Genomic DNA, 57671 nt, shown 5'->3' on the forward strand with positions numbered 1-57671 from the left:
ATGCATAAAGGAGTCCTCCTTGTTTGATGATGGGTCAATGGTCGTTGACACTCATGCATCATACTAGAGGGCTCCTTTTCTTTCAAGACCTCGAACATCCTTCAAACAGGAATGCTGCTCCGTTAGTACAATAAGAAAAAAGAGCTGTCTAAGCAGCTCAATGGTCTTCAAGTAAAGCACTACGTTAGTTTAAGTGTATTCATTCACAAATTCTAAAGAGATTAAAAACTAAATTATTGTAGCTAATTATTGATTTATATACAAATTTACAATGGGTACTACCTGTTCACGTTTTGCCATTGTCTGTTCATCTCCTTAGATTTTTCTACATACAAAAAAGCTCACTCCATCTTCAACAAATTGAATAAGCCTTCTCAGTGGGGGCAAGTTTATATAATCAAGTTTGAAAGTGTGTTATTTTTTACCTAATGATGATCGTGTGTACCATCACTTGTGATAAGGTTCTGGTCCCACTACTTGCCCTTTAACGCCTTAATCGGCCATATTCAGGTATTGCTTTTTCGTTTCATTGCAATAAAGAGGAAGGTTAAGAAACCGTTAACTGCCAATATCGTGATTAGACATTGAATGAGAAATTCGAAGTCTGGAAGGAAAAGACCAACCGTCCTCCATGAAATACCCATACTATATGTGAATAATGGAACCAGTCCGACAGCAAAAATGACGGAGAGGATTCCCGTAGACACCCATACCTTTTTATTTATTGTAGTTCTACGTTTTAACCGGATTAAACTAATTATAGATATAAAAGCCAACAATAATACAACACCAAGCGTAATCCATTGCGTGCTAACGTTTAGTTGTACTAAATCCGGATTTTTCCCGTTCATAATGGATCGGATTCCCTCCATTATACTTAAATACGAAACAGCTTCTAATTCATGGTATTTATTCATTAAAAGAACGGCACCTAGACCTCGTTCGGGAATAAAGAATATTTCCGACTTATATTCAGGCGTTGCACCCGTATGGTAAGGATACTTATTTCCCGATCTTGGGAAGTGCCAACCCAAACCATATCGATTACCGTTTTCTGGTGGTGTTTGTAGTTGTTTCAAACTTTGTTCTGATAATAATTCTCCGCCGTTTAGCATGAATTTTATAAATTTGGTCAGGTCACTGGCGGTTGATGACATATAACCATAAGGCGCTCCCGATTGATCATACAATCCATCACCTTTAACAGGTTTGCCAAACCATGAATGAAAGCCGGGCACAAATCCTCTTTCTACCGCACTTTCATAATCGGCAGTAGTATTGTTCATTCCAAGAGGAGAGAAAATATGAGTTTCCATAAATGCTGAGAATGACTGGTTGGACACTGCCTCAATAATAGCTCCTAAGAGCAAATAGTTAGCTGAATTATATTCATATGCCTCACCGGGAATACGGCTTAACTTTACTCCGCTCAGTTCTGTAACAGCTTGAGTTATACCATGCTCTTTATCACGACCTTGTTGATCTGTCACTTTCATTCCATCATAAGCGCTAATACCGCTTGTTTGTTCTAATAGATGACGTACGGTTATTGATTTTGTGCCATTTGTTTGATAAGTAAACCAGGGGATGTAAGTTTCTATCGGTTCATCTAGTTTAATTTCTCCATCTTCTACCAACATCATAATAGCAAGTGAAGTCAAAGGCTTGCTTACTGACCCTATAAGAAAAGTCGAGTCTTCCGTTACGGCTGACCCGTCACTCATTGTTCCCCAGCTATCCTGAAAGATAGTCTGACCGTTATGTACAACTTCCAACGTAGCCCCAGGAATATCATATTCTTTCAGTACTTCGTTCATAAATGTTTCAATTTGTTGAGCGGTATCGCGACCTTCAGCAGCTAGAGAAAGTGAAGGGGCAATGAGCAGAAAGACGAACAAACATATTACTAATCTTTTCATATTATTACCTTTCATGTTAGTTTACTTGTATATTCAGGTGAACATATAAACTGTTAAACAGAATGAGACTTGCTTAAATAAAGCTCAAGGAGCTCAATCAATAATCTATACGAGTGGTCGATATCAAATTTATCGTCAATAATTTTCTGAAGTGCTAGCCCGTCGAAGCAAGCCAATAGTATACTGGCAAGCGCAGAAGCATTATGGGAATTGCCAACTAAATGCTGCAGCGGTATAGAAAGACTATCTCTCCCATTCTTGAGAATAGACGCTACTTGCTGTTCAAGGTGACCACTTTCGCTTTTTATCCCTAAAGAATAAATTTCATATCGCCAACGATACCAGTCGGGATTGTCTACCGCTCTGGATTTGATTTCAAGTAGAACAGCCTCGGTATTTACAGAGTCATCAGGCTGTCCGTTATATTGCCTTTGGTAATGCTTTTGAATTTCATCTTGTACGGAAAGCAAAAGTTCTTCTTTATTTTTAAAATAATAATGAACAAGTCCAGATGTCATATCGGCTTCATTTGCGATATCTTTTATCGAAGCGTTGGCATATCCTTTTTTTACAAATACTTTGTAAGCCGCATCGATTAATCGTTTTCTTTTGTCGTGTGTACTCATACAACTCCCCCTTTTTTGGTTGGTTAACCAATTAAATTATAATGACCATATAGAATAAAGTCAATAATTGGACGTTGTTCTATTTCTTCACATAAGCCTATCTATATATTTTCTATCTAAAACAATTTCTTTCCTCATTCTGTGTACCATCACTTGTGGTGCTGCGTTCACCGAAACTAATATTAAATTCGTTATTAAAATAGATTTCCTTATTGAACTAACCTGCACCGTTAGCACAAGAAGAATCGCTCTAATTGAACAATCGCCCCCGTTTATGGAATAACAAAAGATTGCCTAGAAGACAGTCTTGATTTAATAAGAAGCATAATAGCACATAAGGATACTAACCATTTAAAGAGAATGAGTTATTTTTTATTCAGCATTTATCACAAAACTTGTAAAAAACTTTTCATCAACAGTGACGGTCAACTTCCACAAACCTACTTTATCTAGAGAAATTTTTGCTCCACTTTTGTTGTTATCAATACCCCATTCATAAAGTTGTAAAGGTTCTTTCATATCTTCGTGTATACCCATTATTTTAAATTTTTTCCCGTTAACTTCAATTGAATCGTCCAAAAAATAAATATCATAAAGCCTTCCCTGATTAACTGGAAATTCGGGTTCATCAACTTTTCCGTTAACTTTAATCATCCCCAATTTCCCTTCTGTGCCATATAATTCAATATTATCCTTTATAAATGTAGCAGATGGTTTCCAATTTATTTTCTCATCTTTACTGCAACCAAATAATAAAGCTCCAAATATGCTAACTAGCATTAACAAAAAAATGTTTAAAGTGAGGTTACAACGCTTCATTAATTTCCTCCCAATTTACATATGTTAATATTTCACAATTCATTATACACTATGGCTAATTTTAATTCTTATGCAGCTAAACTGCCCCGTTCGTATTATAAGGTCAGCCAGATATTTCTGGTTGACCATTATTTATATGGATTTATTATAGCAGTAGCCAGGGTAGAACGTAACTGCCCGTGGGGCTTGACCCCGTCAACTACCCTTCGCCCCCTACTTGCAGAAACATGATTGAGGCTGGTTGGGACTTTAGATCTCGTATAACAAGCGAAGCTATGACACTGCATGGAGGATTAGGGGTAACTGGCAAACTATGATTCTAGGAGGAGATTAATAATGAATCCAGTCGTTGGTCTGGATATTTCAAAAGGAGAAAGCCAGGTTCAAGCATTCTTAGATAAAGGCAAACCATATCGTAAAAGTTTTAAGGTAACTCATACTTTAGAAGGACTTAATGACCTTGTTATATTTTTAAAAGATGTAAAAAACGAGGCTGGTATGAAGCCTACAATCATTTTAGAAGCTACAGGACATTATGGTGCTCCTGTCATACATCATTTAGAAGAACGAGGATATTTATTGATCGTCATTAATCCGTTAATTTCATATAAGGCAAGAGGATCGAGTTTGAGAAAAGTAAAAACGGATGCCATCGATGCCTATCTTCTTTGTGAATTGTTCTATAAAGAGGAATTAGAGCCATATAAAAAGCGTGGTGTGCAGTTATTAAATTTTCGTAATCTTACAAGGCAACATGAAAATATAACTGGCGTAATGATTCAAACTAAGTTGCAATTTCAGGCAGTCCTTGAACAGGCCTTATTGGAAAGACCCCATTCTTCTAAATCATCTTTTTTCATTGTAATGATTGTAGATTTATCATGGAATTTCGCAAAACCATCAATATGAAAATCTGTAATATCTAGATTTGGTACACCATCTAACCAAATAAAGTTAGTAGCGCCAAGATTTTCTCTCACATACTCCTCAATTTCTGATTCAGATAGTTTAGGGTTTCGATTTTTATTAATAACAGCGCTACGTGTTGATAAAAAAGTACCATTACTATCCAGTTCAAATGCTCCTCCTTCGAGTACCACCCTGTTTAGATTTATTCGTTCTATACCTAACTTCTTACTAAGAACACTTGGTATTAAAGCATCTTTTTTATATGGTGTTTTCTTACCCCATCCATTAAATCCCCAATCCATGAGTTTCATATTGTTATCTTTATCGTATACAAAAATTGGTGCTGTATCTCTTGCCCATACATCGTCAGTAGGAACAATATAAAAATCGATTTTGTCCATATTTAGACCCTCATCATACAGAAGGTCATAAATATAATTCTTTTCATATTCATCATATGCGATAATATGGACATTTTCTCCTTCGCTAAGAGCAGCCGTCATCTCAATCCAAATTGGTTCAATCTTTTCTACGTAGCCTTTCCCATATGTAAAGGAATGTGGCCATTGTAACCACGCACCTTCATGTTTGCTGCTTTCATCTGGCATTGTATACTTACCTACGTATTGTTTTTTCACGTATTCGCTTCCCTCTACTTTACTTGGATTACACCCTCCCATAATGAACCCAGCCGTTAATACAGCCCCTGTGCAAAATACAATAAATTTTTTCATAACCAAGATCTCCTTAAGTTTTTATAGTTTTCTCTTGGAAGTAGAATAAGGTTTGACATAGTGTGAAAGTCAAGCAATTATTGCATTTGCTTTTTGAAGACAGGAAAGCTAATTTGCGTCACATACTCCTCTTCAAGACAGTCACATTCTGAACCTTTTAAGTAGGTTTCATATGGTGGACCATCCATGCTGTAGCCGTTGCTTTCTGCCCACTCTTCAAGTGCCATGTGCGCATATCCGATATAGTCATAACTTCCAATATGCAAAGTAGTAGCAACAATATTTTGGGGAAGTTTTTTTATTTGCCATTCTCTTGACATTGATATTTCTTCGTCATTTTTATGAATGATTGGTATCATTAGTTCAATATCACATTGTTCAGGAGTAAACTGTTCATCAAAAAAAATGGTTGAGGGAACACCGAGTAACTGAATATTTCTTTCTTTCGCCTTATCGTAAAGGGAATCAATATACCTGTCCATGTCATCAATATTAATCTGTAATCTTTGACTTACGACACTGATCTCATTTCTTATTCCAAGCGTTATATCATATGGTCTTTTTACTCCATGTAATAAATCCACTTTCTTTTCAATCAACCCTTGCATCTCCGTAATAATCTGTCTATTTCGACTCATTTCGTTTGATATTTCACCTATTTTGGTTTGTATCATGCCGATAAATATTGAACTGTCTGATGATTGGAGAATCGTTCTAATTTCGGTTAGAGAAAATCTAAATTCTTTTAGTTTCTTGATTCGTAATGCCGTGTCTAATTGACTCTGGTCATAATATCTGTAACCGTTTGTTGTATCTACAAGTACTGGTTTCAAAAGTTCTTCCTTATCGTAGTGTCTTAACATGCGAGCACTCATTTTGCAAAGCTGTGAAAATCTGCTGATTGTGTACATACTTCTCCCTTACTTATTGTAATTATATTTTTCAGGTAAAATCGGTAGTAAAATGTCTGAAGCTTATGATATCAATAGCTTCTCGCAAAAAGCAAGAATGTGAAGTAAGAGCGTATTCCTTAAGACATTGAAAAGTACTCGTATATCTAAAAACTACAATACAGGTATTTCGGCATGCATATGCAAGCGACGATAGCCAGACACGCTGTCATTTGTCATTTCTACACATTCATTAAAATTAATTTTTACATATATATAATCAATTTGTTCTTTTTCCGTTATCATCCCATTTTCCAGAAACTGCAGATAACATTAGCCATGGTTCAATAAACATATTAATTAAAATATGAGCTACGATTGGTACAAAGGTACTTCGTGAAGCTACAATATAAAGCGTTGCGAGAAGACTTCCTAATATTGTGGTACTTATAATAGCAGGTAATGCAAACTTCCAATCCCTTTTCAAAAGTAGCCACACACCGTGAGCAATACCAAAGAATATCCCTGAAATTAGTATTTGTGTCACGTCTGAAAATCCAATAGTTAATAAGGATTCCATAAGTAAATGTCTAAAAACAACTTCTTCTACTATCCCTGTTACAATTGCAGCCCATATTCCAATTACTTTAAGCCAAGAAATTGTAAATAAATGTGCTTTTACGAAAGGTAATGCACTAATTGTATAAGCAATGTATCCCGATATGATAAAAAGCGAAAAAATCCAAATAAAAACATTTGAAAATACTTCTGCCCTAAAGCCAATTCCATTTTCTATAAAACCTTCTGGATTATTAAAATACCAAAAAATGATACTAGTTGTAAGCATCGTTGAAATACTTACTAAGATCCAACTAGTTTTATTTCTTTCACTTGAAGTAGTCAATTCATTCATAATAGCCCTAGCCTCCTAATCATGAACTAGCCGAATACTCATTTCTTCGAAAAATTCATGTTCTAATTTTGTTTAGACCTCTATTTCGTTTGATGTACATCTTATCTGAACTCAATATAACGAACGAAATATTTGCCAACAATACGTTCGGAGTAACATGTTGTTATGATTGTCTAAGATGCCTTTTTCAAAGCATGACCTACATTCCCCTAAATGATGGATATGCTATAATTTTTTTCAAGAGGTGATCAAGCTGAAAATAGAGGTAAAAATAGATTCCGAGTATGAAGAGCCGCATGTAACAATTTGTACAGCAAAACTTACGCCTACGATACAAGCTGCTATTTCTTTATTGCAACAAGAGCAAGAAGAACAAATTTTAACAGGGATAGCAAATAATAAAACATATATCATTGATCCAAATTCAATAATTGTTATTCGAACGGAAGGAAGAGAATTAGCTTTATATGATGTAGCTGATAATCGTCTCATTTTAAATAAACCTTTATATGAATTAGAGCGACAATTAGGGAATAATTTCATTCGGATTTCTAAATCTGCAATTATAAATCTAGCAAAAGTTAAAAATATCGAAGCTTCATTTAATGGAACATTGGAGATTGAGCTAGTTCTAGGAATCAAAGAAATTATTTCTCGTAATTATCGAAAGCAATTTAAAAAGCGTTTGGGGGTTTAAGTTATATGCATTTTTTTAAAAATGTAGCATTTGGTGTAAGTATGGGGTGTACAGTTTTTGTTTTGATTAATCTTTTTGGTTCTTGGATTTTTGGAGAGATTTTTTTAGAAGCTATTACGGCTGATTTTACACATCAGGCTCTAGGTTCAATTATTGTGGGACTAGCTTGTGTATTACCATCCCTTATTTACCAAGTAGAACGTTTAACGTTTTTACTACAAACAGCTATCCATTTTGCAATTTCTATAGGTACTTTTATTGTTGTTGCGCTATCTTTAAAATGGCTTCCAACATCATCTCTAGCAATAACTTTGTTAATGCTATTTTTTAGTGTTTTGCTCTTTACTCTTATTTGGCTGTTATTTTATTTATATAACCAATCTGAAGTGAAAAAAATGAATAAAAAGATTGATGAGCTAATAAATAAAAATAATATCCTATAATTTTTTATTAAGAGAAAACTAATGTGAAATTTCAATACAAGGGGGAAAATGAAATGTTTATCAAAACGAACAGACTATTAATAAGAGAGTTCGAAGTTCAAGATTGGCAAGCTGTCTATGAATATACTTCAAATCCAACTGTGATGAAGTATATTCCAGAGGGCGTTTTTAATGAGGAGCAAGCAAAAAAGTTTGTTTCAGAAAATAGCGGTGAAAAAGCAAAACACTTCCCTATTATTTTACTAAGTGAAAATTTTGTTATTGGCCATATTGTTTTCCATCAATACTTTGGCGATCATACGTATGAAATTGGCTGGGTATTGAATCCGAGCTATTACAACAATGGATACGCCTCAGAAGCAGCAAAAGCTGTACTGGACTATGGATTTAAAGAAATGAAACTGCATAGAATTATTGCAACTTGCCAGCCGGAAAATATCCCATCCTATAAAGTGATGGAGAAAATTGGCATGAGACGCGAAGGTTATTTTAAAAAATGTATTCCACATGGAGATGAGTGGTGGGATGAATACTATTATGCTGTCTTAGATGAGGAATGGATATAAGATATTTTCACTTCGGCTATTTCAAGATCTACATCGTCGTATTAAAATAGATGGGAGAATTATATGAAAAAGACAGCTGTATTATTGTATCCCCAATTTAGTGAATATGAATTGAGTGTAGCATTATCTATATTAATGCAAGGAGATAAACCCATTGTTACTGTTGGATTAAACACTGAAAAAATTAAAGGGGAATCTGGGTTATCTTGTATAGCCGATACACAAATAAGTGAAGTTAATCTTGACGAAATCGATAGCTTATTGCTACCAGGCTGTATGGATATAGCTTTACTAATAAATGAGCAAAAATTAATTGATTTTATTGGTAATGCGCATGCCAAAGGAGCAACAATTGCAAGTATCTCTAGTTCTCCATCTCTTTTAGCGAAAGCCGGAGTATTAAAAAACAGAAAATATACTGTTGGATTGCCGCTAGAAGTTATAAGAAAATTAGACTTCTTCGATCTTAATCATTTCTCTGAAGACCTAGTTGTCCAAGATGGAAACATCATAACTGCAAGAGGTAGAGGTTTTATACAATTTGGTATTACTGTGGGGAAAGCCCTACATCTCTCGTTTGATGAAGATTGGTACAAAGAATAAAAAAAGCTCTAAATGATATGAAAAATTACTACAATAAAAGATGGCAAGTTTCTAGAGAATATTGAGCAAGAGAGGTAGAAATGGCTACTTCTCTTATTTTATTTCCAAAATGTCCAATCTGTTGGACATTCTTTCGCTTTTATATCAGTCATTTTGGCGTTTCTATCCACGTTTTTCGCTGTTCTATCCGTCACTTTGACGTTTCTATCCACGTTTTTCGCTGTTCTATCCGTCACTTTGACGTTTCTATCCACGTTTTTCGCTGTTCTATCCGTCACTTTGACGTTTCTATCCACCATTTTCGCTGTTCTATTCGTCACTTTGACGTTTCTATCCACGTTTTTCGCTGTTCTATCCGTCACTTTGACGTTTCTATCCACGTTTTTCGCTGTTCTATCCGTCACTTTGGCGTTTCTATCCACGTTTTTCGCTGTTCTATCCGTCACTACTCGTTCCTTCACCTTCATATAAAGCCTTTAAAAAGAAAAAAATCAGTAGGAAAACTCCCACTGATTAAAACGTTACTTTATTTCGTTTCCCTCTAAATGTTCCCGATATCTCCTATGGACAGTGGCTTTGCTTACGTCAAAGCCTAGCCCCCTAAGAGTCATAGCTATTTCCTCAAATGTGAAGCCTCGATTGCGGAGTTTAACGATCTCTTCTATAGGGACATCTTTACGTTCCTGGCCGTTTGGGTTTCCTCGGTTAGATAAATTATTTTCAGGGCGGTAGCCATTTTCAACTGCCCGACGCATGCCACGACGTATTTTAGCATTGTGGATTCTACGCTGGTACTCCTCTACAATTGCTAAAATTTCTAGGAGCATCGTATCCATTTCATTTAATTGTACAGGTCCCGCGTCTCGCATAGAGAAAACATTAGTTTCAGTTTTCTGCAATAAATGCAAAACGGCCATTCGAGCATTTCCACGTCCTAAACGTGTTTCATCCTGCACAAATAATGCTGTTACGTCATTTTCTTTTATGAAATCGAGCATTTCTAGTAATCCTTCTCGTTCCACATCATAGCCGCTATGCTTATCCTTAAAAACAAGCTTCACTTCGTAGCCCAGTTCTTTAGCATAGCGTACTAACTCCTCCTCCTGTCGCTCTAATGAGGAGCTTTGTGTCTCTTTTTCTGTACTCACACGGCAATAGACAACAGCCGATTGTTGTTTTGTTATCATTTTACATTTCTCGCAATTTCAATTGAATTTATAGAATTGGGTTGGTCGTCACCCACTACTGGAATCACTAGAGAATTACCTGCAATAATTCGTACGTTCGATAATTCATTTTCTGCCTTAACAAGCTTAATCCATTCATCCGATTTCATTTTACCACGGTATTGTTCGGCTAACGACCATAAACTATCACCATGTTCGACTTCAATTTCTGCGTATGTGACATCCCCTGGATCTGTTATAAAAAGATATGCCGTAAATAGTAGACAAGCTCCTAATAAAGTTGTAATATGTGGATTTTTTTTAAACCAGTTCATGTGTATAACCCCTTTTCAAGAATGTTTGTTCGGAATATATGTTCTTATAATAATGCGAACAAACGTTTTTGTCAAACACTTTTCGAACCTATGTTTGCTTAAGTGTTCGCATTCTGCTATACTACTAATAAGTAGAATGACTAGAAAAAAGAGGTGAGCAATCATGAAAAAAGTTTCGAAAAGACAAGAGGCCATATTAGATTTCATTAAAGAAGAGGTACGCACAAAGGGGTATCCACCATCTGTACGTGAGATTGGTGAAGCAGTTGGACTTGCTTCAAGCTCTACAGTTCATGGACATTTAGCTCGTTTGGAGCAAAAAGGCTTAATCCGTCGCGACCCAACTAAACCACGTGCCATTGAAATTCTAGAGCCAGAGGATTCTATTCAAAAGCAACATGTTATACATGTCCCACTTGTTGGGAAAGTTACTGCAGGTTCTCCGATAACTGCTGTTGAAAATATCGATGAATATTTCCCGCTACCGGATATTTATGGTACAAGTGAAGATCAGTTATTTATGCTAGAAATTATGGGTGAATCAATGATTGAAGCTGGCATTTTAGACGGAGATTTAGTTATTGTTAAACAAAAATCTACAGCTGATAATGGTGATATTGTAGTAGCAATGACCGAAGAGAATGAAGCAACTGTAAAGCGTTTCTTTAAGGAAAAAAGTCATTTCCGTTTACAGCCTGAAAACGCAACAATGGAGCCAATTATCGTAGACCAAGTTTCTATTTTGGGCCATGTTGTAGGTCTTTATCGTCGTGTTCATTAAAAGTATCTCAATAGCAGCGTACAAAAAGAGGATTCTATGTTCACAAATGGGCATATACCTCTTTTTCTTATTTTTGAGTGCCTTTTTATACACTAAAAAAGAACCCACTGTATAATGGATTCTTCCCTCTAGCAATGTATTTAGTTAATTTAAAAAAGCTCATCCCCATAACGTGGGGGTGATTTTCGTTCCGGCCAGGCGCTTTGTTGCTGCCGCTTCGCTTTCGCACAGTTAAAACATTTGTTGCTGCCGCTTCGCTTTCGCACAGTTAAAACATTTGTTGCTGCCGCTTCGCTTTCGCACAGTTAAAACATTTGTTGCTGTCGCTTCGCTTTCGCACAGTTAAAACATTTGTTGCTGACGCTTCGCTTTCGCACAGTTAAAACATTTGTTGCTGTCGCTTCGCTTTCGCACAGTTAAAACATTTGTTGTTACTGACGCTTCGCTTTCGCACAGTTAAAACATTTGTTGCTGACGCTTTGCTTTCGCACAATTAAAACATTTGTTGCTGTCGCTTTGCTTTCGCTACAGAAAACATTTGCCGCTGACGCTTCGCTTTCGCGCAGAGCAGAGCTTCCTAAGGGCGTCCGATGAGCCGCTTTTATGGCATACATCTATTTTTTCATGTTTATTACCAAGTTTATCTTGCCATTTATACAAAATTCTATTCCGTAATGCTTATAAAGTTTTATGCCTCTACCTTGAATTTCAAACTCGCCTTTACAAATGCATAGAATAATTTTTTTGATGCTTCATCACCTACAATGGCTAGCTCTTCAGGATGCCATTGTACTGCTAGACAAAATGGTAAATCTTCGTGTACGACGGCTTCAACGATACCATCACTTGATTTGGCTGCCACTTTCAATTTTTCTGCTGCTGCGTTTATTGCCTGATGATGAAATGAATTTACCGCTATTTTTTCTTCCTCGATAATTGTTGTTAATAATGTATCCGGTGTTAGATGAACATGATGTGTAGCAACGCCCCGTGCCGCTTGTTGCGTATGCTTTATTAATTTTTTACTATGATATTCACTATCAATGTCCTGATAGAGTGTGCCTCCAAATGCAACATTCAGCATTTGAATCCCTCGACAAATCCCGAAAATCGGCATTTTCCGAATAGAGGCCGCTTCAATCAATGAAAGTTCTAGTGAATCCCTTTCCGGATGAATCTTCCCTAACTTTGGTGTAGGTTCTGCACCAAAAAGAAATGGATGTACATCATGTCCGCCCGATAGTAATAATCCGTCCGTCAACGATAAAATTTGTGCTACATCCTCTTCAACTCCAATCGGAATTATAAGAGGTACACCCCCAGCTTCAATTATACTTTTGCTATAAGCAGCATTTAATCTTGAGGACAAATCATCCTCCGCAAAGGCTGTTATTCCGATAATTGGTTTCATCTTATCCCCTCCATGATCTTTATCTAGCATTAACTACCTATAAAAGCTTGAAGACTATTAATCATCGAAGGACTCCCCCACTGATTAATTACCAAAACCCAAGATACCAATTCATCAACGCATCCCCATAGAAATAGATAATAATAGCAGCTAAAGCAATAGAAGGTCCGAATGGTATAGGCGTTTTTCTTCCCTTTCCACGTACTTTTAACACTACTATTCCAACAATCATGCCAATGACAGCAGCTATAAATAGTGTAAGAATTGCATGTATTGTCCCGAGTACAAGACCAAGTAAAAAGAATAGTTTAATATCGCCTCCACCCATTCCACCTCTTGATAGGACAGCTATACAATACAATATTCCAAAACCTACCAAAGCACCAACTACACTGTCCCACCACGGAGACAAAGGAGATATGACGCGTCCAAAAACGAGCAATGGTAAAAAGAATAATAGCACTTTATCAGGTATAAGCATATAAGCAAAATCCGACACGACAATAATGACTAATAATGAAATAAATAATAGTGCTACAAAAAATTCTGCACTAAAGCCTAATTTCCAATAAGCAAATGTAAATAACATGCCTGTTATAAGTTCCATCAATGGATAAATCCAAGAAATTTTTTGCCCACAGCTTCGGCATTTCCCCCCAAGATATACATAGGACAAAACAGGTACCAAATCAAGCGCCGTCAACTGTCTCTTACAAGAAGTGCAATGCGAAGGTGGACGCACAATGGACTCCTTCAAAGGCACACGTAAACCAACTACATTAAAAAACGAGCCTAAAACGAGCCCAAATATGAAAACAGTAATTGTATAAGCAATTTCCATCTTTTTATCCTCCTATACTAATAGACGCCCATACATTTAAGTATGCGCGCCAATCAATTAAGCCTCGGCATAATTGCGTCTGGAATCGGCTTTGTGCTTAGACCTGCACGAGGGCCGACACGATGTCGGTCATTTCGGTAATGCCACAGGACCTGGCGTTTTTACCGATGTAGGTCAGTTACCCGTTATCGCATGGATGCGATGATTTTAGGCTAACATCCTTTCCGATTACGTGACATCCGCCGGAGGCTTTAACTTCTTTCAGCAGTTTTTTGGACACTAGCTGAAAGAAGTTTATTATTGTTGTCCTTCATAATAGAACGTCGTTACTTGTATGGTAGATTTTAAGGTTGTATCTGCATCCTCCTGGAACTTTGCTTCCTCTCCAGTTGCTGTGAAATCGATAGCATCAATTTTCATCACACGATTAATTTTTTCAATCTCTTTTATAAATTCAACCATTGCATTTTTATCCAGTGCGACAACATCAATATTAAATGTTACTAATTTTAATTCCTTTGGTAAGGAATCTTTATTGAGAGTAGCAGTTGGTATTTTATCTTTCACTTCAGGTGTTTCATCATTCTTAGCAACAGCTTGTTCCTCAGCTTCATTTGCAGATTGCTTTGGTTCAACCTGTTCCTCAGAATTTGTCGAGTTGGGATCTGTCATAGTAGAATCCATTACAAGTGAATCATAATTATTAAAATCCACAGCTTCTACCCGTGTTCCCGTCACCGCTTCAGTCTCTTCAATATTTCGAATTACCTCTTCAATAGCTCGAGTTTGAGGTACTTTTTTACGCAATGTTAAATTACTTCCACTAGATGATTTGCCATTCTCTTCAATTAAAGCAATCTGCTTCTGAATAGTAGACATTTCTTGTTGAAGGGAGCTAATTGAACTTTCCTTCGCATCTACTTCTTCTAACTTAGGTGTTACTAAATAGTAATATAGCGCAAATAAAATGGCTGCAATGAAAGCTGTTAAGATAAGAATCGTTGAATTTTTACTACTAGTCATGATTCTCTACCTCCAGCAAGAAATTTAAAATCAATTCCTAATGTAATCGTTGCCGAATAACGTGGCACTTCCTTAAACTTGTTTTTAGTATTTTCTTCCTCTTGATTTCCTATAGATACATCAAAATTAGAAATAGTATCAACCTGAATATCATTGAAATAACGGCTTGCTGTTAGCTTTTCTAAATAAGATGATATGGCTGACATTGTTTCAAAATCAGCCGTAACCTCAACATTTTTTTCGCCAAATACATAATCCCTTAAATACGTTTGCTCGGGTAACAATACCTGGGTCTCATCCATTAAGGGCGTCACTGGATACGAGACTTTTTCCACAAATTGTACAGATTGTTCCAATGAGCCTTCGTTCACATTTCGTTTTACATCTAACTCAGTTTGAAGTTGTTCAAGTTGGGATGAAAGCTCCACTTCCTGCGCACTTAATTTTGTAAGATCACTTTTTGCTTGGAAAAACAAGAAAATCATATATCCTACTATCATACCAATAAGAATTATAAATACTACATAGATTAAGGTAGGTGTTGAATGCTTTTTTTCTAAATCCGGTAAGAGGTTTATTTCTGGTACCATCAGTTAACCTCCTTTAACGCAAGTCCAATCAGGCTTGCAAATTTCTCTGAAAATTGAGGGAATGATTTTTGAATGACTGTATCATTTAACATAATAATCGGTGTCGTAAAATTATTTTCTAAAAACTCTTCAATGGTAGGGAGTAGTGGATTATCTCCTAAAATGATAATCTCATCAACACTTTTCTCACCTTTATGTAAGGAAAACTTAAAGAAATTCATGATACGATCTATTTCAAGCATTTGATCGGTAAGAATGATACGATAATCATCTTCGGCATCTAAACGATAAGCAAAACTAAACTCCTCTTTTTCTTCAAACTCCCACTCCGATAAATCTGTATCAAATGATTGGTACCTTAAAAATTCAAGTTGACCATTCGAAAAAATACTTATCGACAATTCATTGATGGACCAATCCGCTATTAAATAAGTTCGATTATCTTTTATTAATTGCAAATGATCTAACAGACGAATATTACACAATGCACGAATATCTGCTACTTGAGGTTCTAATGAAGCATCGAGTAAAAGTCCAATCATTTTCGTCACTTCTTCTGAAGGTGCTGCAAATAGCATCGCCTGCCCATCACTAGGTTTTGGATCATACACATCAATAAGTGGATCTTGGAATGGAAGATGAATGGACTGACCAAGCTCCATCTCCACATACCCTTTTAATTCATGCCACTCTATATCATCAGGATGCTCAAAGCTCTTTAACAAAACAGAAGTATCCGGTACAAAAATACGCGCATTTTGCTTTTTGCCTGCCCATTTTGCCACATCATTTTTCATGACATCAAACAATTCCATTTCATCATGAATAACAGAACCCTCAACCATTCCCTGTACTAATGGCAATTCATAGCCCTTCCATTGCGACGGGTCAGCACCTTTTGCTACAATCGCACGTAATATATAATCCTTTATCTCAATCGACACATGCGATTTTTTCTTTTTTGTAAACATGGGGAAAGATGCCTCCTTTTTAACTTTGGTTTTAATGAATTAACCATCCATTTCCCAACCAGAAGCGTAGATTAAACTACGCCTCTGAGTGGGTTGGGAGGGTTACTATTCAGTGGTTTTTGGTGTAATAGTATAATCTTTGTCAATTTTACTTCCTTTTTGAGTGTCTGAATTTATTTCATCTATTGTATGTTTAAATGTAACACTAAAAGATTTTACAACATTTAATACTTTAACATCTAACTTTCGAGGAACATCTACAGTAACTTTAGCAGTTGTAGGGATTTTCCCCGCTGTATCAAGATATTTTTCTTTAATTAATGTATCAACTGTCACCTCAACCTTATCTTCAGGATTATCTGTATAGTAAAGATTAGCAGCGTTTATAACATTAATAGCATCTGCCTTTACTCCATTGAATTTTGAGTTATTAATAATGTTTCCAATCGCTGGAATAGCAATCGCCGCGACTATCGCTAGAATTACAATTACAGCCAGCAACTCAATCAGAGTTAACCCTTTTTGATTTTTTAATAGTTTTTTGTTCATGATTTTTTTGAACATCGGTGTTCCTCCTTATAAATTGTTATAATTAGTCCGAAAATATGTACACCTACAACAACAACTACTCCCTTCTTTTCTATACCACCCCCTTATAATTAGAACGCTTACATATTTTCGTATAATGCGAACATTGGTAGGAAAATTGCCGCGACAATCACTCCTACAACCGCTGCTAAAACGAGTATCATTAATGGTTCTATGAGCGATTTTAATGTATCTACAGAACGATCTACTTCTTCCTCGTAAAAATCAGCGATCTTTTCGAGCATATAATCAAGCGAACCTGTTTTTTCACCGATAGATGTCATTTGGGTTACTAAAGGAGGGAATAGCCAACTTTTTTCTAATGGCTCAGATAATGTACCGCCTTTTTCTAGGTTATCTCTTGCCTCCAGTACAACTTTACCTACAACTGGATTCCCTACAACTTTTTCAACAATTGTCAGTGCATGTAGAATAGGCACTGAACTACTGAACAAAGATGATAAGGTTCTAGTCATGCGAGCAATTACATTTTTTTGCATTAAAATACCAAATACAGGTATTCTCAGTAATGCGTAGTTCACATTGTAATGAAATTGCTTATTATTTTTATAGAAAAATCGAAATAGAAGAATCGACAATATGAGAATCCCAATTGCAACATACCAGTATGCTATTAACCAATCGGAAATACTGACAACAACAACCGTTAATATTGGCATTTCCATGTCCATTTCTTCAAAAGTAGCCATAAACGTCGGAACGATAACTATCATTAAAAACATACCTACCGCGATTGTTAGCACAGATAAAATAGCTGGATATGTTAATGCTGATTGTACTTTCTTTTTAATTTTGAATTGCTTTTCAAGTGTCCCTGCTAAACGCTCTAACGTCTCATCGATATTCCCCGTTGCCTCACCTGAGCGCATCATATTAATAAACATTACTGGAAAAACCTTTGGATGCTTGGCGGCTGCATCTGAAAATGCTGTACCCCCGCGTATATCCTCTTCCACTTGTTGTAAAGCTCTTTTCAATGCTTTACTTTTCGTTTGCGTACTTAAAATATGTGTTGCCTCTACAATTGAAACACCCGCTCGGATTAGTGTTGCATATTGACGACAGTAAATAACGAAATCCTGGTGTTTTACTTTACCGCCAATATTTAAGTCTTTATGTAAAATGCTTTTAGACTCTTCCAGCTCACGGGCATTAATGCCTTGTGCTCGTAATTTTTCAAGTGCTACCTTTTTGTTAGTCGCATCGATGATTCCTTTTTTTTGTGCACCAGTTTTTGTGCGTCCACTATATCGAAAAACGGTCAATTATAATCCCCCGCATTCATATATGGCCTTGCGTCTTCCAATGAAATTCTCCCCATGGCGATTAGCTGCTGCATCGAAGATTCCAAAGTATGCATACCTAACGCTTTATTCGTCTGCATAACAGTAGGAATTTGGTGAACTTTTTCATTTCGAATTAAATTTGAAATAGATGGTGCTTGTACTAATATTTCAGTTGCAGCAATTCGCCCCTTGGCATCTTTACGTACAAATAAACGCTGTGAAATAATGCCTACTAAAACATTGGCTAATTGCACACGAATTTGTCCCTGCTGATGTGGTGGAAAAACATCTATAATACGATCAATCGTAGTTGGAGCACTACTTGTATGTAATGTTGCCATCACTAAATGGCCCGTTTCTGCAGCTGTAATGGCTGTAGAAATCGTTTCGTAATCACGCATCTCTCCTACTAAAATAATGTCGGGGTCCTGACGAAGAGCAGCACGCAAACCATTGGCAAAGCTCTGAGTATCAACCCCTACTTCACGTTGATTGATAACGGATTTTTTATGTGTATGTAAATATTCAATTGGGTCCTCAAGCGTTATAATATGCTTTGATGTTGTTTCATTAAGATGATCAATCATCGCAGCAAGCGTTGTAGATTTACCAGAACCTGTTGGACCTGTTACTAAAATAAGACCCTGTGGTTTTTCTGCTAATTGATACAGTATCTGTGGCATATTTAACGATTCAATAGAAGGAATTTTTGCTTCAACTAAACGGGCAGCGATTGTCACTTCATTGCGTTGATGATAGGCATTTACACGAAAACGGCATTTCCCTTGCAATGAATAGTTAAAATCGGTTTCCCCTTTATCATGAAACTCTTGCAATTTATGCTCAGGTAAAATAGTTGTCACCATTGTCTGTAATTCTTCAGAAGTTAGGAGTTCACTCCCGTAATGTTCTAGTTGTCCATGGATACGATAGACGGGTGGAATCCCCTTTGTTAAATGAAGGTCAGACGCTTTTTCTTCAAATGCGCGTGTTAATAGCTCATCGATATTTCTACATGTAGTCATGAACGAATCACATCCTAATCTGCATTTGCTACACGCAATACTTCTGAAGTGGTTGTTTGTCCTTCTACTACTTTTAACAATCCATCTACTAGTAATGTGTAATAGCCTTCTTGTTTCATATAATCACGGATCGCACTATCGCTACTTCGACTTAAAATCATTTCTTTAATATTGCGATCGATTGGTAAAATTTCATGAATAGCCATCCGTCCGCGATACCCTGTTTGATTACACGAAGGACAGCCTCTTCCTCGTCTACCATGTGTAACTCCTTCAATACCGTTCTTATGCATTATTTCTAATTCATGCTTCGTGAAAGTATGGTCTTCTCCACAGTCTCGGCAAATTCGTCTTACTAAGCGCTGCGCCATAATCCCTACTAGGGAAGAGGATAATAAAAATGGTTCGATCCCCATATCCTGTAGTCGGGAAATCGACTCAACCGCACTATTCGTATGTAAAGTACTTAAAACTAAATGCCCTGTTAAGGAGGCACGTACTGCTATTTGCGCTGTTTCGAAATCCCTGATTTCACCTATCATTACAATATCCGGGTCCTGACGTAAAATGGATCGCAATCCAGCCGCAAATGTTAAACCCACTTCTTCTTTCACTTGAATTTGGTTGATACCATCAAGCTGATATTCAACGGGATCTTCCACCGTAATAATGTTCACATCTTCTTCATTCAAGTTGCTTAAGGCAGCATATAATGTAGATGATTTTCCTGATCCTGTAGGTCCCGTAATGAGCAAAATACCATTAGGATTGTCAATCATGTTTCGGAAAATGGCTTCGTTTTGCTCTGTAAAGCCAAGCTTGTCAATAGAACTGGCTACACTACTTAAGTCCAAAATACGCATCACGACTTTTTCCCCATAAACAGTTGGAAGCGTCGAAAGTCGAATATCTACTGGCTTGAAATTAACATTCGTTTTAATTCGTCCATCTTGAGGAATTCGATTTTCCGTAATATTTAAGTTCCCCATAATTTTGATACGTGCTAATATTATGTTTTGCATATGTTTCGGTAATGAACGCTCGGTTCTCAATACACCATCCACTCGATAACGAACCCTTAAATCCGTCTCCTGTGGGTCAAAGTGGATATCACTCGCTCGTTGGGCAACTCCGTTTGCAATGATCTGATTAACTAGTCGGACAATCGGAGAATCCTCTCGTTCAATTTCCTCCTGTGTTTCAGCAACTGTCGCGCCAATGTCGAGCAATGCCGCTTCCATAGACTCTTGTAAATCATAGTATTTCGTTAGCGTACGATATAAATCATCCTTAGCTGCAATACTTGTTTCGATTTGGCAGCCCGTCGCCATACGTACTTCTTCAATTGCGAAATAATCCATCGGGTCAGCCATCGCGATGAAAAGTTTATTTTTTTCACGACGAATTGGAATTATATTTGTTCGTTTAGCGAGTTCAGCCGGAACAAGTTGAAGTAAGTCCGGGCTTATTGAATATTGATTTAAATGAATATGTGGGATCCCTAGCTGAAACTCAAGTACTTCAATTAGCTGCTGCTCTGTTAAAATATTTTCCTTTATAAGAAAGTCGCCTAATTTCTCTTCTTTTGTTTTGTTCGTGAGCGCAAATTCTAATTGCACGTTTGTAATAACACCAGCTTCAACAAGTAAATCACCTAAGCGCTTTCGCCCAGTTTTTACGACCATTCACATATGCTCCTCTCTTTATGGGCTTGTTTGTACAAAATTCCCACCTTTATCATAGTACCCATATACAATCTCAGGATCATTCGGATTTTTTGAAGTATTCGTATCTGCAGATGTATCTTTATTGGTTTTCACAGCTTTATTGCTGGATGTTTCATTTTCAGATTGTATATCTGGTAATCCATCTCCATCTAAATCCATGTTTAAATCAGGATCACTTGAGTCGGAAGTTCCCACTTTCTCACTACTATTTTCTGGAACAGCAGGTTGTCTTGAAGATTTCACGATAATTTTATTAACGGGTGGATAATAGTCACGGCTGACTAGTTCCTCCGTAGAGTTACCATTTTCTAAAATCGAACGATAAACTTCGACCCGTACACCTTCTTGACCTTTTTGGATAACCTCTTCGCTGCCTACTGGTAAGTCTTTAGAATAGCGAATAATGACCCGTGGTTGTATGATCTTATCTTTACTAACTCGAACAGTGATTTCTTTTTCTTTCTTTTGAGCTAATAATTCCACTTTTAAAGAATCACCTTCTACTGTGAGTTTTAACTTGTTCGATTGATCAGAACGGTTTACAAATTGCAAATCTTTATCTAACGCACGATTTACCCTCGCATCCAACCCTTGCTGTAAATAATTTGGCCTCTCTTCTTGAGAATGTCTCTCTGAAATCTCATATTCAGTTTGAAGAGCAGCATGATAAAGCATAGAGGCTACGAAATTAATTGCTTCACTATTTGCTTCGTCATATTTGTCTTCTATCGTTGTTAAATAAGAAAATGGCACTTCCGGTAAAATAATAGAATCATTTAGCATATTCGTTAGTTTATCAACACCTATTGCATTTGCAGGTATTTTCTCAATCGATAGAGCCAAACGGTCTGCTTCTATTAACTGAGTATCTGATACTGTTGCATTGATTTTATGACTTTTCAAATAAGAAATTTGAGTGATAATCGCATTTAAGGTCGCATCAACCTCCCATACACCAGTAGACTCAAGCTGCTTTTTCACTTGATCATCTACTTCCAGATGTAAGGGTATATGTACCGCTTGTTCTTGCTTCCAGAAAGCAAACCAAGACTTGTCTGTTAAACTATGATATTCAGCTATAGAACTCTCTACATCAAATACAAATAATTTTGGATCCAGTGAAATCGTAATATTTGCCCCTTCTACGCTAACAGGAGCGTCTCGCCAAATATTAATAGCCTCTTGTAAAGCATTTTCAATATCACCACCCTCTAAATCCTTAACCGATATTCCTCCGATTGTAGATTCAACACCTTTAGCCAGTGCACTATCTACGATCATATTAGGTACCCAGACTGTTAATAAGATGATTAGAACAGCTACCATTGCGCCTAACTTCAAATATAATTTCATAGCCTCACCACCTTTACAAATATAGTAAGAAAAATAATGTCTATTTACTCATATAAAACAATTACTTTTTATTCATATTTTTACAATACAACACAAACTATATTTAAAAATGAGCCTTTAATCCTAAAAACAGTTAAAATTTAGTGAACTTATCTTTTGTAAGTATGAAATTGTAATTACTGTTGAAATGTTGTTAATGTGTTTTACGGACTATAAAACAAGGGCATATATCTCCATAAAACTTCCGATGTATACAGATCGAATCAACCACCCTAGATAGAAAAGACTATTAATTTCAGGTTCAATTGAAAGGTTGCATTTTAAATTCAAATAGCACCCTCTTTTTTATTCTCACCAAGTTTTTAACCAATATTAAAATAAGGGTTATTTAGAAAATCTGAATTCATTCCAGACATTCTAAATAACCCTTTTCTATTACTTTCTCACATGCAATAGGAACCCCATTCCACCAATCGTCATAGACTAGACTGCATTATAAGCTTCTCTAAAGCTAACTATATAGTTGTAAAAATAATGTCATTACTAAGAAGACAAACTTAATATTCTATTGTATAAAAGTCAGAATATCGGATTCTAAACAACCTCTTCATGCTCCGTGATCTTTATTCTACTTCAAGCATACTATTAGAAATTGTTAAATTATTATTTTCTTCAAATACTAAACCACCATTTGATATTGTATCTTCAATCGTTTTTGGTTTGTAAGTAACAGTTGAACCTCCACTCGTATTTACTGTATAAGCCATTATTCCTCCTATAACTTCTCCTGATCCTCTCATTGTGATTTTTGCGTCTGGGGCATAAATATATAAGTCGTGATTATAAGACCCTCCTTCAACAGTGATTTTTGATCCACCCGCATATAGATTTCCTTGTACGCTACCAGAACCATTTATTTTTATATCAGCTGATTTGGCATATATAGAAGCTTTTGTTTTTGTATCACCAGTAAAATCCATTAACGAAGTGCCTGTATAATATACACTTAATTGCCCTATGTCCCCTGTATTATTCATACTCGAATCTCCCTTTAAATTAAAGGTATCGATAATATACAAAGTTAATCTACCACTTCCCGTAATATTTAAATGCCCTTGAGAGAAGTCAAAGTTATCTATATATAAATTTTTGTCTGAATCACCTACATCTATAGTTAACGTTCTGTCCGAAGAAACCGTAAGCGTTTTCAAGTACATACTTTGAGTAAGTGGGAGCGTACCACTAAAGTTTTGATACCCATTTATGTGTCCATTTCCCCCACCATCAATCTTAATTGAATGATTTTCTAACGGGAGTTGAGTTTGCTTTCCATCGATAGAAACTTGAATTGAATTTGTATATGGTCTTGTGCTTAAACTAGTAAATTCATTATCCGGGAAAGGTGGTAATACATCCTTCGGAAATGCAACATTCCCTATAATCTCATTAGTAACATTCATCCAGCTCGGCTTTGAAAACTTATCTGGAGTTGTTCCAATCTTACCAGTAATTTTAGCACTCTCTTGTGTAATACTAATTTTTCCACTGTCAGAAACAACATCCCCATTAAGTTTACCTCCTCCAAGTTCGATGTTTTTTATAGCGTGGATAGCAGCGGAATTTGAAAAACCAGAACCCGTTCCGCTTCCTAAATCGATTGTAATTGTCTGTGCTACTGTTCTCGTTTTCTTGCCAATATTACCAACGGACGTTATTTTATATTGTAATTGTTCAGTACTTTCTTGAATAACCGTTACATTTGCAAAAGTTTTTTCATTAAATTGTTCATCAAAAGTTACTGTATCAGCATATGTTGATTGATTCTTTTCAAAAATTTTTTCTAAGCTACTTTCAAATGCTTCTATAAAATCTGACTTAAATTTTTCCGGCTTTCTTTTATCAGGAGGTAGCTTATTGAATTTTTTTCTATTTTCATCGTATGTAATTTTAACTAATTGTTCTACTTTACTTTTTGTACTGTTTAAGCCACCTTCCGCAATGTAAAAAACAGATTGGTCATCTCGCTCATTAGCAGACATCTTTAATGAATTAGCAGTAAGTGTTAAAAGCGTAATTCCAAGAACTGAGATAAAAGCGATTGTCAAAGTTACTAAAAGTAATGAATAGCCATTTTCTTGTTTTAGATTCTTAAACATTTAGCTGCCTCCCCTAAAATAGATTGTTGATGAAAAAGGCTTACTATTTGGCGTTGTAATATCAATAATTACATAACTCCGTTTATCTTCAATGTTAAAATCAAGCACATTCGCTGCAATCATTTCATCATTTCTCGTAATCGTCTGATCCTTTTGGTGGTATACATAAGTATATTTTTTATTATTTTGATTATTTATTAGTGTATATTCTGTATACTCATCTAAAGCCTTTTTATGAATTTCCGTAGATTTACGCGTATCTTTAGTAACAACTTTCAAAATATAAGTTGTGTCAGATAATTGAATAGTCGATTTCATTTGTTTATCGCTTGTAGTTTTACTGTTCGTTAAGATAGACATAAGAACAATAGATACAATCGTAGCTATTACAGTAACAGCCAAAACTTCTAGTAAGGTTACGCCTCTCTCATTTTGGAATTTAGACATATGAACCACCTCTTTTCTTACAAGCTAAAGATATTTTGCATTTTCGCTTTTAATGTCGCCCCTCTTGAATCATAAACTTCGATAGTAATCCTAACGGTATTATCATGCGGTATATCTTCAGCATTCACTATTATGATTTCCTTATTTTTAGCATTAGAGGGTGTCACTTTATATCTCGTGATATTACCTGTTGAATTCACTTCATCCTTTTCAGCTAAGTACGGAAAATTAGAGTCCCAAGTTTCGATCGTGGTAGATTTAAAGTAGTTATACATTTTCTCCATTTCCTTTTGCGCTAAATAGGTAGCATCAATAATTTGTTCAGAGCTTTTTCCGGTTTTATTCGATTGAATGAGTAAGCCGAAAAAGGATAATAAGATGATAGTTATTATAACTAAGGAAGCAACAACCTCAATTAAAGAGAATCCCCCTTGACTCTTAAATAATCTTCTATTTTGACGCTTCATTTTCTCCCTCCTTATGCTGATCATACTTTTTAGCAATGTAAGTTAATCAATTATGCCTCGGCATAATCACGTCTGGAATCGGCTTTGCGCTTTTTCCTGCAGATGTTTTTTGCGAAAGCGTAGTGCTAACATAGCGACAACGGCTAACATCCCCTAAGCATTCCTCTCCGATTCCGTGACGTCCGCCGGAGGCTTTGGGCCAACGTGATGTTGGTCATTCAGTCGTGTGTTATTGTTGTTGTTGTTGTTGTTGCTGTCGCTTCGCTTTCGCACAGTTAAAACCGTGTTGCTGTCGCTTCGCTTTCGCACAGTTAAAACCGTGTTGCTGTCGCTTCGCTTTCGCACAGTTAAAACCGTGTTGCTGTCGCTTTCGCACAGATAAATTGCCACAGGACGTGGCGAGTTCCTCTGTTTAGCAGGCGTTTGGACACCCGCTGAAAGAAGTTAAAAACACATTAGACTTAAACACTAAAACAATAGTACTTATAGTAATTAAACTTTCCTATTAATCGAATATTTTCTGTGCTAATTATACTATTTCATATATAAACAGCATTTACAACACCACTTTTTCGTATGAATTTGTATTTATTTTTAAATTTTTCAATTCCTAAAATATGTAGATCAAGCTAAGTTTAAATGATCATATAAAGCGATTAGATATAAAAAAACCGTTTACCATAAAATAAAGGTAAACGGTTTTAATGTTGTTTTAGTGTAACTCCATACTTTAGATATATATCATTTATTTATTTCTTCAACAACCTACCCGACAACAGCAAACCAATCCCACCTATCAAAATAAACAGGATAGCTCGTATTAATAAGTCTAGGGCGGATAAATCAAAGAATATAAGCTTAATAAACGCAATCACTAAAATAACAAAACCTGTTAGGCGTAATGTCTGTAAGTTACGCACGGTACTAAGCCATAGTGAAATACTGGCAGTCAGGAATAATGCGATCGTTGAAAAGGCAATGCTTAGTTTCCAATCAAGCAAACTATTATAGGAAAGTTGATGTATAAGACCCCAAACCGATATCATCGTAAGCACAACACCTGCACTTACAACTTGGTCTAGAAGTTTCTCTGCTTGCTCTTGATAGATTTGATAAATGCGACCCTTCATCAGTACATCAATCATAATTGCTACGATTACAACAATATACACGATTCTTGTTACTATATTTAGCCACTCGACACCTTGCATATTGTACGGAATAATTTCAAGCATTACGGTGAAGAGAACGAAAAATCCACCAAGGGCTGGCGTTAATGCACGCCCCTTGTATTTTGTTGGTACTAAAAGTGATCCCGCGAAAAGTAAAGCGAGGATTAAACACGTTAGATGCGGGATATTACCAACACTTGCAAAGTACAATTCATCCAGCTTTCCGATATAGGCTAAGAAATAACCAGCCGTAATAACTGCTAAAATATCAATCACATATATTTCCTTCATAAACTTTTCGAAAGATGTCAGTGTCTCTTTTGGACGTCTCGTTATATACATAAATAATTAGGAGATATATTCCCGGCATTATTAAGCTAATATGATCTATGCTGAAGAATGGTGTCGGCTCATGAATAATAAAGTTTAAAGCGAGTGTAATTGTAAATGAAAATGAGCCAACAACCTTCATCATACTTGCTCGTAATCGTAAACTCATCATAACGCCTGCAAAGGTGATGAACGGGAAGAGCAATTGATCTACTCCCCCTGGTAAATTCATAACTAGTAGCGCATTACATAGTGTAATAAATGCGAGTGTTACGGCACTATCAAATGCCTCCTGCCATTTTTGCTTATAGCCATAACCCGCTACAGCTGCAAACAAGCTGACTACTATGAGTAATAGTGCTTCACTATATTCAATTGGTCTAATAATAAAGTTCAGGAGTAATAAACTAAAAGTTCCAAGACTGAACTGGAGTCCGACATGAATATTTTTCAGTTTAGACTCTGCGTCATATAATCGGCACCAACTCGTGTAATAAATAGTTAGAACAACAAGGAATCCTATTGCAAAAACAACTCGGTTGTCATGGTTCATAAACGCTATAATGCTGACAGCTAGCAAAGAGAAAAAGGTTGCTAGATAGAATGCCAACTTCTGCTTGTGTTGAAGAATGACAAATTGCAACATCATAAATAGCATAACCACATAGATTAAGATGATAACAGGACTAAAATCCATATATTCTAGTAAATATGGTAGTAATAATGATGTAAACGCTACAAATATTGTTAGTACTTCATTTTTCTTTAAATAGCTAATAACAATACCGTAGCCGATATAAACAACGGCAATAACAAGTGCCATCGTTAAACCTATGATTTCATACAATATCGCACTTGCGGCTGTTGTTAATATCCCAACTATAAATGCACCACCGTATAAAGAAATTGTTATAGCCGGTGATCCTGTTTTTTTACGCTCTAACACATAAGCTATTACCGCTAAGGCAAATGATAATACGTAGGCAAGGATAATTTTAACCTCGTTCGCTAAATAGCCATAATCACTCACAAGCTTAAGTCCCCAAAGTACCCCCATCACTAAAATGACCATAAATAATTTTGGAAGTGCCCACATAATACGTTCTTCCAATGTTCGCTGTGGCTGCACCTTTTCTTCTGGATTTGTCATTATTTTCGGCTTTGGTTCCAAGTTTGAATTTGGCTTTAGGATTTGCGCTGGTTTTGGTGCAAATTGATCAACCATGGATTGCCTAGCACTCAAGGCATTTGATTTTTCAACAGGTTGCTGACGTTTTAAGCCTTCTAATTCCTGCCGTAAATCCATCATTTCCTGCTCGAGCTTGGCAACCCTCTGCTCCATTTCAAGCGACATTCAATCGTCCTCCCTACTTTATCTTTATCAATTTTTTATCATTATAACACATTTATCCAAAATGTAAAATTACACTTTTAATTTATTTCCACCCTTTTTATCTAGGTCTTCTATACATTAAAGCACGTTGACTATCACTGGTTCCCCGCGTTGTAGGATCTACGACAACTCCTAATAAAGCGAAAATTGATAATACGGTATTTAAGATGGTCATTGCCTGCTCACTCATTACACTCGTTAAATCATAGCCAAAAATAGCTGCTACTTGCTGTGTGAGTAATACAATCAACGAAAAAAGCGCTAATAAAAATGGTTTATGCTGAAAACGGATCTTCCAGTTAATTCTCATAATTGCTCACCTCCCCTTCTCATCCACAGTATATGCTCGGCCGAAACGTACACATATGCAAAAATGGAGCTATAACCGTGGATAAAGGAGGTGTTATTAAATACTATTCGATTACGAGAGCACTATTAACCTTCGACAGAAAAATTATGCTTCTCTCTTCCATCGGGTAATTTAAAGAACGGAATGTTAAAAAAGCCATCTCAGTAATGAGATGGCTCGATGCCTTTATGTTTATCAAATTTCCGTGCAACGTAAACTAACCCATAAACAAGTGGTGTTGCAACAATGGAGGCCAAAAATTTAAATATATACTGTGTGATAAATAATGTCAGTAACACCTTAAATGGCATTATTCCAAAAAAGGCTATCGTAACAAATAATGCCGTATCGATGAGTTGGCTTAGCATCGTAGAAGCATTGTTTCGAAGCCAAAGCTTTCCATCTCCATGCTTTTCTTTAAATTTACTAAATATCACTACATCCAAGTTAACACTGATCGAATAGGCTATAAGACTTGCAATAATGACACGCATACTGCCGCCGAGAATCGTCTCAAACTCCTGCTGATGAACAAAGGCTTGTGCAGGTGGTAGTTCAATGGCTATAGCGATAAAGAATACCGCAAACACTTGAGCAATAAGCCCTGTTCTAACCGTGCGACCACCCGCTTCCTTACCATAGACCTCGCAAATTACATCAATAAGGGGATACGTAAAAATAATTAAAATCGCTGCGGCTGGAAGCACCATCCATTCGCCTATACTAAACACTTTAACAGCTAAAACATTAGCTAAAATTAAAAAGCCAACAAACAATCCATTTAAATAGTAAAGCATCAGCGATTATCCACCTTTTCAGGATACATATCGTGGTTCATCAAACGATGCTCTGCCATTTTTTCATATTTTGTGCCTGGTCGGCCATAGTTACACCAAGGATCAATGGACAAGCCACCACGAGGCGTAAACTTACCCCATACTTCAATATAGCGCGGCTCAATCAGCTTAATTAAATCATTCATAATGATGTTGACACAATCCTCATGAAAGTCCCCATGATTACGGAAACTAAATAAATATAGCTTTAACGATTTACTCTCGACTAGCTTTTTATCTGGAATAAAAGAAATATACATTGTCGCAAAGTCAGGCTGCCCTGTCATCGGACATAGACTCGTGAATTCCGGGCAATTAAATTTTACAAAAAAATCGTTTTTCGTATGCAAATTATCGACCGCTTCAAGTATTTCCGGTGAGTATTCAAATAAATACTTTGTATTTTGGTTCCCAAGGAGTGTTAAATCCTGTAAACCTTGTTCTTCATTTCTTCCTGCCATAAAAAATGCCTCCTCAAATTGTGAGAAGTCCATTGCGTGAAACCAAATAAAAAAAATCGCCATATCCGCATTTTCGGATATGGCGTAGATGACGTCATCCATAGTTTTTTATAGAGGGTATGCGCTATGAACCTCTTTCTTATTCGCTAGTTATATTAACTTAATGAACACACTCCGTCAACTAATTTTTTCACAATATAGAATTGACAAAAATATCCTGACGTTGTATAGTTAGTTACATAAGTAATTAACCAATCAACATAAGGAGGTGGATTGTGATTCACTCGTTAAACAACGAAAAGCCCATTTTCCAACAAATACGCGAACGAATAGAGGACGGAATTTTAGATGGACTCCTACAACCCGAAGATCGCATTCCATCCACAAATGAATTCGCAAAGGAATATCAAATTAATCCTGCAACAGCTGGAAAGGGCGTGAACGAATTAGTGGACAAAGGCGTAATTTATAAAAAACGTGGCGTCGGCATGTTTGTGAGTACTGACGCTCGTGAAATATTAATTGCAGAGCGTAAGGAAAATTTTTTTATGCAACATATAGAGCCGTTAAAGAAAGAAGCAATAAGATTAGGTATCTCAGATAAAGAATTACAAAATATGTTACAGAGGGGTTAACGTATGAAAATCGAAGTGAAAAATGTTAGTAAATCATATAGACATAAGGAAGCTTTAAAAAATATCTCTTTTACAATTGAGGGACCAAAAATCATTGGATTTTTGGGTCATAATGGCGCTGGTAAAACAACATTCTTAAATTTATTATCCGGACTTATTTCAACAACTAAAGGAAACATATCAGTCAATGGAGAAAATGTTTTCAATGTACCATTAACTTTACGTGATATTTGTTTTGTTGCAGAGAATGGAAACTTTCAAGAGGAAATGACAATTGCACAAACGTTAAAGGCAAATAGCTTCTTTTATCCAAAATGGGATGGAGAGCTCGCAATGGAGCTACTAGAAGTTTTTGCTCTAAATCCAAAAGATAAGGTTCGCAGTTTATCAAAAGGAATGATGTCTGCGTTAGGCATTATTACAGGCTTTGCGAGTAACGCAGGGATTACAATCTTTGATGAACCTTATATCGGACTCGATGTAGCTGCCCGAAATACTTTTTATGATTTATTGATTGAACAACAAACCGACAATCCAAGACTCTTTATATTGTCTACACATTTAATTGATGAAGCAAGTAAGCTATTTGAGGAAATACTTATTTTACACGAAGGACAATTAATGCTTCAGAAAACTGTGGAGGAATGGCATAAGCATATTGTTGCAGTAAAAGGTAACCCTTCTGATGTTGAGCAGGCAATTAGTGGTCTGAAAATTATTTATAAGCATACGTTTATGCAGGAGCTAACTGCAATTGTCACTGATGGTCAATCCATTGAAGGACAGAATATTATGCTTGAACCTGTTTCATTACAGGATATGTTAGTGTATTTAAGTAAACAGCAGAAAGAGAGGGCTATTAAATGAATACTGTAAAGGGAAGCTTGTATGTATTATTTCAAAGCTACAAAAAACAAATTATAACTTTTTGGTGCATTTTATTTTCGATCGTCCTATTGTCGTTTTTCTTAGATACTTTTTTTGACCTATATATTTATAATTTTTACATTATGATTTCTATACCTGTTTATATCTTTTCCAGTATCATGGCTGCAAAGTTACTAAATAAAACCCTATCCTATTTTTTAAGGCTTGGTTTAAGTCGCTTACAATTTATGTTTAATGTGGGGCTCTTTTTCATCTGTTGGAGCTTAGTAGGCGCCTTCATAATTGGCTGTACACAAAAAATACTTACTAACGTTTCTAACATATTCATTATTCATCCTATTTTACTTTTTAATAATTCCCCATCATTTTTACAAACGATGGCATTGGATACTGTTCTACTGCTCTTCTTCCTAACTTCCGGCCTTTTATTGAATATCGTCTTTTATCGCTCAGGAACTCTTGGCGGTTACAGTTTTATAGGATTACTCGTATTAATTCCGATTGTTACAATCATTTTCAGATGGTATACTCCTCTGTTTGACCTACTATCAAATATATCTAGCTTCGCTCTATTAAGTGGTTTATTAGTTTTTAGTATATTACTCTACTCTATCATAACAATGGCGATCAGAAATACTTCTGCCAATCCAGCATAATTATTGCTATTCGGCATACTTTCAAAAAGAAAATGATGCCAAGACCAAAAATATAGGTCTTGGCATTTTCCAGCTGAATTAACCACGTTCATCCTCTAGCGTTGTATAGTCAATGGAATTAGCAATGTCAACTAACACTTCAGGTGTCACCTTATTTGAAACCCTTTTATCAATCCACAGCATATATTGCCAATCTTCTCTTTCGAAAGCAAGTACATTAAAACCCGAGATTTCCATATAGATTGAAGTCGTTCCCTTTTTCAATACGAAAGTCTTTAGTACACTTTCCTTTTTAACTGGAAACTTATACTGAATAGGTCGAACCGTTATTTTATAATGATGTTCAGGTAGTTGATTATTAACAAGTGTAACTTCAAAAAAATCGTTCATGTCACCATCTAGATCATTAAACCGACCAAAATGATGTGTAAAACTAATTGGAGGTACTCGAAGTGGTAGCTTTAGTCCTTGATGAAAGTGCCGTTCAAAATCGTAGGCAGCTCCTTCAACCGTTTTATAGCCTATTTCAGGATAAACTTCTTCATAAGAACTAGGTGAGTCTTTTATATAGGCATCACTAGGTTGAGAAAATAACAAATAACAAGAACTTAAGCAGAGAGAAAAAATTCTGTCCATTTTATCACCTCAGTATCATCACTTTAAACGTAGTTTTTCCCAACTCAATGAATTTATGTGCAAGCTATATTTTGTTCACTGAATTCCTTTTTATAGATATTCTCCTTTTTCGCGCGTACTTTAATAAAGAAAAAAGCAATTATTCGCACTAGTAAAATGCGAACAATTGCCTTTTTAATCTAAAAGAGTAGATGCGCAACTAATGCTGCGATTGGTAGTGAAATAATCGTACGTATTAAGAAAATAACAACTAAATCTAAAAATTTCAGTGGAATTTTTGTACCTAAAATAAGTCCACCAACTTCAGACATATAAATAAGCTGTGTAACAGAAACGACAGCAATCACAAATCTTGTCGTTTCAGCTTCAATTCCCGCTCCTAAAATTGAAGGTAAAAACATGTCAGCAAAGCCAACAACCATCGTTTGCGCTGCCTCAGCTGCTTCTGGTAAACCAAGCACAGTTAAAATAGGTTCAAACGGTTTTCCTAAAAACGCAAAAATATTAGTGAATTCAGCAAGCATTAAAGCAACCGTACCAAATGCCATAACGACTGGCGCTACACCAACCCATAAATCCAAGACATTTCTAAACCCATCTTTCAAAAATTGACGTGGATCACGATTTGCATGTGCAACTGCTAATGCATTTTCTAAGCCATGAGACATAGAATTATAGCCTTCAGGTAATTCCTCACGTGATAAATCTACTGGTGTACCGTCGATATAAGTGTCTTCTTTATTAGCAAGCGGAAAAATTCGCGGCATAACGATCGCTAACACGAGACCGCAAAGTACAACCGTTAAGTAATATGGAATAAAATAGCGTGACAAATGCACTGTATCTAATACTACGATACAGAATGTGATGGATACTACAGAAAAGCTCGTTGCAATAATGGCTGACTCTTTTTTCGTATAGTTCCCCATTTCATATTGCTTGCTCGTCATAAGAACACCAATTGTTCCATCACCAACCCACGATGTAAGTGCATCAACTGATGAACGACCTGGGCTTTTAAAGAGCGGACGCATGATTTTTACCATCATCGTTCCGAAAAATTCAAGCAATCCGAAGTTTGTTAAAAACGGTAATAGTAGGCCTGCAAATAAGAAAATCGTAAATAAAAATGTTACTAAACCACCGTCAGGGTTCATTAATAATCCACCCGTATTTTCATTGTTAATCGCGGATGGTCCAAAATTAAACACGACCATTGAGGCAAATACTAAACCAATGACTCTTATAATTGTCCAAAACCAATTTACATAAAATAATGTATATAAAATACTAGATTCCTTTGTATTATTCTGAGGAACAAATTTGGCAATGAGTGAACCAATTGCCGAAATCGCAAAAATGATTATAGTAAAGTAACTAATAATAGGTGCAACAAAACCTGCTAATAAATTTGCTAAAATAGCAATCGGAACTTTCCATCCATCTTCCGTTAAGACTGGTGTCATAAATAATAAAACACCAATAAGAGACGGAATTATGAAGAAAAAGTATGAAGAAGTAGGATATTTTTTCATCATTTAAAGCCTCATTTCTTTAGGTTTTTTCGAAGTTTTATACATCAAGCTTGTTAGGTACTTTAAAACCACCAAGAAATGTATATCTGTATAAAGTATTGCATCATCAATCTGGCATTTCCGAGTAGTTAATGAATGATCAAATAAAAAACATTCCTTTAAAAAGTAATAAAGGAATGCCCAAACACTACTTTTTTATAATTTAAATCCTCAATGAGTAAAGTTTTTTAAAATAATCACTATCATTCATTTTTATGAGCTAAAAAATACCGTAAACCTACGATACATCGGTTAATTCTACAACAAAATGCATTTTTATTCAATCTAAAATTTAATATTATTATTCTCTTCTAATATTATCTGCAATTCTTTTTGTATCATTACTTTTTTAACAAAGCTCATTTTTACAGTGGCTGACGATGGCTGAAAGAAGTTGAAATTTGGTGAAACTCTCCATTAATCATACCTATTTTGAATGCCTAAGAGATTTAACCAGCCCTTAATAGGCATACAAATAGACCTTATCGTCATTTATCTCATATGTTAATTATGAACCACAACTTATCAAAACAGGAGGTTTTACCATGGAAAGACATATGCAACATATGCAGCATATGCATCACATGCATCACATGCATCACATGCAGCATATGCATCACCATCATCACGCAAAAGGCCCACATTGTTGTCCACCACTTACATGTCCAACTCAATATGAGCCGCCACATTGTTGTCCACCAGAGGAATATGTACGCACAAATTACATCCATACAGTTGTACCACATGTACAGCCAGCACATGTAACAACAGTTAATAAACATATAATTGATCATCAGTATCATTTCCCTTGCACAGAGTGCGTAGTGGATGAATGTTGTGAAACTCATACGCTTTGCGAAATGCCACCTGAGCCTTGCCATATGCCACATCATCACCATCACCACATGGGGCACCATCATATGGGTCATCACCACCATATGGGGCATCATCATCATATGGGGCATCATCATCAACATCACCATCAGCAGCATATGCCGTGCCACCATCAGATGGGCTATTAAAATAGAGGCGATGAGGTTACTCTGTACATGATGGTTTCTTACATCATAACTTGTTTATAATGTTACGCTTATTATAAAAATGTACATTACTAAATTCCAATTTTAGTAGTGTACATTTTATTTTTTGCTGCTTAACATTCCTAGTAGGACTTTAAGAAAGTCTCTACACCATTTTTTAATAACGGCGAACCCATTCACTTAAAACCCTATCTGTCACTCCGATTCTTCCACGATTTCAAGCATAGATTCATCTCCATTTCAGTATCGATGGACTGCTTGAATCGTTGTTCGGCATTTACTTTTGCCATAAAAAAACCCCCGTAAAAGTTAGATTGATGTCTAACTTTTACGGGGCAGTTCAGAGAATCCCTTACGCTTTTTTGTTCTTAGTTGATCTCAGTTTCTAATGTTTCTTTCCAATCTTGTCCATAGTCATCTTCATCAAGAACAACGTTATAAATTTTCCATTTACCATCATCACTTTTCTTAAGATGAGCAGTTCCTGATAAGTCGATTTTCATGTTAAAAGACATATCTGGCGCTGCCAAAGATACTTTATATACTAAGTTATCAATGCGGACTTGAGCAAAATGATTATTTACAGAAACAGTATTGATCGCATATTCACCAATCTGTTCCATCTTGAATATAGTATCTGCTTCTTCAAACATCCCTGCCATACCCATACTATCAAGTGAATAAGCTAATTGGTAACCAATTGTCGTTTCACGATAAAGTGCTTCTAATGCTTTTAAGTCTTGTTGTTCAGTGAATTTCATCTCATCTTTAATGTTACGATCAACTGTTTGAATGATTGCAAGTAGATCTCCATCTGTTTCAGGCTCTAGATGCAAGGCACGGTCAATCATCACGATAGCTTCAGCACGAGTTGCATCATTGTAAGGTTTGAAAACATCTCCGTACCCTTTGATAATTCCTACAGCTGACGTTTTCATAACTGCTTCATAGGCGAAATTACCCTTTGGTACATCCGGGAATACTTTTCCTGTCGCTGAAAAATCAAGCTTTGAATTGAATGCACGGTAAATCATGACTGCCATTTCGTTACGAGTAATCTTGTCATTCGGTCGGAAAGTACCGTCTGGTTTACCATTGATAATGCCTTGGCTACTAGCAACCTTAACATATTCGTAATACCAATTCGCCGGTTTTACATCAGGGAACGATTTAACTGATTCACCTGCACGTGAATTCAGCACGAGTAATCGAATTTTTTGGTTTTATTGAGACGGATGTGTATTCATATTCCTCTCCATCTTCTTCAAACGATTCTGTTTCCACATATCCGTCTATGATATCCGAATACAAGAAGCGTTCCAATTCATTGTATGCCCAATGTTCATAATCAACATCCTCCAAAAAATACATATCGATGGATTTTTCTGCTGCCTCTGCTGGTGAAACAGAAATAAGTCCAAACAATACAAGGGAAGATAAAAAAACATATAGTGCTTTCATTGGTTTGCTCCTACTTTCTTCTATTAAAATTTTACCAATAGACATAGTTTACATGACTGCTACAAATATATATAGAGTGCAAAATATGGAAATATAGAATATTTTCGAGAAAGACGATACATATAAATTTAGTCGTATTCCTTATGAAAATCTGGTGGAGGTTTTATTAGCTACAGATTTGGTTACATTAGAGGCTCATTACGAACCGAAAAAGAAAGTATTTCAGGGAAAAGGGCATTTCCAGAGGGCGACGGAGTTTGATTATGAGGTAGAGCATGAATTGTTGAATTCCTCTTTTAGTGAAATTGATTTTGAAATGGCATATCAAATTGAAGTGGAACGATTAAAGAAAGAGGTGAAATTAGATAATTCGAAAGGTGAAAAAGGGTCGAGAGTTCTACCATAGGGACCATTAGTTCTAATCACAAATAAAAGCTGAACTAATGAAGAAATTAGTTCAGCTTAAAATTATTCGTTATAATGTTGCACATTTCATAAAGAATACTGATGTAACAAGCGAATTACTTTACCTCTTGACTTTTAATAAAATTGACTTCCCTATCGCTAAAAATGGTTGTTGAATGCATTTTTCATCAGTCTATGTATATCTATTTATTTCTTTTTTTGTAAAATAATTAAATCTATTAGTGACCAAATGAAGAATAGTAATGGTAAACCAGTGATGAATAAAAACCCTAAAATGAATGAGATCGTCTTGTGTTCTCCGCTATCTGTTGCCATAACACCGATAAAAAACCCTAGTGGAATAGTCGCGAAAAAAATCAGGAAATTAATCACACAGGTAAATTTATAATACTTTAAAGAAGCATCTATAGGTTCTTTTTTTCTGAAAAAGATAACAAAGATAATTTGATAAAGATAAAAAATTGATATACTTATTAATCCAAACGATGATACTACCGTCATTTAATTCACCTCTTTTAAAATAATAATGCACGAAGTCAAGTGTGTATAGGGCATATAAGAAAAACTTAAATATTTATGATTAACTTAGCTTTTATGTATTGATTTGCGTTCTTTTTATTATTTCGAAGACCTTTTGAACTTAAAAATTTAGCTGATTTAGATCTGAAGATACTACATAAAATAATGTACGTCCAGGCTGGGCGCACAAAAAAACGTTGGAGCATCATAGCTCCAACGTTTTTAATTAGTACATTTTTAAATATTGATCGCGTTCCCATTGGTGTACTGTTGTACGGTACATGTCGAACTCGATTTCTTTTGCTTCTTTAAAGTTTGCATATATATGCTCACCTAAAGCTGCTTGAGCTACTTCATCCTTAGCAAGTAATGCTAAAGCATCATCAAGCGCTGGTGGTAAGTTTGCGATACCATTCGCTTTACGCTCTTCATCAGACATCACGTAGATGTTTCGGTTAATAGCAGCTGGTGGTGTTAAGTTTCGACGGATCCCTTCAAGACCAGCTTCTAAAATAACAGCCATCGCTAAATACGGATTAGCAGATGGGTCCACAGAACGTACTTCTACACGAGTCGAAAGACCACGTGCTGATGGGATACGGATCAGTGGTGAACGGTTTTGAGCTGACCATGCTACATAACATGGCGCTTCGTAACCAGGTACAAGACGTTTATAAGAGTTAACTGTTGGATTTGTCACAGCTGTGAAGCCTTGAACGTGAGAAAGGACACCTGCCATGAATTGCATTGCTGTTTCAGAAAGACCCAGTTCAGTTGATTCATCGAAGAATGCATTCTCTTTACCTTTAAATAATGAAACATTAAAGTGCATACCAGAACCCGCTTCACCGAATAATGGTTTCGGCATGAATGTAGCATGTAGACCGTGTTTACGTGCAATTGTTTTAACAACTAATTTGAACGTTTGAATATTGTCACAAGCTGTGATTGCGTCTGCATATTTGAAGTCGATTTCGTGTTGTCCTGGAGCTACCTCATGGTGAGATGCTTCAATTTCGAAGCCCATTTCTTCTAGCTCTAATACGATATCACGACGGCAGTTTTCGCCAAGATCAGTTGGTGCTAAGTCGAAGTAACCACCGTGGTCGTTCACTTCTAATGTCGGTTCACCTTTTGCATCTAATTTAAATAAGAAGAATTCTGGTTCAGGTCCTAAGTTGAAGCTTGAGAATCCCATATCTTCCATTTTCTTAAGGATACGTTTTAAGTTATTTCGTGGGTCACCAGCAAATGGCTCTCCTTTAGCAGTGTATACATCACAGATGAAACGTGCTACTTTCCCTTTTTCAGAAGTCCAAGGGAACACTACGAAAGAATCTAGATCAGGATATAAATACATATCTGATTCTTCGATACGTACGAAGCCTTCAATGGATGAGCCATCAAACATCATTTTGTTTTCTAGTGCTTTGTCTAATTGACTTACTGGAATCTCAACGTTTTTGATTGTGCCAAGAATATCTGTAAATTGTAGACGTATAAAGCTTACATTTTTTTCTTCAATTAGACGTTTAATGTCCTCTTTAGTGTATTTACCCACAGTTTTCCACACTCCTATAAATTGTCTAGCTTTTTATCATTACTCTACTCTATTAATAAAGACATGAATGATGTTGCCTTTTATTAATAGAATCGAGATAAATCCCCACGACGGATAGATGATTTTTGCATACGTTGCGCTTGACGCACTTCTTCACGCATGATGTTACGTAATTCTGAGTCACTTAAATCACGTTCATCTGTTGAAACAGGTTCATTCTTTTTAGCGAACAGCTTTTTAATTTTCGCCATGTTCATACCCTGATCCAAATAATCTTTAATTTCCAGCAGTGTATCGACGTCATTTAATGAAAACATTCGACGGTTGCCTTCTGTTCGGTGCGGCTCAATTAAATGGTGTTCTTCATAATAACGAATCTGACGTGCCGAAAGCTCTGTCAATTGCATTACGATATTCATTGATAATAACGGCATAGTTCGTCTAATTTCACGACTCATTTAAGTTCCCCTCCAATACTCGCTAATCATATAACGAAAAATTTATAGTGTCAACCATCCATGTTAGCTTTCCTAACATGGATTAAAATAATTTTTTTGAAATGATAAAAAATTGTAAAAAACTATACTTAATAACCTAACGTGTGGTTGATTTCCGCTTCGCTTTTGCTACAGACAACATTTGTTGTTGTTGCTGTCGCTATACTTTTGCACAGATAAATCATTTGCTGTCGCTATGCTTTCGCATAGAGCAAAACTTACTGCGGGCTTCGGAGCGACAGAGGTTTTTTCATCCATTAGAAAAAAAACTATTCAAAATGGAAGTTTTGAATAGTTTTTCGTTACTTATTTTTGGATTTTTTGAACTGCACTACAAATAGCAAATTTTACGTGCTCGTATGTTAACCCACCTTGAATAAAGGCGGTAAATGGCGGACGAATAGGACCGTCTGCTGTGAGCTCAATGCTTGAACCTTGAATGAAAGTTCCAGCTGCCATGATGACATCATCTTCATAGCCAGGCATATACGCTGGCTCTGGTGCATAATGCGCATTAATTGGTGAGTTTGCTTGAATTTCACGGCAAAAAGCAATCATTTGTTCCGCCGTTTGGAAAGAAACCGATTGAATTAAATCCGTACGATTCGCATCATACCTTGGCGATGTATTCATGCCTATTTCCCCAAGCATAGCAGCTGTGAAAACGGCACCTTTTAATGCTTGAGATACAACATGTGGTGCAAGGAAAAATCCTTGATAGAAATCACCGAGCGTATTTAATGTTGCCCCTGCTTCAGCGCCAATACCTGGCGATGTCATACGATAAGCACATTTTTCTACTAAATCTGCACGACCCGCAATATAACCACCAATTTTCGCTAAGCCTCCACCAGGATTTTTAATGAGCGAGCCTGCTATTAAGTCCGCCCCAACCTCTGTCGGTTCCTGTGCCTCAACAAATTCTCCGTAGCAATTATCAACAAAAATAACTGCGTTCGGTGCTAATTCACGGATCTTTGCACACATTTCTGCAATTTGCGAAATAGTAAAGGATGGGCGTGTTGCATAGCCCTTCGAACGTTGGATAGCAATCATTTTTGTGTTTGGTGTAATTGCAGCTGCAACACCTTCCCAATCGATCTCTTGATTATTCAATAAATCCACATGGCTATAACCGATTTTATAATCTTTTAACGAACCAGTATCCTTGTCTCCACCATCGACTATTGATTGCAATGTATCATACGGCTGACCCGAAATATAAAGTAATTCATCACCAGGACGTAGTACTCCGAATAAGCTAAGTGTGATTGCATGTGTACCAGAAATAATTTGCGGGCGTACAATGGCAGCCTCCGCTCCAAAAACCTCTGCATAAACACGTTCTAGATTGTCACGCCCCTCATCATCATAGCCATAACCGTTTGATGGGTGCAGATGATAATCACTTACTTGATGCTTTCGGAATGCAGCAAGCACTTTTTGTTGATTGAAGAACGCCATATCTTCTACCTTTGCATGAAAAGGGCGTACCTTTTCTTCTATTTTAGCAGCTAATGCTAGTGTTTCTTCTGATAAATTGGTTGTAAAAGTCATTATGTTCTTCTCCATTTCACATTTGTTCAAATCTTATCTTAACAATTTGTGAGCTTGCCTGCAAAAATTGCTTGTGTTTCTAATTGCATTTAGGCGCTAATTAGGCGCTAAGTTAAATTACAAACTATATCTATTTATTTCTGCTATAATTAGATATTTAATTAGGTATGTTGATTGACCATTTTTATACATCCGAATTAATTCAAAGAGGCTGATTTCCGCTGCGGGCGAGCGTCAAGTCGCTTCCTTCGCTGCGCTCCGTGCAGGGTCTCGTCTGCCTCACTTTTCCCGCGGGAGTCGAGTAACCCTACGCTACAATCAGTTAGAATGGGAGTATACTAGCAAAATAGAAACAAAAAATCCTTTATCGCTCAATAATAAACCTATTTTTTCCTAATCAATACTCTCGATATTTAATATCTGATAATTCTAAATCATAAGTCTATACTTTTCTTTGCAAAAACTTCTAGATACAAAAAGGTAACTTTAAAGTTTTCTACTATGTAATCTACAACAACATGAAATGATTGTTTCACATAAGGGGTGAAAGGGTTGGCTTGGGAGGTTTTTAGTATCATTGGAACAATTGCCTTTGCTATTTCCGGGGCAATAATTGCAATGGAGGAAGAATACGATTTATTCGGTGTCTATATACTCGGTATCGTAACTGCTTTTGGTGGTGGAGCTATACGAAATCTACTCATAGGTTTACCTGTAACAACACTGTGGGGGCAAGATATGATGTTCCAAATTGCCATTGCAGCTATTACGTTATTTTTCATATTTCCGCACCGACTTATTCAGCATTGGCATCGCTGGGGTAATTTCACCGATGCTATTGGATTATCGGCATTCGCGATTCAAGGTGCTCTCTATGCTGTGAAGCTCGACATGCCTATTAGTGCGGTTATTGTAGCTGCTGTCTTAACAGGGTCAGGCGGTGGAATTGTTCGAGATTTATTAGCTAGACGACAACCATTAGTCCTCCGTGATGAAATCTATGGTGTATGGGCAGCACTAGCCGGGCTTATTATCGGACTTCAACTATTTTCAGGTGATATCTTTTTATATGTATTATTTGGTATGATCACCGTACTAAGAATATTTTCATATATGAGGAAATGGCGTTTACCGTTACGGAGGTTGCATCAGGCATAGCTATACCGTTGCATATTAACAAGCCCAAATGTCAGATTTGGGCTTGTTTTGAATTTTTGTTATTTCACAAACGCCTTGCATCCACAGCAGCGACAATAAGCACTTAAAGATTAATAGATCTACTTTTTCAACAGTAGCATAGCTTCCTCTAATGTAGCCATGTTTTTCATCATAGAGCATGCTGCGTCCAAAATAGGAAATGCTAAAGCTGCACCAGAGCCTTCACCCAATCGCATATTCATTTGTAGCATAGGTTCAATTCCGAGCATTTCAGCGGCAATTTTTGCACCTGGTTCTTCAGAGGCATGAGAAGGAATAATATAGTCTTTGACGTTTGGCTCAAGTTCGTATGCAATAAGAGCTGCAATAGTAGAAATAAAGCCATCAATAACAACTGGTTTTCGATGTGCGGCGGCAGCAAGTATTACTCCTGCCATAGCGCCTATTTCTAGCCCTCCAACTTTTGCAAGAATATCAATAGCATCATGACGATTTGGTTTATTTAATGCAATAGCATTGTAAATAACCTCTACTTTATGTGCAATCCCTCCTGGTCCAACTCCTGCACCGAAGCCTGTCACTTCATTCGGGTGACACTCGTGAAGAACCGATAATATAGCAGCACTAGGTGTTGTATTACCGATACCCATTTCACCTGTCCCGAGTACATTTATCCCTTTTTTAATTTCTTCCGTAGCTACTTCAATTCCTACTTCAATGGATTGAATGGCTTCTTCTCTTGACATGGCAGGTCCTTTTGCCATATTGTCCGTACCGTATTTAATCTTTTTAATGATGACTCCAGCATCATGTGGCACATCTTCTTTTACGCCAACGTCTACCGTGACAATTTTAGCATCTGTGATTTTTGCGATAGCACAGACACCAGTTCCGCCTCTAGGAAAATTTAATGTTTGGAAGACCGTCACATTTTGTGGATTCGGTGTCACTCCTTCATCACAGACACCATGATCCGCGGCACAGACAATAATTGCTTTATTATCAATTGCAGGATATAGTTCACCTGTAATACCAGATAGTTGCACAGCTAGAGTTTCCAGCTTTCCCAGACTACTAGGTGGCTTGCAAAGTGCATCTATGCGTTCTCTTGCCTGCCCCATCATTTTGTGGTCGGCACTTTGAATGTTGTGGATCGTTTGTTGTAATAATTGCATGAAAATTTCCCCTTTCTTTTTTGCCCTCGTTACTCGAAGAATGATTTTGAGAAAAAAATAAAAAGCCTGTAGTTTATCCATAACAAATAAACTACAGACTTTTCCATCGTCTATATAATACGAAGCAGATAGGCAGGTCTCCTGGCTCAATTTCAACATTTCATAGAACCTTCCCAGAACGATGCTAGTGGCATTCTCTATGAAACTCCCTTTTTACAGTGGTGGGACCGCTAAAGCTTTTCACTTTATTCCCTATTCTCCCGCAGTGGGCACCTAACGCTTTTATGCAATTACTTTAAATCTACGGCAAAGTGTTTAATGTGTCAACATTTCAAATGGAAAATTCAGAACCTTTTGCGCAACACTAGTGTTAAAAACTAAAAATAAGAAATTTAGCTTTCTTCGTTACCCCTATCCATAACATCTCCACAAAAATATATTAATTTCGATGCCCATTTTTTAATGATTCTCTCTCTACTTCTTTTGCAGCTTCTGTACCAATTGGTAAAATAACAGTTTCCATTAAATGCTCATTTCCCTCTGCAAAGGCATGTATAGTAACATACCAAATCCCTGCTTCAAATTTACCTTTAAATTGATGAACTCCATTTTCGCTTTTTAAATCCTCCGTAAAATGAATATCCCTTTCCAGTAGATCAAATTGTAAACTTACTTTTGAATCTTGAATAATATTGTTTTGATTATCATGAAGTGTAATGTTTAGAATTCCTACTTGATTTGGCTGAATAAACTCGGGATTCGTTGTAATATTAAGGGTCACATCATCTATTTGTTCTTCATCGACTTTACCAAAAACTTCAGTAAAGGAATCAATTTTAGTATTTTCATCTAAAACATAATGATAATCTATATTCCAAATACCTTCCATTGGTAATTCAATTTTAGCAGTATAATAGTTTTGTTCTTTTGATAGGTTTATATCTTCAATATAATGATCCATATTTTGCATCTTTAAATCCATTATAATACTGAAGTTTTCTTCATTTCTTAGGTTTTCTGGAACTGATAATTTAGTTGTTAGTACCCCATTCTTATATATATGATTGGTTTCGATATTGTTAAGCTCTTCAGCAACACTTGATACTTGGTTTGTATCAGTATTACTACAGGCATTTAAAAACAAAAAAACTGTGAATAGAAATATATATATAAATTTCTTCATACTAATCTATCTCCCCAGAACAATAATAATTTCAGTGTCCTGATTTGCCATAGTAGTGATATCTGTTAGAATGGTATAAAGCCCATGAACAGTTTTTGTAGTTATAAGCTGATTGAAGACCACGGCAATTTGTATTACTTGTATAATCATTTTGACAGTCATAAGATAAGAAAGCATAGTCACAATCACTTCCTACAAAGTTTTTCCATGCCCTAGGATCCCAGTGATTATAGTATCTATGATTAGAAGCTGAACCATTGAATCGGTTACAGTGTACACGATCTCCTGGAGAGTGTTTTTGGCCCACCTCAGATCGGGTGCTTTTGTCTCTATTTTCTGTACTAATCATTTCACCATCCATTGACTTTACGAAGTCTTTGAAATCGATAGTCTTTACTAGATCTATAGTTCGGGATTTTTTCATATCATTTTTAACATTTGTTTTAATTTCTTGCCCATTAGCCTTAAATTGAATATCCAAATTAGCATCATCTTCATTTATTACGAATGTACCATCAGCAGTCAAATCAACCACTTGGTCATTAATAGTTAATGAGCCGTTTTGGGCAGGATAAAATTTCTCATAACCATTTTCAGTTTTTTTCCATCCCTCTTTTTCTACTTCCTTAAGAAATTCATCTCCCAATAGCTTTTTATCTTCTCCAGTAAGATCAATCTTCATAACTATTCCTGCTTTCCCCTGAACATTTCCGTCCTGAATAGCAGTTACTGGCTCTGCCGCATTAACTATACTAGCATTTAGTACTCCTGAAAAAATAAATAGTGTCGATAAAGCTGTTACAATACCATTTTTAAACCTTTTTCTAACCTTCATTCTTAATCCCCTCCTTAATTTTAATTGGTGTGATTTTACAAATTATTTCATTTTAATACAAATGGTCAACTACTTCTTTAAAACTCAAAAAAATTGAAAAAGGGAATCTGAAAAACAGGTAGGCCCTCGAAGGTTCGCCCTTGTCGTTAGAACCTTCATCGAAAAAAGTAGTATATATTGGGATGAATCCCTTCTCTGCCCTATATAATAATATTCCCGTTGGAAAATTTATGATTGACCATTTACATTCCTGATAAAAGCATTGCAAATACAAACATTAAAAATATCAAAAGCGATATTCCCAGTACTATGGGAGCTAGCCTCGATGTTTGTCCTTTAATTACAGAAATTATAGCAACAATTAAACCCATTGAAGCAATTAATAAGATAATAACTGATGCGAATGGCTCTGGTATTTTGGCTAGTAAGGTACTAAAAAAAAGAAGAAAAAAAAGTATCTGTAGTGAAAATGAAACTAATAATAATTTATTAATCATCTTTTGTCTCCTATAACTTGATTTTAAACCTTGCTAACTTCTTCATTCATTAACCAAAGAGGATAAAATTCTTTGTGGAACAAAATAAAAATAATGATTTCAAAATAAAACACTAATTTCTTCCTCTCATTTTGAAAAGTCTTTGAACAATTGTTGTACTCTCAAAGTATCTAAATAAGTGCTTTATATTTTACAAATCATCTTGTAGAAGTACAGAAATAACACCATATAACTTCTGTAGTCGAAGGATCATCAAATCAGCGCAAGCCTTTTTTAATTCAATAATTTGCATATCATACAACTTCTTTCTTATTTGGTTTTATATAGTAATCACACCAATTATATTGGGTTAATCAACGTTTTTTTACTAGGTATTAATAGATTTGTGTAAATATTAATTTCTTGCTATTAATTAGGATTCACTTATAAAAACACATCTTGAATATTAAGATACATTTTTTTAATTTTTGTTTTTTTCAGAACACTTATATGTAATATAACAAATAGAACTTTTAAAACATCCGTATTTCCCGCAAATATTCTAACTTCATATATATTTCACATAATAATGCAGAATCACCTCAGTTATTGGAGATTAATAGTTTTGAAAAACATTTAATGGGTATATTATTCAAACTAAATCTTTAGTTTTTCTCTTATCATTTAATGACAATAGCGGACTTTTTTGGAGATGAAGATTGATATATAACCAAGGAGTGAATAGCGTGAATATTAAACTACTACTTGTAGATAATCGTCAATTAGTACTAGAGTGCTTAAAGCACAGATTAAACAAAGAACCAAATATTTGCGTGATAGGGACTCTTTCTAATCCTGAGTATTTACATCATGAAATAATCACAAACTCTCCGGATATTGTACTTATAAATTTGCAAATGGAGTTATCAAACAAAATTGATTTAACTAAACTATTAAAAAATATTCCACACTTACGAGTTATCATACTATCAAAGTGTAAATGTTCAGAATATATAAGATCTTCCTACAATGCAGGAGCTAGCGCTTTTATTTCAGAAGAAAAATCATTCCAAGAATTAATCTTTACTATTAGACAAGTATTTTTAGGTGACAAAAGGTTTCCTAAAGTTGAAAAAGATCAGATAGATAAAATGCTTACACCAAAAGAGTCTGAAGTATTAAAAAGAATAGCAGAGGATAAAACCAATATTGAAATTAGTGAGGAAATGATGATAAGCATAAGAACAGTTGAATATCATATCTCATCAATCATTAGGAAATTAAACGTAGAATCTCGAGTAGGTGCTGTCGTAACAGCTATTAAGCGAGGGTTGCTAAGTATTAAATAGCATACTTGTGTTTATTAATTTTTTCATCTTATGAAAGGCTAATTCACACTGCTAATAATTCACTAGTAATAACGTTAACACTAATATAAACGCAGTATAAAAGCACTCATCACTTACATAATAGTTTGGATTTTAAAAAATGGATATTAGGTGGTGTTTTGTTGAAGAAAGACATGATAAAAGTGATTTCTGTTTTTGGTATAGGTGCTATTTTAGTTTTATTGAATTGTTTTTTATAGTACTTCAGTAAGCAAAAATAAGAAGCCTTTTATTCGAAATGGATTCTTTTTATTTATCTTAAAATGTAGGCTAAAGAAGTGCTTTTAATTAAACTTTATTCCAAGCCTAAGTAGTTATAAATGGTTACTAAAAAACTACATACTGAAATCTTTCGGAGTACCAATGTCTTTAGGACGTTGCTTCAAAATGAAATGAAACTATTCCCTACAATCATTTAGAAGTTATAGTTCTACATATCTCTAACAAAGTATACTTAAAAAAATGTCTGCTTAAGTTGTAAACAGACATTTTTTCCAGGGATTTTCCTTCGCCAGTAAGAGTGAATCAAAAGAATCTTTTAACACTTCGAATAACCAAATAAACTAATGTACGCGAATTCAGGTTCCTGAGGGCTGGGAATTTGAGCCCATGCTGAATCGTCTCCAAAGAAAATTGATTCATATCGCGCCTATCCAACCATAATCCATTTTTTCAGGAAATCCCTAATCGTTCACAAGTAACGGATGCAATTAAGTTTCTTCTTTCCCAAAATTATAGAAAGGTAAGTATTTTTTGGATGTATGTCTATTGAATAGAAATATGCTGATGACTAAAATGAAAAATAACTACATTTCAAACTTAGCCTTCATTTTGCTTTTTCCTAATCTCAACAATGTTCTTCCAGATTGCCCTATCAACTTTGGCAAAACTACGAATGCTAGGCGTTGTATTTACTTCAAATAATATAGGTTTTCCTTCAAGATTTATTCCAAAATCAATGCCATATTCTCTACAAGGACAGTGGGATGCTATTACTTCAGCTGCTAAAATTGAATCTTCTTTTAGAGAATCTATTGTTTGATCTTTCTTTGTATTATCCATCATCAAATAACCTGATAGTAATTCTTCAATCGATATTGCTTTAGAACCCCGATTTGAATTGACAATCCCATGATCCTCAGTTGCAACCCTTCCGTAAATTCCACCAATTACCCATTTTCCCTTTAGATTTTGAACATGAACACGAATGGATATTGAATCCCCATCAGGGGTGAGACTTTTGACCCCTTCCTGTATAATATAATTTCCGCTTAATCTACCGTGTTTCTCATATGGATGTAGAACTTGGTGGAAATCCTCAATCGCTGCTACACATTTACTTATTTCTTCACCTTGCATGGTAAATCCGTTAAAACAATAGTGTCCATCTTTTCTTTTGTAGATTTTATAAATTGCTCTTCCTTGTCCGGCACTATTATGTTTCACATAAATATACTCATATTTATTTAATAAATAGATTAGGTTTTCTAGACTGTAAAGTGTTGATTCTGGAATGCAGTTAGTTGTTAAAGGATTTTGTTTTAAAAGTAAGAATTGTTCCCATTTTCCAAGTCCATTTTTCAATAAACTCACCTCATTTAGTTAGATATTTTTATTTCTTTTTTATTAATAGTTTAGTCCTCTCCACTTATGGAGCTTACTGTATTGTATGCAAATAGATTTATCTCGCATGGGTAGGTGGGACTTGATAACGTGACTAATATCACCCATTTTTCTATTAGAGTCATAATAAATTTACTACACTAGAAAAGTAGCATTATGTTGTTTTCAATACATCCATTTTATTACTTTCAAAATCATTAGTTTCTAATATATTTGCCCCAATAATCTTTACTTTTAGTTATATAGATATGTCGAGTAGTATGGAGTTGGGGTATATTGAAAAAAAGATGAACTTTTTAAAAAAAATGGCTGTTTTCTCAAAGATTGTTGCTGTAAAACATAAAGACAAGTAGCCGGATGAAGAAGAGAAATTTCCTAGGAAAAGGATGCATCCATTTAAAGCAGAAAACGGCAGCAACAAAAAAAGAGTTAATCCCAACGAAGGTAGGAAATTAACTCTTTTTTATACTATAAATCTTGAAGTTCATTAACAGTGATAAATTTATAACCCTTATTTGAAAGTTCCTGTAGTATACCTTCAATTGTTTGGAGCGCTTTGCCCGTTTTATCATACATTGGATGCAGCAAGATAATCGAACCAGGTTCAATATTCTCAGTCACATATTTTACTTTGTCAGAAACCGTAGTGTAAAAAGTATCTGGTTCAAGGTTCCAAGTTATAGTTTTTCTTTTATGTTTATTTAGGTAATACGGCAACCCTATCAGCTTTTTCCCATTAGGTGGCCGAACATCAATTTCACCTTTGTAGCCTGTATTACGAATCAATTGATCTGTCTTTTCTATTTCATCTTTGTAATAAGAGGGTGTTTTGAAAATCATCCGATTATGCGAATAGGTATGATTCCCAATTTGATGTCCTTCTTCTGCGATTCTTCTTGCTTCCTCTGGAAATTTTTCTATTTCTGCACCTATCAGAAAAAAGGTAGCTTTAGCATTGTACTCTTCCAATAGCGGCAATATCTGATTTGTGTTATCCGCCGGACCATCATCAAAAGTTAAAGCAACTACTTTTTGATTCGTCTCTACTTGTTTGGTTAAGCCCCCAAATAACTGATACGTCCTAGAATTCATTAATTTATAAGTGCCTAGTAGTAGAAGGAAAACTAAGAGAATCCCTATCCCAATCAATACCAACTTCTTTTTCATAGCAATCCTCTTTCCATTCAGGAGTTTTAAATACCGTTTACCATTTTATCAAAAAGCGTTAGTCCTTCCAAATCAAAGGCAACAGCAACAGCCAAAAATATTCTGTATTCTTTTCTTCGTCAAAAATCCAATTTAGAAAGTTCTACCGAATACTGTTCTCCCTACCTACTTTTTTTTAAGCAGTATTAAATAAAATCGTTTTGAAATTAAGGCTATTTTAGCATTCCTTATTAAACTATCCTACCCTGTTAGTGTAACAAGAAAGGTTAGTTGAAGAGCAACAATCTTTGCGAAAACAGCCTAAAAAAATATATTCAAATAAACTTGAATTTTTAACGGAAGCCCATAACGGTCTTTCCGCAAAAGTTGTAGAGGAAGTCGGTTTTAAAGGGATTTGGAAGAGATTATTTAATCTGTTATAGATGGGGTGAGAGACGCTGAAAGCTGTTACGAAATAAAGAGAAATATAATCCTGGCTTGCGTGAGGACGATGTCTGTAGAAAGTGCATTCGAGGTGGTTGAAAAGAGGAAAAAGTTCCTTGGAAAAGGGGTAGTAGCAATTGACCTATATGCATCCGAAGAAGAAGGATTTTGTGAAAAATTCGTAGATCCAATCGCTTTAGCCAATATGGCTACAGCGTCACTATTCATGCCGGTGAAACAGGAATTGGTAAAAACGTTCTAGAGGCTGTTGAACTGTTGGTGCTGAAAGATTAGGACACGGAGTATTTATTAAAGATTGTGCCGGGCATATAAGATTGTGAAAGAAAGAAAGAAAGGTAGTGCTTGAAATGTGTCCAACACGTAATGTCCAAACGAAAGCTGTTCATCATTATTCGAAATATCCGATTTATAAGTTTCATAAAGATGGAATAAAAGTGACATTTAATACGGATAACAGAACAGTATCAGATACGATAAACTGAATGCTTTCTTCAAAAATATTAAAACGTTCTTTAGGGGATAAAACTAAAACTAATACTATTCCCCTTTACTAAAAGCTCCCTAATACCCAAAAGGCTTTCGGGAGCTTTCTGTCCGTTTATTGCTGTGATATCAACTTTGTTTTATCTATTTCACTCAGGAATGTTGCGCCGAGTAAAAGGATAGCGCCTAGTACTTGTAGTGTCGTCATTTTCTCTCCTATAATCATCGTCGAAATCAGTAATGATGTTAGCGGATCAATATAGCTTAAAATAGCTATACTTTGCCCTTTTAGATGACGCATTCCGAAAAAGAACAAATAGAAGCCGATCCCAGCATGAACAATACCCAATGCTATAAGTAAACTAATTGATTTCATATCAATTTGCATTATTTGGAACCCATTGGTCCCAAAAAGGTAAAGCGCTAGGAATAACGCTGCTAAAGCAAGCTGAATAATCGTATTATCAGGTTCTTTTAATCCACGGATATACTTATTGGTGAATGTAACTATTGTATAGAAACAAGCTGCAATAAGCCCATAGACAATTCCGATATAATGTTCGCTCGTTTCGGTAGTTTGACTTTGGACGATAAAATACAGGCCTACTAGCGCAACACAAACATAAAAGATTTTCCGTGCATATATTTTCTCTTTCAAAACGATTGGTGATAAACAAATTACTAGTACTGGAGCAAAATAGTAACTTAGCGCTGCATTTGCGATGGTTGTTTCCTTGTACGCTTGGAAAAGAAAAATCCAATTGCCGCATAAAGCAAAGCTCGAAAGTATCAATGGCCATTTATTTTGCAAAATAGTTGTTTTCGTAAATTTTTCTTTTTTAGAAAGGAACACCAAAAGTAAAAAACAAGAGCCAATAAGACTCATCCAAAAGGCTATTTCACTTGAAGGCAATTTAATGTATTTTGCAAAAACACCGACAGCGCCAAAAATAATCATTGATACAATAAAAGATAGTTTTCCGCTCATTTCTAATTCCTTCTTTCTACATGTATATAGTCTCCGATATACAGTAGAATCTATTGAGAATTAGCAAGCTTTTATCGAATGCCTAAACAGTAGATTCTACTGTAAAGACATTGTTGGGGGTGCTATTGTTCGATACATACTTATCCCTCCTTAACGAAATTAATTGTAACATATTTCTGAATATTCAATCTAGATGCTATTTTTTGATAAGTACTAAAACGATAAAAATTAATTGAAAACTAGCATGCTAGATAAGTATAGGAGTTAATACAATGTACGGGAGAACAAAATTAAAAAGATTGGAGAAGAGACGATGGATACAAAAGAGCTAAGAAACGCCATTGCTGAAACATGTGAAAATTATGATAGCCTATATGCTCAGCTAGTAAAACCGATAAACCAATTATTAATCAATGTAGACGCTTCAATAAGTGAAGATACAGCGAATAAAATCATTGAAAACCTGAAGTTATTTTACAATGGAAATAAAAACATTACTGAATGTCACTTCGATGAGAGCGAAACCTTCTTAAAGGAAGGTATTGAACTTCTTCAGAACGGCGATCTTGCGAATGGCGCATTACAAGTTTACGGTGCCGGTTTAAACTTTGCCTGTTACAACCTAAAAATCCGTGAGCTAAAAAATGAAAATCCATACAATCATTTCGAAAAAAATTTTAGCCTTATTATAGACTCACTAAAAAAATAAGCGCAAGAAAAAAAGAAAGAGCAAATATAAAATGTACCCTATAAGATAGACACTTTCAAAAAGGTCATCTTATAGGGTATTTTTGTTTATAATGAAGAAAAAAAACGAGCGGTGGTTAAATAGGATGACTAAAAATTTATTTTCGAAACAACAACAGGCGCAATTAAAATTAAATCCATACGTCAAAACGGTAAGTGCGAAAGCCATTACTTATACGGATGAATTTAAGGAATTTTTTATTGATGAATACGATAAAGGAAAATATCCAAGTGAAATTTTTCTTGAGGCGGGTTTTGACATTGAAGCCCTTGGTCCAATGCGTATTCGTAGAGCTTCGAATCGTTGGCGTACGGCTTATAAAGAACATGGGCTAACAGGTTTAGAAGATGCCAGAAAACATACTTCAGGTCGCCCTTTAGAGCGTGAATTAAGTTTAGAAGAAAAATACGCCCGCTTAGAGGCGAAGATGAAATTGTTAGAAGCAGAAAACGAACTTTTAAAAAAACTAGATCAACTCGAAAGGCAGCTGATGAGGAAGAAATCAAAATAAGTACTGTACAAAAATTTGAATTAATCCATCAGATTATTGAAAAATATCAATTAAAACGAATGGTGCGTTATCTTTGTGAAATTGCAAATGTTTCACGCTCAGGTTACTATCGCTATTTTAAGGAAGAAGCTGTCTTGACTCGTCAAAAACAGAATGAAGAAGATGAAGTGGTGAAGGAAGTTATTTTAAAGGCCTTTCATTTCCGAGGACGAAAGAAAGGTGCACGTCAAATAAAAATGACACTCGAAAACCAATATGGAACTACATACAACCTCAAGCGAATCCGTCGCATTATGAAGAAATTTAATATCATCTGCCCCATTCGAAAAGCGAATCCAGCACGTCGTATGGCAAAAGCAACGAAGGAACATCGCACATGCCCTAATAATTTACACCGTAACTTTAAGCAAGGTGTGGCAGGAAAAGTATTACTAACCGATATCACATATTTAACATATGGAGGCGGTAAACGTGCTTATTTATCAACGATAAAAGACGCCGAAACAAATGAAATTCTAGCCTATGAAGTATCTTCTACATTGAGTATAGAAATTGCGCTCAACACGTTACATAAATTGAAGAAGCATCGCCATTTAAGAGAAGATGCCTTTATCCATTCGGATCAAGGTTTCCACTATACGAATCCAAAATTCCGAGCCTTAGTAAAGAAAATGGGCTTAGGACAGTCCATGTCACGCCGAGGAAACTGTTGGGATAATGCGCCACAAGAATCATTCTTTGGGCATTTTAAAGATGAAACAACTATTAGAGCATGTGAAACATTAGAAGAAGTAAAAAAAGAAATAAATAGTTATATGATTTATTACAATCATTATCGAGGGCAATGGAATTTAAAAAAGCTGCCGCCTGCAAAATACAGACAGCAGCTACAAAAAGTTGCCTAACCTTTTTATTAATGTCCTTTACAAAGGGTACATTTTAATATTAAAAGGCTCTTTCTTTTTTAGTATGTCATTATTTAAACTCTAACTCTCCATCATAAGCAAGCATGCCGCCTTCAAGGTTTGTTACGTCAAAGCCTTGAGCTTCTAGGTATGCACAAGCATTTGCTGAACGTCCGCCTGCCTTACAAACGATAATGTATGGCTTAGAAGCATCTAATTCTTCTAAGCGCTCAGGGATTGTCCCAAGAGCAATGTGTTGAGCACCTGGGATCATGCCTTGTGCTACCTCATCCTCTTCACGAACATCAATAATGTATAGGTCTTCGTTCGCATCTAATAGTTCTAATACTTCTGTTGTATCCATAGATTTCATCTGTGTAGTCCTCCAATATGTCAATTTCCTCTTACATTATAGCCTGAAGGCAAAAAAACAGCTAGTGTCAAGAACACTAACTGTTTTACTCTAGTTATCTGTCTCTAAAAAATCCACTTGCTTCGCTGGAACAAATGTAGAAATAGCGTGTTTGTAAATAAGGTGTTGTTTGTTATCAGCATCTAGTAACATTACTGTAAAATTATCATAGGATTTCACAGTTCCTTTTAACTGAAATCCATTTAACAAAAACACAGTTACAAAAACATTATTTTTACGTAAATGGTTTAAGAATGTATCTTGCAAGTTAATTGATTTCATCAAATATGCCTCCCTATACTCTCTTTCTACCTATTCATTCCTATAGTAGCATGTTCTACCAATTTATCAATTAGTAATTTTTAGAAATTAATTAAAGTCTTTCGTTATTTTTAACAAAATAGACATCCATTTTGTTTCGGAAGTATGTTAGCTGTCTTTTCGCATAGCGGCGAGAATTTTGCTTTAAGCTGTCAATCGCCTCTTCTAAAGAGCATTTACCATCTAAGTAATCGTATAATTCTTTGTAGCCGATTGCTTGGATTGATTGCACACCACGAATATCTTTCTGCCATAAGCCCTTTACTTCTTCTAAAAGCCCTTTTTCCATCATTATATCAACACGACGGTTAATACGATCATAGAGCACTTCACGTGACATATTTTGCCCGAGCCCTAAAATCACATGATTGTACAGCGGAACCTCCCCACGATTGTGTTCTTCGGATGCCTTTGAGACGCCACTAAGCTCAATCATCTCTAACGCACGTATGACACGGCGAGTATTATTTGGATGAATTGTCTCCGCTGTTTGTGGATCAAGTTTTTTCAGCCTAGCATGCATCACCTCTGGACCTAATTTCTCCAGCTCTTCATAATAGGCTTTTCGTGCCACCTCATCTACCTGCTCCTCTGTAAATTGAAAATCAAAGAGTACTGCCTGCACATATAAACCTGAGCCCCCTACAATAATCGGTAGCTTGCCACACATTTGAATTTCTGCAATTTTAGCTCGTACTAATTTTTGATAGTCAGCTACTGAAAAGGATTCTGTTGGCTCTTTGAAACTTAGTAAATGATGGGGTACACCCTCCATCTCTTCTTCCGTAATTTTAGCTGTACCAATATCTAAATCTCGATAGATTTGCATGGAGTCACCGTTGATGATTTCTCCATTATATTTTTTCGCTAACTCAATGCTTAGTGCTGTTTTCCCAGATGCTGTAGGTCCTACGATTGCTACGACCTCTGCCTGTTGTATTTTATTTTGTATCATATTTTTCTAACCACCGTAATAAAACTTGATAGACTGCCTCTCGATTATCCTCATTTAGGATTTCATGGCGCTTATCCTCAAATAAGTAGACCGTCACGTCCTGTATGCCTGCTTCTGTAAATTGTTCTGCAACAGCGTACACACCTTGACCTTGTTCTCCTACTGGATCTTTGCTACCACTTATCAATAATATCGGTAAGTCCTTCTTTACCTTTGCTATTTCACTTTTTCGATTTAACGACCTGAAACCTGTTGTTAAATCGACAAAAAATTGATTTGTTGGGATAAAGCCGCAATACGGATCATCTATATATTTTTCCACTTCGTCCTCTACTGAACATATCCAATCATAAGCAGTCTTCGAATTCGGGAACTGTTTATTAAAGCTACCAAAGCTCAGCTTATTTAATAACTTGCTCTCTGTCTCTTTACCAAGCTGTTTGGCTAATACTTTCGCTACTAAATTCCCCATCGTATGCAATGCTGTAACATTCCCTGTTCCACATAGAATCACATGATCCACTTGATCGCTGTACAATTGTATATATCTTCTAGTAATGAACGATCCCATACTATGACCAAATATAATTAATGGTACATCTGCAAATTGTTCATGCAAAGATGTTACTACTTCATGCGCATCCTCTACGACACGATCAAACCCATTTTGTTCAGCAAAAAAACCTAATGTGCCATTATAAGCAGCTGTTTCTCCATGCCCTCGATGATCATGCATTGTCACTGCGTAGCCCGCTTCGTTTAGGCTATTGGCAAATGTCACATAACGTCCACTATGCTCCGCCATCCCATGCAATATATGAATATGACCAATACATGGATTTGATGGCTTTAATGTTCGTGTAAACAGAAAATGACCATCTGACATTTCAATATAACGCTCCATTGCTTACACTCCTTCCTCTGCAAAATTTGTTGCATCTAAAATAGCTTGCTCTAGTTGAGCTACATAAGTATTTCTTTGTGACTCTGTATAGTGAAAATGTTGTTGCATAACTTGAATGACCTGCTGTTTATAACGTTTTACTGCATCAATATCGAAGTATAATAAGCCTGTTCGACGAATAAAGAAATCACTTGGCGTATACACCATTTCCGCTTCTATGCCATAAAGTAACATGGCATGTAAAACTAAAGGCATCGTACTTCCATGCTCATGTAAATATTTCACCTGGTTATATAATGCGTCAACATTTGTCCCATATTTTTGTACAAGCTGTTTTGCTTCATCATAATTAAGGCCATACTGAACGCCCTCTTTAGCTTTATAAGAACTATAATCAGGGAAATTAATGGCATTAATGCCCTTTGCACCGGAAAGTGATAACTCACGTGTCACACATAGACTTGCGTGCTTATATTTATGGATTTTCACAATTTTATCAACGATTGTTTCTGCCATTTGACGGTAACCCGTTAATTTTCCACCAGCAATTGTTATTAGCCCACTTGGAGCCGTCCATATCTCATCTTTGCGTGAAATTTCGGATGGATTCTTGCCTTTTTCATAAATAAGTGGACGCACACCTGCCCACGACGATTCAACCGTATCTCTTGAAATATTTGCAGTTGGAAACACTGTT

Annotated in this window: 63 protein-coding genes, 2 pseudogenes and 1 riboswitch (1 of these 66 running past the window's edge); of the genes and pseudogenes, 18 read left to right on the forward strand and 47 right to left on the reverse strand. The window is 35.8% G+C overall.

From position 1 onward, the window contains the following. Positions 1–506: 506 nt before the first annotated feature. The 3 genes from ACVYAD_RS22150 to ACVYAD_RS22160 all read right to left on the reverse strand — a co-directional run bounded on the left by ACVYAD_RS22150 (position 507) and on the right by ACVYAD_RS22160 (position 3364). The gene (locus ACVYAD_RS22150; RefSeq protein WP_476427970.1) at positions 507–1919 is read right to left on the reverse strand and encodes a serine hydrolase domain-containing protein; all 1413 of its coding nucleotides are present in this window, start codon (positions 1917–1919) and stop codon (positions 507–509) included. A gap of 53 nt (positions 1920–1972) precedes the next feature. Further along, on the reverse strand, positions 1973–2545 hold the full coding sequence (locus tag ACVYAD_RS22155; protein ID WP_403015216.1) for a TetR/AcrR family transcriptional regulator: 573 nt from the start codon (positions 2543–2545) through the stop codon (positions 1973–1975). A gap of 372 nt (positions 2546–2917) precedes the next feature. Further along, entirely contained in the window at positions 2918–3364 is a 447-nt protein-coding gene (locus ACVYAD_RS22160) for a hypothetical protein (RefSeq protein WP_476427971.1), read from the reverse strand. 336 nt (positions 3365–3700) lie between these two features. Here ACVYAD_RS22160 and ACVYAD_RS22165 point away from each other — a divergent pair. Next, positions 3701–4192, forward strand: a pseudogene (locus ACVYAD_RS22165) (IS110 family transposase); the annotation flags it as partial. Here ACVYAD_RS22165 and ACVYAD_RS22170 read toward each other — a convergent pair. The 3 genes and pseudogenes from ACVYAD_RS22170 to ACVYAD_RS22180 form a co-directional block, all read right to left on the reverse strand. Beyond that, a pseudogene (locus tag ACVYAD_RS22170) lies at positions 4183–5007 on the reverse strand (agmatine deiminase family protein); the annotation flags it as partial. The pseudogenes ACVYAD_RS22165 and ACVYAD_RS22170 overlap by 10 nt on opposite strands. Before the next feature lie 77 nt (positions 5008–5084). Then, complete coding sequence (locus ACVYAD_RS22175; RefSeq protein ID WP_476427972.1) at positions 5085–5918, reverse strand: MerR family transcriptional regulator; 834 nt, start codon at positions 5916–5918, stop codon at positions 5085–5087. 259 nt (positions 5919–6177) lie between these two features. Then, positions 6178–6810: a CPBP family intramembrane glutamic endopeptidase gene (locus ACVYAD_RS22180; RefSeq protein ID WP_476427973.1), complete on the reverse strand. Its 633-nt coding sequence runs from the start codon at positions 6808–6810 to the stop codon at positions 6178–6180. Between the two features lie 244 nt (positions 6811–7054). Here ACVYAD_RS22180 and ACVYAD_RS22185 point away from each other — a divergent pair, with 244 nt between their 5' ends. The 4 genes from ACVYAD_RS22185 (at position 7055) to ACVYAD_RS22200 (ending at position 9119) form a co-directional block, all read left to right on the forward strand. Continuing rightward, complete coding sequence (locus ACVYAD_RS22185; RefSeq protein ID WP_476427974.1) at positions 7055–7507, forward strand: LytTR family DNA-binding domain-containing protein; 453 nt, start codon at positions 7055–7057, stop codon at positions 7505–7507. A gap of 5 nt (positions 7508–7512) precedes the next feature. After that, entirely contained in the window at positions 7513–7950 is a 438-nt protein-coding gene (locus tag ACVYAD_RS22190; RefSeq protein WP_349659638.1) for a DUF3021 domain-containing protein, read from the forward strand. A gap of 53 nt (positions 7951–8003) precedes the next feature. Beyond that, positions 8004–8516 carry a GNAT family N-acetyltransferase gene (locus ACVYAD_RS22195; protein WP_476427975.1) on the forward strand — a complete coding sequence of 171 codons (513 nt, stop codon included), beginning with the start codon at positions 8004–8006 and terminating at the stop codon, positions 8514–8516. Positions 8517–8579: 63 nt separating this feature from the next. Beyond that, complete coding sequence (locus ACVYAD_RS22200; RefSeq protein ID WP_349659640.1) at positions 8580–9119, forward strand: DJ-1/PfpI family protein; 540 nt, start codon at positions 8580–8582, stop codon at positions 9117–9119. A 98-nt stretch (positions 9120–9217) separates the two neighbouring features. Here ACVYAD_RS22200 and ACVYAD_RS22205 read toward each other — a convergent pair whose 3' ends face one another. The 3 genes from ACVYAD_RS22205 to yneA all read right to left on the reverse strand — a co-directional run bounded on the left by ACVYAD_RS22205 (position 9218) and on the right by yneA (position 10620). Beyond that, the gene (locus ACVYAD_RS22205; protein WP_476427976.1) at positions 9218–9565 is read right to left on the reverse strand and encodes a hypothetical protein; all 348 of its coding nucleotides are present in this window, start codon (positions 9563–9565) and stop codon (positions 9218–9220) included. 75 nt (positions 9566–9640) lie between these two features. Further along, entirely contained in the window at positions 9641–10306 is a 666-nt protein-coding gene (locus ACVYAD_RS22210; protein ID WP_476427977.1) for a YneB family resolvase-like protein, read from the reverse strand. Beyond that, positions 10303–10620, reverse strand: a complete 318-nt coding sequence (gene yneA / locus ACVYAD_RS22215) for a cell division suppressor protein YneA (protein ID WP_349659643.1) — start codon at positions 10618–10620, stop codon at positions 10303–10305. The genes ACVYAD_RS22210 and yneA overlap by 4 nt, the downstream gene beginning before the upstream one ends. A gap of 163 nt (positions 10621–10783) precedes the next feature. Between yneA and lexA the strand changes: the two genes are divergently transcribed. After that, the gene (gene lexA, locus ACVYAD_RS22220; protein ID WP_349659644.1) at positions 10784–11401 is read left to right on the forward strand and encodes a transcriptional repressor LexA; all 618 of its coding nucleotides are present in this window, start codon (positions 10784–10786) and stop codon (positions 11399–11401) included. Positions 11402–12089: 688 nt separating this feature from the next. On the opposite strand, the gene ACVYAD_RS22225 is transcribed toward lexA, so the two are convergent. From ACVYAD_RS22225 to queF, 19 genes are all read right to left on the reverse strand, one after another. After that, positions 12090–12812 (reverse strand): gamma-glutamyl-gamma-aminobutyrate hydrolase family protein, encoded by a 723-nt coding sequence (locus ACVYAD_RS22225; RefSeq protein WP_476427978.1) that lies wholly within the window; start codon positions 12810–12812, stop codon positions 12090–12092. An 88-nt stretch (positions 12813–12900) separates the two neighbouring features. Beyond that, on the reverse strand, positions 12901–13653 hold the full coding sequence (locus ACVYAD_RS22230; protein ID WP_476427979.1) for a prepilin peptidase: 753 nt from the start codon (positions 13651–13653) through the stop codon (positions 12901–12903). A gap of 297 nt (positions 13654–13950) precedes the next feature. Further along, positions 13951–14676 carry a potassium transporter gene (locus ACVYAD_RS22235; RefSeq protein ID WP_476427980.1) on the reverse strand — a complete coding sequence of 242 codons (726 nt, stop codon included), beginning with the start codon at positions 14674–14676 and terminating at the stop codon, positions 13951–13953. Then, positions 14673–15266, reverse strand: a complete 594-nt coding sequence (locus tag ACVYAD_RS22240; RefSeq protein WP_476427981.1) for a PilN domain-containing protein — start codon at positions 15264–15266, stop codon at positions 14673–14675. Before ACVYAD_RS22240 ends, ACVYAD_RS22235 begins: the two co-directional genes overlap by 4 nt. Next, a complete protein-coding gene (gene pilM, locus ACVYAD_RS22245) occupies positions 15266–16237 on the reverse strand; it encodes a type IV pilus biogenesis protein PilM (protein ID WP_476427982.1) in 972 nt (323 codons plus the stop codon). Before pilM ends, ACVYAD_RS22240 begins: the two co-directional genes overlap by 1 nt. A gap of 105 nt (positions 16238–16342) precedes the next feature. Further along, positions 16343–16801, reverse strand: coding sequence for a prepilin-type N-terminal cleavage/methylation domain-containing protein (locus ACVYAD_RS22250; protein ID WP_476427983.1), 459 nt, complete (start codon positions 16799–16801; stop codon positions 16343–16345). 104 nt (positions 16802–16905) lie between these two features. Next, on the reverse strand, positions 16906–18111 hold the full coding sequence (locus ACVYAD_RS22255) for a type II secretion system F family protein (protein ID WP_476427984.1): 1206 nt from the start codon (positions 18109–18111) through the stop codon (positions 16906–16908). Beyond that, a complete protein-coding gene (locus tag ACVYAD_RS22260) occupies positions 18108–19157 on the reverse strand; it encodes a type IV pilus twitching motility protein PilT (protein ID WP_476427985.1) in 1050 nt (349 codons plus the stop codon). The genes ACVYAD_RS22255 and ACVYAD_RS22260 overlap by 4 nt, the downstream gene beginning before the upstream one ends. A 14-nt stretch (positions 19158–19171) precedes the next feature. Beyond that, on the reverse strand, positions 19172–20842 hold the full coding sequence (locus ACVYAD_RS22265) for a GspE/PulE family protein (protein ID WP_476427986.1): 1671 nt from the start codon (positions 20840–20842) through the stop codon (positions 19172–19174). 18 nt (positions 20843–20860) lie between these two features. Continuing rightward, the gene (locus ACVYAD_RS22270) at positions 20861–22237 is read right to left on the reverse strand and encodes a G5 domain-containing protein (RefSeq protein WP_476427987.1); all 1377 of its coding nucleotides are present in this window, start codon (positions 22235–22237) and stop codon (positions 20861–20863) included. Between the two features lie 623 nt (positions 22238–22860). Further along, positions 22861–24393 carry a pilus assembly PilX N-terminal domain-containing protein gene (locus tag ACVYAD_RS22275; protein ID WP_476427988.1) on the reverse strand — a complete coding sequence of 511 codons (1533 nt, stop codon included), beginning with the start codon at positions 24391–24393 and terminating at the stop codon, positions 22861–22863. Next, entirely contained in the window at positions 24394–24840 is a 447-nt protein-coding gene (locus ACVYAD_RS22280; RefSeq protein ID WP_349659656.1) for a type II secretion system protein, read from the reverse strand. Positions 24841–24857: 17 nt separating this feature from the next. Beyond that, positions 24858–25307, reverse strand: a complete 450-nt coding sequence (locus ACVYAD_RS22285) for a type IV pilus modification PilV family protein (protein WP_476427989.1) — start codon at positions 25305–25307, stop codon at positions 24858–24860. Between the two features lie 229 nt (positions 25308–25536). Next, positions 25537–25683 carry a hypothetical protein gene (locus ACVYAD_RS22290; protein WP_476427990.1) on the reverse strand — a complete coding sequence of 49 codons (147 nt, stop codon included), beginning with the start codon at positions 25681–25683 and terminating at the stop codon, positions 25537–25539. A gap of 373 nt (positions 25684–26056) precedes the next feature. Continuing rightward, positions 26057–26755, reverse strand: coding sequence for a DUF2339 domain-containing protein (locus ACVYAD_RS22295; RefSeq protein ID WP_476427991.1), 699 nt, complete (start codon positions 26753–26755; stop codon positions 26057–26059). Continuing rightward, positions 26748–28163 carry a DUF2339 domain-containing protein gene (locus ACVYAD_RS22300; protein WP_476427992.1) on the reverse strand — a complete coding sequence of 472 codons (1416 nt, stop codon included), beginning with the start codon at positions 28161–28163 and terminating at the stop codon, positions 26748–26750. Before ACVYAD_RS22300 ends, ACVYAD_RS22295 begins: the two co-directional genes overlap by 8 nt. 97 nt (positions 28164–28260) lie before the next feature. Continuing rightward, positions 28261–28512, reverse strand: a complete 252-nt coding sequence (locus ACVYAD_RS22305) for a phage holin (RefSeq protein WP_476427993.1) — start codon at positions 28510–28512, stop codon at positions 28261–28263. Between the two features lie 200 nt (positions 28513–28712). Further along, on the reverse strand, positions 28713–29348 hold the full coding sequence (locus tag ACVYAD_RS22310) for a queuosine precursor transporter (RefSeq protein ID WP_349659660.1): 636 nt from the start codon (positions 29346–29348) through the stop codon (positions 28713–28715). Continuing rightward, positions 29348–29848 (reverse strand): preQ(1) synthase, encoded by a 501-nt coding sequence (gene queF / locus ACVYAD_RS22315; protein WP_049668571.1) that lies wholly within the window; start codon positions 29846–29848, stop codon positions 29348–29350. Before queF ends, ACVYAD_RS22310 begins: the two co-directional genes overlap by 1 nt. A gap of 275 nt (positions 29849–30123) precedes the next feature. Here queF and ACVYAD_RS22320 point away from each other — a divergent pair, with 275 nt between their 5' ends. From ACVYAD_RS22320 to ACVYAD_RS22330, 3 genes are read left to right on the forward strand one after another with little or no spacing between them, the layout of a single operon-like run. After that, positions 30124–30483 (forward strand): GntR family transcriptional regulator, encoded by a 360-nt coding sequence (locus ACVYAD_RS22320; protein ID WP_476427994.1) that lies wholly within the window; start codon positions 30124–30126, stop codon positions 30481–30483. Between the two features lie 3 nt (positions 30484–30486). Then, complete coding sequence (locus tag ACVYAD_RS22325) at positions 30487–31350, forward strand: ABC transporter ATP-binding protein (protein ID WP_476427995.1); 864 nt, start codon at positions 30487–30489, stop codon at positions 31348–31350. Beyond that, positions 31347–32027 (forward strand): hypothetical protein, encoded by a 681-nt coding sequence (locus ACVYAD_RS22330; protein WP_476427996.1) that lies wholly within the window; start codon positions 31347–31349, stop codon positions 32025–32027. Before ACVYAD_RS22325 ends, ACVYAD_RS22330 begins: the two co-directional genes overlap by 4 nt. Before the next feature lie 78 nt (positions 32028–32105). Here the strand turns inward: ACVYAD_RS22330 and ACVYAD_RS22335 are convergent, their stop codons facing one another. Both ACVYAD_RS22335 and ACVYAD_RS22340 read right to left on the reverse strand, forming a co-directional pair. Further along, positions 32106–32663: a hypothetical protein gene (locus tag ACVYAD_RS22335; RefSeq protein WP_476427997.1), complete on the reverse strand. Its 558-nt coding sequence runs from the start codon at positions 32661–32663 to the stop codon at positions 32106–32108. Positions 32664–32842: 179 nt separating this feature from the next. Then, positions 32843–34198: a YjiH family protein gene (locus ACVYAD_RS22340; RefSeq protein WP_476428016.1), complete on the reverse strand. Its 1356-nt coding sequence runs from the start codon at positions 34196–34198 to the stop codon at positions 32843–32845. A gap of 584 nt (positions 34199–34782) precedes the next feature. On the opposite strand from ACVYAD_RS22340, the gene ACVYAD_RS22345 reads away from it, so the two are divergent. Further along, entirely contained in the window at positions 34783–35259 is a 477-nt protein-coding gene (locus ACVYAD_RS22345) for a CotD family spore coat protein (protein WP_476427998.1), read from the forward strand. A gap of 386 nt (positions 35260–35645) precedes the next feature. On the opposite strand, the gene ACVYAD_RS22350 is transcribed toward ACVYAD_RS22345, so the two are convergent. Then, positions 35646–36479 carry an S-layer homology domain-containing protein gene (locus ACVYAD_RS22350; protein WP_476427999.1) on the reverse strand — a complete coding sequence of 278 codons (834 nt, stop codon included), beginning with the start codon at positions 36477–36479 and terminating at the stop codon, positions 35646–35648. Further along, positions 36457–36738, reverse strand: coding sequence for a hypothetical protein (locus ACVYAD_RS22355; RefSeq protein WP_476428000.1), 282 nt, complete (start codon positions 36736–36738; stop codon positions 36457–36459). Before ACVYAD_RS22355 ends, ACVYAD_RS22350 begins: the two co-directional genes overlap by 23 nt. 154 nt (positions 36739–36892) lie before the next feature. On the opposite strand from ACVYAD_RS22355, the gene ACVYAD_RS22360 reads away from it, so the two are divergent. Beyond that, positions 36893–37144, forward strand: coding sequence for a hypothetical protein (locus ACVYAD_RS22360; RefSeq protein ID WP_476428001.1), 252 nt, complete (start codon positions 36893–36895; stop codon positions 37142–37144). A gap of 206 nt (positions 37145–37350) precedes the next feature. On the opposite strand, the gene ACVYAD_RS22365 is transcribed toward ACVYAD_RS22360, so the two are convergent. The 4 genes from ACVYAD_RS22365 to ACVYAD_RS22380 all read right to left on the reverse strand — a co-directional run bounded on the left by ACVYAD_RS22365 (position 37351) and on the right by ACVYAD_RS22380 (position 41298). Beyond that, positions 37351–37665, reverse strand: coding sequence for a hypothetical protein (locus ACVYAD_RS22365; protein ID WP_476428002.1), 315 nt, complete (start codon positions 37663–37665; stop codon positions 37351–37353). Between the two features lie 244 nt (positions 37666–37909). Further along, positions 37910–39244, reverse strand: a complete 1335-nt coding sequence (glnA, locus tag ACVYAD_RS22370) for a type I glutamate--ammonia ligase (protein ID WP_476428003.1) — start codon at positions 39242–39244, stop codon at positions 37910–37912. An 83-nt stretch (positions 39245–39327) separates the two neighbouring features. Continuing rightward, positions 39328–39702 (reverse strand): MerR family transcriptional regulator, encoded by a 375-nt coding sequence (locus ACVYAD_RS22375; RefSeq protein ID WP_079560583.1) that lies wholly within the window; start codon positions 39700–39702, stop codon positions 39328–39330. 345 nt (positions 39703–40047) lie between these two features. Continuing rightward, on the reverse strand, positions 40048–41298 hold the full coding sequence (locus ACVYAD_RS22380) for a methionine gamma-lyase family protein (protein ID WP_349659670.1): 1251 nt from the start codon (positions 41296–41298) through the stop codon (positions 40048–40050). Positions 41299–41850: 552 nt separating this feature from the next. On the opposite strand from ACVYAD_RS22380, the gene ACVYAD_RS22385 reads away from it, so the two are divergent. Continuing rightward, positions 41851–42456 carry a trimeric intracellular cation channel family protein gene (locus tag ACVYAD_RS22385; RefSeq protein ID WP_476428004.1) on the forward strand — a complete coding sequence of 202 codons (606 nt, stop codon included), beginning with the start codon at positions 41851–41853 and terminating at the stop codon, positions 42454–42456. Positions 42457–42575: 119 nt separating this feature from the next. Here the strand turns inward: ACVYAD_RS22385 and cobT are convergent, their stop codons facing one another. The 3 genes from cobT to ACVYAD_RS22400 all read right to left on the reverse strand — a co-directional run bounded on the left by cobT (position 42576) and on the right by ACVYAD_RS22400 (position 45649). Continuing rightward, positions 42576–43631: a nicotinate-nucleotide--dimethylbenzimidazole phosphoribosyltransferase gene (cobT, locus tag ACVYAD_RS22390; RefSeq protein ID WP_476428005.1), complete on the reverse strand. Its 1056-nt coding sequence runs from the start codon at positions 43629–43631 to the stop codon at positions 42576–42578. Between the two features lie 114 nt (positions 43632–43745). After that, positions 43746–43923, reverse strand: a riboswitch (cobalamin riboswitch). 147 nt (positions 43924–44070) lie between these two features. After that, a complete protein-coding gene (locus ACVYAD_RS22395) occupies positions 44071–44814 on the reverse strand; it encodes a hypothetical protein (RefSeq protein WP_476428006.1) in 744 nt (247 codons plus the stop codon). A 31-nt stretch (positions 44815–44845) separates the two neighbouring features. Next, the gene (locus tag ACVYAD_RS22400) at positions 44846–45649 is read right to left on the reverse strand and encodes a hypothetical protein (protein WP_349659674.1); all 804 of its coding nucleotides are present in this window, start codon (positions 45647–45649) and stop codon (positions 44846–44848) included. 234 nt (positions 45650–45883) lie between these two features. Here ACVYAD_RS22400 and ACVYAD_RS22405 point away from each other — a divergent pair, with 234 nt between their 5' ends. Next, a complete protein-coding gene (locus ACVYAD_RS22405) occupies positions 45884–46162 on the forward strand; it encodes a hypothetical protein (protein WP_349659675.1) in 279 nt (92 codons plus the stop codon). 709 nt (positions 46163–46871) lie between these two features. After that, positions 46872–47474: a response regulator transcription factor gene (locus ACVYAD_RS22410; RefSeq protein WP_349659676.1), complete on the forward strand. Its 603-nt coding sequence runs from the start codon at positions 46872–46874 to the stop codon at positions 47472–47474. Between the two features lie 858 nt (positions 47475–48332). On the opposite strand, the gene ACVYAD_RS22415 is transcribed toward ACVYAD_RS22410, so the two are convergent. Continuing rightward, positions 48333–49097, reverse strand: a complete 765-nt coding sequence (locus ACVYAD_RS22415) for a YheC/YheD family protein (RefSeq protein ID WP_349659677.1) — start codon at positions 49095–49097, stop codon at positions 48333–48335. A gap of 507 nt (positions 49098–49604) precedes the next feature. Then, complete coding sequence (locus tag ACVYAD_RS22420) at positions 49605–50303, reverse strand: polysaccharide deacetylase family protein (protein ID WP_349659678.1); 699 nt, start codon at positions 50301–50303, stop codon at positions 49605–49607. 490 nt (positions 50304–50793) lie between these two features. Between ACVYAD_RS22420 and ACVYAD_RS22425 the strand changes: the two genes are divergently transcribed. Then, positions 50794–50988: a hypothetical protein gene (locus ACVYAD_RS22425; RefSeq protein ID WP_476428007.1), complete on the forward strand. Its 195-nt coding sequence runs from the start codon at positions 50794–50796 to the stop codon at positions 50986–50988. 106 nt (positions 50989–51094) lie between these two features. After that, the gene (locus ACVYAD_RS22430) at positions 51095–51229 is read left to right on the forward strand and encodes a hypothetical protein (protein WP_476428008.1); all 135 of its coding nucleotides are present in this window, start codon (positions 51095–51097) and stop codon (positions 51227–51229) included. 116 nt (positions 51230–51345) lie between these two features. On the opposite strand, the gene ACVYAD_RS22435 is transcribed toward ACVYAD_RS22430, so the two are convergent. After that, a complete protein-coding gene (locus tag ACVYAD_RS22435) occupies positions 51346–52218 on the reverse strand; it encodes a DMT family transporter (RefSeq protein ID WP_349659680.1) in 873 nt (290 codons plus the stop codon). A gap of 313 nt (positions 52219–52531) precedes the next feature. Between ACVYAD_RS22435 and ACVYAD_RS22440 the strand changes: the two genes are divergently transcribed. Further along, the gene (locus tag ACVYAD_RS22440) at positions 52532–52927 is read left to right on the forward strand and encodes a hypothetical protein (RefSeq protein WP_476428009.1); all 396 of its coding nucleotides are present in this window, start codon (positions 52532–52534) and stop codon (positions 52925–52927) included. A gap of 124 nt (positions 52928–53051) precedes the next feature. Further along, a protein-coding gene (locus tag ACVYAD_RS22445) for an IS3 family transposase (protein ID WP_476428010.1) occupies positions 53052–54382 on the forward strand; the annotation gives its coding sequence in 2 pieces (ribosomal slippage) (positions 53052–53436 and positions 53436–54382; 1332 coding nt in all). Positions 54383–54452: 70 nt separating this feature from the next. Here ACVYAD_RS22445 and ACVYAD_RS22450 read toward each other — a convergent pair. The 5 genes from ACVYAD_RS22450 to ACVYAD_RS22470 form a co-directional block, all read right to left on the reverse strand. Continuing rightward, positions 54453–54755 (reverse strand): rhodanese-like domain-containing protein, encoded by a 303-nt coding sequence (locus ACVYAD_RS22450; RefSeq protein WP_349659682.1) that lies wholly within the window; start codon positions 54753–54755, stop codon positions 54453–54455. A 90-nt stretch (positions 54756–54845) separates the two neighbouring features. After that, on the reverse strand, positions 54846–55076 hold the full coding sequence (gene hfq / locus ACVYAD_RS22455) for an RNA chaperone Hfq (protein WP_349659683.1): 231 nt from the start codon (positions 55074–55076) through the stop codon (positions 54846–54848). A 91-nt stretch (positions 55077–55167) separates the two neighbouring features. Further along, complete coding sequence (gene miaA / locus ACVYAD_RS22460) at positions 55168–56070, reverse strand: tRNA (adenosine(37)-N6)-dimethylallyltransferase MiaA (protein WP_476428011.1); 903 nt, start codon at positions 56068–56070, stop codon at positions 55168–55170. Further along, entirely contained in the window at positions 56057–56974 is a 918-nt protein-coding gene (locus ACVYAD_RS22465) for an alpha/beta hydrolase (RefSeq protein ID WP_476428012.1), read from the reverse strand. Before ACVYAD_RS22465 ends, miaA begins: the two co-directional genes overlap by 14 nt. Before the next feature lie 3 nt (positions 56975–56977). Further along, on the reverse strand, positions 56978–57671 hold the final stretch of the coding sequence (locus ACVYAD_RS22470) for a glycerol-3-phosphate dehydrogenase/oxidase (protein WP_476428013.1). Its footprint extends 953 nt past the window's final position; only the last 694 of its 1647 coding nucleotides appear in the window; the start codon falls outside the window, past its right edge; it ends in the stop codon at positions 56978–56980.

It is taken from the genome of Lysinibacillus sp. G1-3 (assembly GCF_056322905.1).

Coding starts and splice junctions, on each gene's coding strand:
- ACVYAD_RS22150 (WP_476427970.1), bottom strand. CDS start 1,919: ATGAAAAGATTAGTAATATGTTTGTTCGTCTTTCTGCTCATTGCCCCT.
- ACVYAD_RS22155 (WP_403015216.1), bottom strand. CDS start 2,545: ATGAGTACACACGACAAAAGAAAACGATTAATCGATGCGGCTTACAAA.
- ACVYAD_RS22160 (WP_476427971.1), bottom strand. CDS start 3,364: ATGAAGCGTTGTAACCTCACTTTAAACATTTTTTTGTTAATGCTAGTT.
- ACVYAD_RS22175 (WP_476427972.1), bottom strand. CDS start 5,918: ATGTACACAATCAGCAGATTTTCACAGCTTTGCAAAATGAGTGCTCGC.
- ACVYAD_RS22180 (WP_476427973.1), bottom strand. CDS start 6,810: ATGAATGAATTGACTACTTCAAGTGAAAGAAATAAAACTAGTTGGATC.
- ACVYAD_RS22190 (WP_349659638.1), top strand. CDS start 7,513: ATGCATTTTTTTAAAAATGTAGCATTTGGTGTAAGTATGGGGTGTACA.
- ACVYAD_RS22195 (WP_476427975.1), top strand. CDS start 8,004: ATGTTTATCAAAACGAACAGACTATTAATAAGAGAGTTCGAAGTTCAA.
- ACVYAD_RS22200 (WP_349659640.1), top strand. CDS start 8,580: ATGAAAAAGACAGCTGTATTATTGTATCCCCAATTTAGTGAATATGAA.
- ACVYAD_RS22210 (WP_476427977.1), bottom strand. CDS start 10,306: ATGATAACAAAACAACAATCGGCTGTTGTCTATTGCCGTGTGAGTACA.
- yneA (WP_349659643.1), bottom strand. CDS start 10,620: ATGAACTGGTTTAAAAAAAATCCACATATTACAACTTTATTAGGAGCT.
- lexA (WP_349659644.1), top strand. CDS start 10,784: ATGAAAAAAGTTTCGAAAAGACAAGAGGCCATATTAGATTTCATTAAA.
- ACVYAD_RS22225 (WP_476427978.1), bottom strand. CDS start 12,812: ATGAAACCAATTATCGGAATAACAGCCTTTGCGGAGGATGATTTGTCC.
- ACVYAD_RS22230 (WP_476427979.1), bottom strand. CDS start 13,653: ATGGAAATTGCTTATACAATTACTGTTTTCATATTTGGGCTCGTTTTA.
- ACVYAD_RS22235 (WP_476427980.1), bottom strand. CDS start 14,676: ATGACTAGTAGTAAAAATTCAACGATTCTTATCTTAACAGCTTTCATT.
- ACVYAD_RS22240 (WP_476427981.1), bottom strand. CDS start 15,266: ATGGTACCAGAAATAAACCTCTTACCGGATTTAGAAAAAAAGCATTCA.
- pilM (WP_476427982.1), bottom strand. CDS start 16,237: ATGTTTACAAAAAAGAAAAAATCGCATGTGTCGATTGAGATAAAGGAT.
- ACVYAD_RS22250 (WP_476427983.1), bottom strand. CDS start 16,801: ATGTTCAAAAAAATCATGAACAAAAAACTATTAAAAAATCAAAAAGGG.
- ACVYAD_RS22260 (WP_476427985.1), bottom strand. CDS start 19,157: ATGACTACATGTAGAAATATCGATGAGCTATTAACACGCGCATTTGAA.
- ACVYAD_RS22265 (WP_476427986.1), bottom strand. CDS start 20,842: ATGGTCGTAAAAACTGGGCGAAAGCGCTTAGGTGATTTACTTGTTGAA.
- ACVYAD_RS22270 (WP_476427987.1), bottom strand. CDS start 22,237: ATGAAATTATATTTGAAGTTAGGCGCAATGGTAGCTGTTCTAATCATC.
- ACVYAD_RS22275 (WP_476427988.1), bottom strand. CDS start 24,393: ATGTTTAAGAATCTAAAACAAGAAAATGGCTATTCATTACTTTTAGTA.
- ACVYAD_RS22280 (WP_349659656.1), bottom strand. CDS start 24,840: ATGTCTAAATTCCAAAATGAGAGAGGCGTAACCTTACTAGAAGTTTTG.
- ACVYAD_RS22285 (WP_476427989.1), bottom strand. CDS start 25,307: ATGAAGCGTCAAAATAGAAGATTATTTAAGAGTCAAGGGGGATTCTCT.
- ACVYAD_RS22300 (WP_476427992.1), bottom strand. CDS start 28,163: ATGTCGCTTGAAATGGAGCAGAGGGTTGCCAAGCTCGAGCAGGAAATG.
- ACVYAD_RS22305 (WP_476427993.1), bottom strand. CDS start 28,512: ATGAGAATTAACTGGAAGATCCGTTTTCAGCATAAACCATTTTTATTA.
- ACVYAD_RS22310 (WP_349659660.1), bottom strand. CDS start 29,348: ATGCTTTACTATTTAAATGGATTGTTTGTTGGCTTTTTAATTTTAGCT.
- queF (WP_049668571.1), bottom strand. CDS start 29,848: ATGGCAGGAAGAAATGAAGAACAAGGTTTACAGGATTTAACACTCCTT.
- ACVYAD_RS22325 (WP_476427995.1), top strand. CDS start 30,487: ATGAAAATCGAAGTGAAAAATGTTAGTAAATCATATAGACATAAGGAA.
- ACVYAD_RS22330 (WP_476427996.1), top strand. CDS start 31,347: ATGAATACTGTAAAGGGAAGCTTGTATGTATTATTTCAAAGCTACAAA.
- ACVYAD_RS22335 (WP_476427997.1), bottom strand. CDS start 32,663: ATGGACAGAATTTTTTCTCTCTGCTTAAGTTCTTGTTATTTGTTATTT.
- ACVYAD_RS22340 (WP_476428016.1), bottom strand. CDS start 34,198: ATGAAAAAATATCCTACTTCTTCATACTTTTTCTTCATAATTCCGTCT.
- ACVYAD_RS22345 (WP_476427998.1), top strand. CDS start 34,783: ATGGAAAGACATATGCAACATATGCAGCATATGCATCACATGCATCAC.
- ACVYAD_RS22355 (WP_476428000.1), bottom strand. CDS start 36,738: ATGAAAGCACTATATGTTTTTTTATCTTCCCTTGTATTGTTTGGACTT.
- ACVYAD_RS22365 (WP_476428002.1), bottom strand. CDS start 37,665: ATGACGGTAGTATCATCGTTTGGATTAATAAGTATATCAATTTTTTAT.
- ACVYAD_RS22375 (WP_079560583.1), bottom strand. CDS start 39,702: ATGAGTCGTGAAATTAGACGAACTATGCCGTTATTATCAATGAATATC.
- ACVYAD_RS22380 (WP_349659670.1), bottom strand. CDS start 41,298: ATGACTTTTACAACCAATTTATCAGAAGAAACACTAGCATTAGCTGCT.
- cobT (WP_476428005.1), bottom strand. CDS start 43,631: ATGCAATTATTACAACAAACGATCCACAACATTCAAAGTGCCGACCAC.
- ACVYAD_RS22395 (WP_476428006.1), bottom strand. CDS start 44,814: ATGAAGAAATTTATATATATATTTCTATTCACAGTTTTTTTGTTTTTA.
- ACVYAD_RS22400 (WP_349659674.1), bottom strand. CDS start 45,649: ATGAAGGTTAGAAAAAGGTTTAAAAATGGTATTGTAACAGCTTTATCG.
- ACVYAD_RS22420 (WP_349659678.1), bottom strand. CDS start 50,303: ATGAAAAAGAAGTTGGTATTGATTGGGATAGGGATTCTCTTAGTTTTC.
- ACVYAD_RS22425 (WP_476428007.1), top strand. CDS start 50,794: ATGTCTGTAGAAAGTGCATTCGAGGTGGTTGAAAAGAGGAAAAAGTTC.
- ACVYAD_RS22430 (WP_476428008.1), top strand. CDS start 51,095: ATGTGTCCAACACGTAATGTCCAAACGAAAGCTGTTCATCATTATTCG.
- ACVYAD_RS22435 (WP_349659680.1), bottom strand. CDS start 52,218: ATGAGCGGAAAACTATCTTTTATTGTATCAATGATTATTTTTGGCGCT.
- ACVYAD_RS22440 (WP_476428009.1), top strand. CDS start 52,532: ATGGATACAAAAGAGCTAAGAAACGCCATTGCTGAAACATGTGAAAAT.
- ACVYAD_RS22450 (WP_349659682.1), bottom strand. CDS start 54,755: ATGAAATCTATGGATACAACAGAAGTATTAGAACTATTAGATGCGAAC.
- hfq (WP_349659683.1), bottom strand. CDS start 55,076: ATGAAATCAATTAACTTGCAAGATACATTCTTAAACCATTTACGTAAA.
- miaA (WP_476428011.1), bottom strand. CDS start 56,070: ATGATACAAAATAAAATACAACAGGCAGAGGTCGTAGCAATCGTAGGA.
- ACVYAD_RS22465 (WP_476428012.1), bottom strand. CDS start 56,974: ATGGAGCGTTATATTGAAATGTCAGATGGTCATTTTCTGTTTACACGA.